37 protein-coding genes and 1 pseudogene (1 of these 38 running past the window's edge) are annotated in these 57,671 nt (G+C 60.3%); 14 read left to right on the forward strand and 24 right to left on the reverse strand.

The features are described from left to right. Window positions 1-353: 353 nt before the first annotated feature. Window positions 354-1,592 (reverse strand): acyl-CoA dehydrogenase family protein, encoded by a 1,239-nt coding sequence (locus J1N02_RS27675; protein WP_092357835.1) that lies wholly within the window; start codon window positions 1,590-1,592, stop codon window positions 354-356. 268 nt (window positions 1,593-1,860) lie between these two features. Here J1N02_RS27675 and sfnG point away from each other — a divergent pair, with 268 nt between their 5' ends. Next, window positions 1,861-2,946 carry a dimethylsulfone monooxygenase SfnG gene (gene sfnG / locus J1N02_RS27680; RefSeq protein ID WP_092357837.1) on the forward strand — a complete coding sequence of 362 codons (1,086 nt, stop codon included), beginning with the start codon at window positions 1,861-1,863 and terminating at the stop codon, window positions 2,944-2,946. Here sfnG and J1N02_RS27685 read toward each other — a convergent pair. Further along, window positions 2,942-3,391, reverse strand: a pseudogene (locus J1N02_RS27685) (GNAT family N-acetyltransferase); the annotation flags it as partial. The gene sfnG and the pseudogene J1N02_RS27685 overlap by 5 nt on opposite strands. Window positions 3,392-3,485: 94 nt before the next feature. On the opposite strand from J1N02_RS27685, the gene J1N02_RS27690 reads away from it, so the two are divergent. Continuing rightward, window positions 3,486-5,072, forward strand: a complete 1,587-nt coding sequence (locus J1N02_RS27690) for a RimK family protein (protein ID WP_098479682.1) — start codon at window positions 3,486-3,488, stop codon at window positions 5,070-5,072. Between the two features lie 32 nt (window positions 5,073-5,104). On the opposite strand, the gene map is transcribed toward J1N02_RS27690, so the two are convergent. Together map and J1N02_RS27700 are read right to left on the reverse strand one after the other, a co-directional pair. Continuing rightward, window positions 5,105-5,860 (reverse strand): type I methionyl aminopeptidase, encoded by a 756-nt coding sequence (gene map, locus J1N02_RS27695; RefSeq protein ID WP_092357841.1) that lies wholly within the window; start codon window positions 5,858-5,860, stop codon window positions 5,105-5,107. After that, entirely contained in the window at window positions 5,860-6,060 is a 201-nt protein-coding gene (locus J1N02_RS27700; RefSeq protein WP_027606410.1) for a ParD-like family protein, read from the reverse strand. The genes map and J1N02_RS27700 overlap by 1 nt, the downstream gene beginning before the upstream one ends. 248 nt (window positions 6,061-6,308) lie before the next feature. Between J1N02_RS27700 and ilvA the strand changes: the two genes are divergently transcribed. After that, window positions 6,309-7,331, forward strand: a complete 1,023-nt coding sequence (gene ilvA / locus J1N02_RS27705; protein WP_421148059.1) for a threonine ammonia-lyase, biosynthetic — start codon at window positions 6,309-6,311, stop codon at window positions 7,329-7,331. 233 nt (window positions 7,332-7,564) lie between these two features. Beyond that, window positions 7,565-7,834 (forward strand): DUF1652 domain-containing protein, encoded by a 270-nt coding sequence (locus J1N02_RS27710; protein WP_027606409.1) that lies wholly within the window; start codon window positions 7,565-7,567, stop codon window positions 7,832-7,834. 61 nt (window positions 7,835-7,895) lie between these two features. Here J1N02_RS27710 and J1N02_RS27715 read toward each other — a convergent pair whose 3' ends face one another. The 13 genes from J1N02_RS27715 to J1N02_RS27775 all read right to left on the reverse strand — a co-directional run bounded on the left by J1N02_RS27715 (window position 7,896) and on the right by J1N02_RS27775 (window position 32,865). Continuing rightward, the gene (locus J1N02_RS27715; RefSeq protein ID WP_421148060.1) at window positions 7,896-8,165 is read right to left on the reverse strand and encodes a DUF2790 domain-containing protein; all 270 of its coding nucleotides are present in this window, start codon (window positions 8,163-8,165) and stop codon (window positions 7,896-7,898) included. Window positions 8,166-8,249: 84 nt separating this feature from the next. Then, a complete protein-coding gene (locus J1N02_RS27720) occupies window positions 8,250-9,188 on the reverse strand; it encodes a carbohydrate kinase family protein (RefSeq protein WP_108574329.1) in 939 nt (312 codons plus the stop codon). A 12-nt stretch (window positions 9,189-9,200) separates the two neighbouring features. Further along, window positions 9,201-10,682, reverse strand: coding sequence for a xylulokinase (xylB, locus tag J1N02_RS27725; RefSeq protein ID WP_027606406.1), 1,482 nt, complete (start codon window positions 10,680-10,682; stop codon window positions 9,201-9,203). A gap of 78 nt (window positions 10,683-10,760) precedes the next feature. Next, window positions 10,761-12,242 carry a mannitol dehydrogenase family protein gene (locus tag J1N02_RS27730; RefSeq protein ID WP_421148061.1) on the reverse strand — a complete coding sequence of 494 codons (1,482 nt, stop codon included), beginning with the start codon at window positions 12,240-12,242 and terminating at the stop codon, window positions 10,761-10,763. Between the two features lie 18 nt (window positions 12,243-12,260). Then, a complete protein-coding gene (locus tag J1N02_RS27735) occupies window positions 12,261-13,364 on the reverse strand; it encodes an ABC transporter ATP-binding protein (RefSeq protein WP_421148062.1) in 1,104 nt (367 codons plus the stop codon). Window positions 13,365-13,387: 23 nt separating this feature from the next. Then, window positions 13,388-14,218 carry a carbohydrate ABC transporter permease gene (locus J1N02_RS27740; protein WP_027606403.1) on the reverse strand — a complete coding sequence of 277 codons (831 nt, stop codon included), beginning with the start codon at window positions 14,216-14,218 and terminating at the stop codon, window positions 13,388-13,390. 10 nt (window positions 14,219-14,228) lie between these two features. Then, window positions 14,229-15,119 carry a carbohydrate ABC transporter permease gene (locus J1N02_RS27745; RefSeq protein ID WP_051429369.1) on the reverse strand — a complete coding sequence of 297 codons (891 nt, stop codon included), beginning with the start codon at window positions 15,117-15,119 and terminating at the stop codon, window positions 14,229-14,231. A 155-nt stretch (window positions 15,120-15,274) separates the two neighbouring features. After that, window positions 15,275-16,585: an ABC transporter substrate-binding protein gene (locus tag J1N02_RS27750; RefSeq protein ID WP_368962054.1), complete on the reverse strand. Its 1,311-nt coding sequence runs from the start codon at window positions 16,583-16,585 to the stop codon at window positions 15,275-15,277. A gap of 287 nt (window positions 16,586-16,872) precedes the next feature. Continuing rightward, on the reverse strand, window positions 16,873-17,052 hold the full coding sequence (locus tag J1N02_RS27755) for a hypothetical protein (RefSeq protein ID WP_169898189.1): 180 nt from the start codon (window positions 17,050-17,052) through the stop codon (window positions 16,873-16,875). A gap of 873 nt (window positions 17,053-17,925) precedes the next feature. Beyond that, window positions 17,926-23,679, reverse strand: coding sequence for a hypothetical protein (locus J1N02_RS27760; RefSeq protein ID WP_421148063.1), 5,754 nt, complete (start codon window positions 23,677-23,679; stop codon window positions 17,926-17,928). 207 nt (window positions 23,680-23,886) lie between these two features. Further along, window positions 23,887-30,444 carry a hypothetical protein gene (locus J1N02_RS27765; RefSeq protein ID WP_421148064.1) on the reverse strand — a complete coding sequence of 2,186 codons (6,558 nt, stop codon included), beginning with the start codon at window positions 30,442-30,444 and terminating at the stop codon, window positions 23,887-23,889. 153 nt (window positions 30,445-30,597) lie between these two features. Then, on the reverse strand, window positions 30,598-31,503 hold the full coding sequence (locus tag J1N02_RS27770; RefSeq protein ID WP_027606399.1) for an AraC family transcriptional regulator: 906 nt from the start codon (window positions 31,501-31,503) through the stop codon (window positions 30,598-30,600). 72 nt (window positions 31,504-31,575) lie between these two features. Next, window positions 31,576-32,865, reverse strand: a complete 1,290-nt coding sequence (locus tag J1N02_RS27775; protein WP_146477952.1) for a glycosyltransferase — start codon at window positions 32,863-32,865, stop codon at window positions 31,576-31,578. A 159-nt stretch (window positions 32,866-33,024) separates the two neighbouring features. On the opposite strand from J1N02_RS27775, the gene tpx reads away from it, so the two are divergent. From tpx to J1N02_RS27800, 5 genes are all read left to right on the forward strand, one after another. Continuing rightward, entirely contained in the window at window positions 33,025-33,525 is a 501-nt protein-coding gene (tpx, locus tag J1N02_RS27780) for a thiol peroxidase (RefSeq protein WP_027606397.1), read from the forward strand. Between the two features lie 232 nt (window positions 33,526-33,757). Next, window positions 33,758-35,053 carry an MdtA/MuxA family multidrug efflux RND transporter periplasmic adaptor subunit gene (locus J1N02_RS27785; RefSeq protein WP_169898183.1) on the forward strand — a complete coding sequence of 432 codons (1,296 nt, stop codon included), beginning with the start codon at window positions 33,758-33,760 and terminating at the stop codon, window positions 35,051-35,053. Beyond that, window positions 35,050-38,151, forward strand: coding sequence for an MdtB/MuxB family multidrug efflux RND transporter permease subunit (locus J1N02_RS27790; RefSeq protein ID WP_421148065.1), 3,102 nt, complete (start codon window positions 35,050-35,052; stop codon window positions 38,149-38,151). Before J1N02_RS27785 ends, J1N02_RS27790 begins: the two co-directional genes overlap by 4 nt. Further along, on the forward strand, window positions 38,148-41,255 hold the full coding sequence (locus tag J1N02_RS27795) for an efflux RND transporter permease subunit (protein ID WP_108574322.1): 3,108 nt from the start codon (window positions 38,148-38,150) through the stop codon (window positions 41,253-41,255). Before J1N02_RS27790 ends, J1N02_RS27795 begins: the two co-directional genes overlap by 4 nt. After that, a complete protein-coding gene (locus J1N02_RS27800; RefSeq protein WP_421148066.1) occupies window positions 41,252-42,721 on the forward strand; it encodes an efflux transporter outer membrane subunit in 1,470 nt (489 codons plus the stop codon). Before J1N02_RS27795 ends, J1N02_RS27800 begins: the two co-directional genes overlap by 4 nt. Window positions 42,722-42,728: 7 nt before the next feature. Here J1N02_RS27800 and J1N02_RS27805 read toward each other — a convergent pair whose 3' ends face one another. Next, entirely contained in the window at window positions 42,729-43,196 is a 468-nt protein-coding gene (locus J1N02_RS27805; protein WP_414887707.1) for a hypothetical protein, read from the reverse strand. After that, window positions 43,189-44,049, reverse strand: a complete 861-nt coding sequence (locus J1N02_RS27810; RefSeq protein WP_227432282.1) for an NAD synthetase — start codon at window positions 44,047-44,049, stop codon at window positions 43,189-43,191. The genes J1N02_RS27805 and J1N02_RS27810 overlap by 8 nt, the downstream gene beginning before the upstream one ends. Before the next feature lie 315 nt (window positions 44,050-44,364). On the opposite strand from J1N02_RS27810, the gene J1N02_RS27815 reads away from it, so the two are divergent. Together J1N02_RS27815 and J1N02_RS27820 are read left to right on the forward strand one after the other, a co-directional pair. Further along, window positions 44,365-46,461 (forward strand): putative bifunctional diguanylate cyclase/phosphodiesterase, encoded by a 2,097-nt coding sequence (locus J1N02_RS27815; RefSeq protein ID WP_421148067.1) that lies wholly within the window; start codon window positions 44,365-44,367, stop codon window positions 46,459-46,461. A 54-nt stretch (window positions 46,462-46,515) separates the two neighbouring features. After that, window positions 46,516-47,262 (forward strand): SDR family oxidoreductase, encoded by a 747-nt coding sequence (locus tag J1N02_RS27820; RefSeq protein WP_027606391.1) that lies wholly within the window; start codon window positions 46,516-46,518, stop codon window positions 47,260-47,262. Between the two features lie 70 nt (window positions 47,263-47,332). On the opposite strand, the gene mapR is transcribed toward J1N02_RS27820, so the two are convergent. The 3 genes from mapR to J1N02_RS27835 form a co-directional block, all read right to left on the reverse strand. Beyond that, entirely contained in the window at window positions 47,333-48,742 is a 1,410-nt protein-coding gene (mapR, locus tag J1N02_RS27825; protein WP_027606390.1) for a GntR family transcriptional regulator MpaR, read from the reverse strand. 76 nt (window positions 48,743-48,818) lie between these two features. Then, a complete protein-coding gene (gene ccoG / locus J1N02_RS27830; RefSeq protein WP_092357859.1) occupies window positions 48,819-50,228 on the reverse strand; it encodes a cytochrome c oxidase accessory protein CcoG in 1,410 nt (469 codons plus the stop codon). 184 nt (window positions 50,229-50,412) lie between these two features. Continuing rightward, window positions 50,413-50,652 carry a DUF3203 family protein gene (locus J1N02_RS27835; RefSeq protein ID WP_027606388.1) on the reverse strand — a complete coding sequence of 80 codons (240 nt, stop codon included), beginning with the start codon at window positions 50,650-50,652 and terminating at the stop codon, window positions 50,413-50,415. Between the two features lie 118 nt (window positions 50,653-50,770). Between J1N02_RS27835 and J1N02_RS27840 the strand changes: the two genes are divergently transcribed. Continuing rightward, the gene (locus J1N02_RS27840) at window positions 50,771-51,268 is read left to right on the forward strand and encodes an MgtC/SapB family protein (protein ID WP_027606387.1); all 498 of its coding nucleotides are present in this window, start codon (window positions 50,771-50,773) and stop codon (window positions 51,266-51,268) included. Here J1N02_RS27840 and J1N02_RS27845 read toward each other — a convergent pair whose 3' ends face one another. Both J1N02_RS27845 and J1N02_RS27850 read right to left on the reverse strand, forming a co-directional pair. Beyond that, a complete protein-coding gene (locus tag J1N02_RS27845) occupies window positions 51,269-51,961 on the reverse strand; it encodes a hypothetical protein (protein WP_133822140.1) in 693 nt (230 codons plus the stop codon). A 209-nt stretch (window positions 51,962-52,170) separates the two neighbouring features. Then, window positions 52,171-52,329 (reverse strand): hypothetical protein, encoded by a 159-nt coding sequence (locus tag J1N02_RS27850; protein WP_166655319.1) that lies wholly within the window; start codon window positions 52,327-52,329, stop codon window positions 52,171-52,173. A 204-nt stretch (window positions 52,330-52,533) separates the two neighbouring features. On the opposite strand from J1N02_RS27850, the gene J1N02_RS27855 reads away from it, so the two are divergent. Together J1N02_RS27855 and treS are read left to right on the forward strand one after the other, a co-directional pair. Further along, window positions 52,534-54,522: an alpha-1,4-glucan--maltose-1-phosphate maltosyltransferase gene (locus J1N02_RS27855; protein ID WP_027606385.1), complete on the forward strand. Its 1,989-nt coding sequence runs from the start codon at window positions 52,534-52,536 to the stop codon at window positions 54,520-54,522. A gap of 96 nt (window positions 54,523-54,618) precedes the next feature. After that, on the forward strand, window positions 54,619-57,671 hold the 5' portion of the coding sequence (gene treS / locus J1N02_RS27860) for a maltose alpha-D-glucosyltransferase (protein ID WP_098479668.1). The gene runs 295 nt beyond the window's last position; 3,053 of the gene's 3,348 nt are visible here — the first part of the coding sequence; its start codon is at window positions 54,619-54,621; the stop codon falls past the right edge of the window.

Here is a 57,671-nt window from a genome sequence, read left to right on the forward strand (position 1 = left end):
GGAACAGGCCAAGGGGTTCAGCCTGTACATGCTCAAGGCGGTGATGAGTGGGCGTGGAGATGAAGTGATCGAGTTGGCGCGGACTAACTGGTTGCGCTGATCCAATACTGAGGGAGCGGGCAAGCCCTAACTCCAGTCAGTTAAACCTGTAGTGAGCGGGCTTGCCCCGCGCTGGGCTGCGCAGCAGCCCCGAAACACAGCCCCGGACCTGCCTGGCACACTGCAGCGCTCTTATTGGGGCTGCTGCGCAGCCCAACGCGGGGCAAGCCCGCTCACCACAGGTTACTGTTTGCCCGTTCTATCTCTTAACTGATCGGCATAGCCCCCTCCCACAGTTTTGACCCCGCTCAGTCTCAGGCTTTCGCCGGGCCATTGCCGATCTGCCACACAAACGGCGGCTCGGTGCCATTGATCACCCAGTCCCCCACGATCCGCGCCTTGTAGATCACCGGGTTGTGCGACGACACGGTCCGCGCATTGCGCCAATGGCGGTCGAGGGACTTGCCCTGGCGCACATCCGACGCCCCCAGTGCGTTGAACAACTCACTGGTGGCGCGCTGGATCAGCTCCGACACCACCACTTGCGCGGTGGCTGACTCGATTTCGGCCGCGACGTTGGCTTCGCGCTCGGCGACTTCATCCCCACCGAACCGCGCCAGGTACGCCCGCTGCGCCGGCACGGCGGCTTTCAGCGCGCTGGCTTCGGCGGCGTAGACCAGGGCGGCGACTTCGCCCACCACCTGCTGGATCTGGGCATCCTGGCTGACGTGCTGGGCATTGCCGTGGCTGTAGATGCGCTTGCGGCTGCGCACCTGGTGGGCCACATCGCGCAACGCGGCACGGCCGATACCGGCGAGGCTGGCCAGCAGGACAAGTTGGTAGAACGCGGTCTGGTATTTGAAGCGGGTCGCGAAGTCTATGACGTTTTCCGCCTCCACCACCGCATCGGTAAAGCGCGAGGTGCCGCTGCCGGTGGTGCGCTGGCCAAAGCCGTCCCAGTCATCGCTGTGTTCCACGCCGGGCTGGCGCGCGCGGGTGGCGGCGATCACATCGCCGCCGGTGTCGCTGCGCTGGGCGTACACGTCGATCCAGTCGGAAAAAATACTGCCGGTGCTGTAGAACTTTTCACCGTTGAGTTTCCACCGATCGCCGTCCGGGCTGACCTTGGTGACAACCTCGCCGATGGCCACGGTGCCGATTTCGGTCCAGGCGCAGCCGACGATGTCGCCGTCGACAAAGCGCTTGAACCACAGGTCGCGGCCGGCACTGGGCGGCGCATTCAGGCGGTCTTCGGCAAAGGCGAAATGCCCGCGCAGGGCCTGGGGCACATTGGAGTCGGCCTCGGCCAGTTCGATCAGCAGTTCGAACAGTTGCGGCAGCGAAGCACCGCCACCGCCATATTCCACCGGCACCCGCACCGCGCCGAAGCCGGCTTCCTTGAGCCACTGGATCGGTTCATGGGGCAGGGCGCGGGTTTGTTCGCGCTCCACCGCGCCAGCGGCGATGCGCTGGAAAATCGGACGAAAGCGCGCCGCCAGCGTGGGGTAGTCGACGCCGACAGACAACGGGTTGATAACGTGGTGTTCGGTCATGAGCAAGGCTCCGGGGCAGTGATCGGTGCCGGGAGTGATTGCACACTCCGTGCCGGGTGCCAGGCCCAATGTTTACGGGGGGATGCACGCTGTTTACTGTTGCTCCAGCAACAGCAAACCGACAAAGCGCTGCAATCCCTGACATTGGCATTCCAAGCTTCCCAGCCCCGAATTCGTGTCGCAACCCTTGTGGCGCGGGCGTTTGCCCGCGTCTGGCACGCTTGCTGCTCAACCCCTCAGTACATTCCTTAGTGCGAGGTACCGTTCGATGAGTCAGCAAGCCGTGAAATTTGCCTATTGGGTGCCCAACGTCAGCGGTGGGCTGGTGGTCAGCAAGATCGAACAACGTACCCACTGGGGCATCGACTACAACCGCAAACTGGCGCAATTGGCCGAGGAAGCCGGCTTCGAATACGGCCTGACCCAGATCCGCTTCACCGCCGGCTACGGCGCCGAGAACCAGCATGAGTCCGTGGCGTTCAGCCATGCCTTGCTGGCCGCTACCACCAGGCTCAAGGTTATCGCCGCGATCCTGCCCGGCCCATGGCAACCGGCGCTGGCGGCCAAGCAACTTGCGACCATCGACCAGCTCACCAATGGCCGCATTGCGGTGAACATCGTCAGTGGCTGGTTCAAGGGCGAGTTCCAGGCCATCGGCGAACACTGGCTGGAGCACGACGAGCGCTATCGCCGTTCCGAAGAATTCATCCGCGCCCTCAAAGGCATCTGGACCCAGGACGACTTTACCTTCAAGGGCGACTTCTACCGTTTCAACAACTACACCCTCAAGCCCAAGCCCCTGGGCCAGCCGGAAGTGTTCCAGGGCGGCAGCTCGCGGGCCGCACGAGACATGGCGGCGCGCGTGTCGGACTGGTACTTCACCAACGGCAACACCCCGGAAGGCATCAAGGCCCAGGTCGATGACATTCGCGCCAAGGCCGCTGCCAACAACCATTCGGTCAAGGTCGGCGTGAATGCGTTCATCATCGCCCGCGACACCGAGGAAGAAGCCCGCGCCGTGCTCGCAGAGATCATCGACAAGGCCGACCCGGAAGCCGTGAACGCCTTTGGCGACGCGGCCAGGCAGGCCGGCAAGGCATCACCCGAAGGCGAGGGCAACTGGGCCAAGTCGAGCTTTGAAGACCTGGTGCAGTACAACGATGGCTTCAAGACCAACCTGATCGGCACCCCGCAGCAGATTGCCGAGCGCATCGTCGCACTCAAGGCAGTGGGCGTGGACCTGGTGCTGGCGGGCTTCCTGCACTTCCAGGAAGAAGTGGAGTACTTCGGCAAACGTGTATTGCCGCTGGTGCGCGAGCTGGAAGCCAAGGCCGGGATCAAGCAGGTGGCCTGACCAGGGTTTTCTCCAGGCGCAGGGCCGGGGTGTGGTCTGCGTAGTAGTCGTTGACCTGGGCGAAACGCCGGTAGCCGTTGCGTTCATACAGCGCCAGGGCGCCGCGGTTGTCGGTGCGCACCTCCAGGCGCAGGTGGGCGCACCCGTGCGTCACCCCGCAGGCCTCGACATGGCTGAGCAACTGCTTGCCCAGCCCGAGGCCGCGTGCGTGCTCGGCAATGGCGATGGAATACAGGCGCGCGAACACGCTGCCACGACGAAACAGCACCAGCGCATAACCGAGCAACTGCCCGTCCTGTTCCGCCACCAGCAACTGGCCGTGGGCGCGGCTGATCATCCAGTGAAAACTGCGCGATGAGAGCCGGTCGGTGGTGAAACACTGGTGCTCCAATGCCACTAATGCCGGTATATCACCGGGTAATGCAATGCGAGAGAAAAGAGCCATATAACCGCCGTAAAAGTTGCGTAACGAAACGGGACTTCCCTAAAAGATCGTGCTTAATAGAAAAGGTCGAGTTCTCTAAAGCGGATCAAATATTATGTCGGCGGTACAAGGTCATTGGCGTGAAGTATCCGAGCAAATCGTCGCGGCGACAATAACATCGAAGGGCTTTTTTTCGGCGCCGCCTCGAAGTAACAGTCAAGTGGTGATCATTGTTGAGCGCAAGGAAGATTGGGCCTCCTACTTTCCCAGCGAAGACATCGTCACCGCCCAGGAGTACCTGGAACAAACCCGGCAGAACGAGTCAGGCAAGCGGGTGCAGGTGATCAACCTGTGCCGCAGCTACAAGTACCTGGGGCACGGCTACTACTGCTCGTTGCTGGCCGAAGCGCGCGGACACAAGGTGATTCCTTCGGTGCGCACCATCAGTGAGCTGACCAGGAAGTCGCTGTACGGCCTGGCGCTGGACGACTTGGATAAAACCCTTGATAAAGCCTTGAGTCATCACCTCTACAGTAATACCGAAGGGTTTACCCTGACACTTTACTTCGGCAGGACCACTATAGAGCCGTTGCAGGAATTGGCCCGCCAGTTGTTTGAAACATTCCCATGTCCGATCTTGTTAGTTGAGTTCAGAAAACATAACGGTTGGCATATCGTAGGGGTCAAGTCCGGCGTATTGCACAAGTTACGCGACGACCAGGAAGATCAATTCGCCCACGCCCTCGATAACTTCAGCCGCAGGATCTGGCGCCAGCCCCGTTCACGGCGCCTGGCCCGTTATGACCTGGCGATCCTCCATGATCCCCAGGAGCAATTGCCGCCGTCCAATGCCAAGGCTTTGGATAACTTCATCCGCGTCGGCAAGGGCCTGGGCATCGATGTGGAACTGATCGAGCGCAAGGACTACGCGCGCCTGGCCGAATACGACGCCTTGCTGATCCGCGAGACCACCAGTGTCGACAACCATACCTACCGCTTTGCCAAAAAAGCCGAAAGTGAAGGCCTGGTGGTGATGGACGACCCGGCGTCGATCCTGCGTTGTACCAACAAGGTCTACCTTACCGACCTGCTCAACAGCCATCAGTTAGGTATGCCTGCCACCGAGATTCTCTACAAGGAACGACCGCAGGACTTTGAACGGGTCGGCGAGCGCCTCGGGTTTCCGCTGGTGTTGAAGATTCCCGACGGGTGTTTCTCCCGTGGCGTGATCAAGGTCGAAAGCCAGGCAGCCTTGCTCAAGGCCACCGCCGAGTTGTTCGAGCATTCGGTGCTGCTGCTGGCCCAGGAATTCTTCTACACCGAGTATGACTGGCGCATCGGCGTACTCAACCGCAAGCCGATCTTTGCCTGCCAGTACTTCATGTCCAAGGGCCATTGGCAGATCTATAACCACAAGGCCCTCGGCCAGGCCATCAACGGCGAATGCCGCACCCTGGCCGTCCATGAAGCCCCCAGGGCGGTGGTGGAACTGGCGGTGAAGACCGCCAACCTGATCGGCGACGGCCTCTACGGTGTGGACCTCAAGCAGTCCGGCGACAAGGTGGTGGTGATCGAGGTCAACGACAACCCCAACCTGGATGCCGGCATCGAAGACGCCTACCTGCAGGACGATCTGTACAGCCTGGTGCTGGAAGAGTTCGTGCGGCGCCTGGAGTTGAAACGCCAGGGCCAGGTCTGGTGAGGTTCAAGGCGGTATCTACGGCGGTGGGTGAATCAAGGGCGGGTTTGCAAGGTCAGCACTTCAAAGCCATCCGCCGTCACCGCCACCGTATGCTCCCACTGCGCCGACAGGCTGTTGTCCTTGGTCACCACCGTCCAGCCGTCTTTCAGGCTGCGCACCTTGGCGCCGCCCTGGTTGAGCATCGGTTCGATGGTGAACACCATGCCTTCACGCAGTTCCAGCCCGGTGCCAGGGCGGCCGAAGTGCAGGACCTGCGGTTCTTCATGCATCTGCTTGCCGATGCCGTGGCCGCAGTATTCACGCACCACGCTGTAGCCATTGGCCTGTGCATGGCTCTGGATCGCATGGCCGATATCACCCAGGCGCGCGCCGGGCTTGACCTGGCGGATCCCGGCCCACATCGCCTCGAAAGTCATGTCCACCAGGCGCCGCGCCTTGGGCGCGACGGTGCCGATCATGTACATCTTGCTGGAATCGGCGATAAAGCCGCCTTTTTCCAGGGTGATGTCGATGTTGACGATGTCGCCGTCCTTGAGGATTTCCTTGGCGCTGGGCATGCCATGGCACACCACCTCGTTGATCGAGGTGTTGATGGAGAAGGGGTAGTCGTATTGCCCGAGGCTGGCGGGGCGGGCTTTCAATTCGTTGCGGATAAAGGCTTCGACGGCGCTGTCCAGTTCCAGGGTGGAACGGCCGGCGGCGACAAAACCGTCGAGCATGTCGAACACTTGGGCCAGCAGGCGTCCGGACTCGCGCATCACAGCCAGTTGGGCGGCGGTCTTGATCATCAGCTGCGCCCCCGGATCAGGTCGGGCTTGTCCAGCAACAGTTTGTTGATCAGCTCGTGGTAGGGCAGGCTGGGATTGAGTTCGGCGAGCAGGCCGACCTTGATCCAGAACTCGGCCTGGGCGTTGATGGAGCGGTCCATGGCCGCACTGGCCAGCCGGAGTTGTTCGTGCAGTTGGTCGCTGATCTTGACGATGCCCATGAGGTTCACTGTAGTGGTTGGATATACGAATCGTATATGTTTCATATGTCGTCAGTAAACATGATGTTGACTTGATCCGGATGGCCGGTTAATTTCCAGGCATGACCTATCCAGCCTTCCGCAGCCAGCCAAGCATTATTACCGCCATTCCTCATTTGGCGGGATAGCACACGGCTGCACCCCAACCCGCCTTAGAGGCGGGTTTTGTTTGTTCCGTCTCCAGGGCCTTTAAAAACCAGGAGACACCCATGAGCACGTGCCCCGCACCGCCTACCGCTGATACGGCATTGCTTGAACACTATGTGAAAAAGATCCTCGCCGCGCCGGTCTATGACCTCGCGGTGCGTACGCCCCTGCAAGCCGCGCCGGCACTCTCGGCAATGCTCGGCAACCAGGTGCTGCTCAAGCGCGAAGACCTGCAACCGACCTTTTCCTTCAAGATTCGCGGCGCCTACAACAAGCTGGTGCAGCTTACCGGCGCGCAGAAAGCGCGCGGTGTGGTGACGGCGTCGGCGGGTAACCATGCGCAAGGCGTGGCACTGGCGGCGAAGACGCTGGGGCTCCAGGCGCGGATCGTGATGCCGTGCAGCACGCCGGAATTGAAGGTGCTGGGCGTGCGCTCCCGGGGCGCCGAAGCGGTGCTGCACGGCGAGAGCTTCCCGTTTGCCCTGGCCCATGCGCTGCAACTGGCCGAGATGTCCGGCTGCACCTTCGTTTCGCCCTTCGATGACCCGGAAGTGATCGCCGGCCAGGGCACGGTGGCCATGGAAATCCTGCGCCAGCAACAAGGCCCCTTGGACGCGATCTTCGTGCCCGTGGGCGGCGGCGGCCTGATCGCCGGCATTGCGGCCTACGTCAAATACCTGCGGCCCGAAGTGCGCATCATCGGGGTCGAGCCCGAAGGCTCCAGTTGCCTGCTCGCCGCGCTGCGGGCCGGGGAACGGGTGGTGTTGCCGAGTGTCGACGGGTTCGCCGATGGCACCGCAGTCGCGCAGATCGGCGCCTATGGCTTTGAGATCTGCCGCGATTGGGTCGACGAAGTGATCACCGTCAGCAATGACGAACTGTGCAGCGCGATGAAGTTGATCTATGACGATACGCGTTCCATCACCGAACCTTCCGGTGCGCTGGCGGTGGCGGGGGTTCGCAAGTACGTGGCCAGTCGGGGGGTAAGTGGGCAGACCTTGGTCGCGGTTAATTCAGGTGCAAATATCAACTTTGATAGTTTGCGATATGTTGCTGAAAGAGTGGCGGCACAAGTTGCAGTTTAATTCGAAGCGTGGGGTTAAACGATTAATCGAAGCGGTTCGACGATGATTTAACTGATGTGATCTAAGCTATATAAATTCCTACATTGCTTATGAAGAAAAGTTACAACAAAAACGGAATTTGCCGAGTAGGCTGGTAAAGGTAAGCGTCTTCCAGGGCTGGCGAGACGTGGCAGGCACGCGCCTGCAGACTTATAACAATCGATTGGCAAGTCTCAAAAAAGGAGAGGTTGGCCATGCTTTCGGAATTAGAACTTCGCAGCATTATTGAAGGAAGTTTCCTGCCTAAACGGTGCGAATGCACCAAAGCCGAAGATGCTTCGCTGACGATCAAGGTCTATGACGACCGCGACCGTGACCGGGTGGATTTGGAGGTCAAAGGTATCAATGCTGACAAACTCGACAGCAGTCGAGCTATTTGCAACCTCATTACCGGGTTGCGTGAAGACCTCAAGCACAGCCATGCACCTGTCCAGCAGCGGGCTGGAGGGCGCGGTTACTACTGATCGTTGGTCATGAACGGTGGGCCTGGTAAATGCCAGGCCCAATGCTGTGTATGTTTGCCCATCAATTCTGGAAATCGCAGGCTTCGGACATTTTCCGGTAGCTCACGTCTTCCACTTTGCCCGCCTTGTCCAGGAACTTGATATCCGCATCAATGACTTTGCAGTCGCCGGTTGGGGTTTCGTTCATGGCCAGGACCTTGGTAATGTTCATCGGCATGCCGTAATGATAAGGCACGGGTTTGACCGCCTGGGTTTGATCGTCAGCCTGGGCCAGGCCCGATACTGCCGACAGCGCCAGGGCGCCGCCGAGCATTAAGGTGTGCAGTTTCATGGTGGTGCTCCGCAAGTGAGTGGAATTTCACTCTCGACTTGCGGGATTAACCATCGATTAATTTTGCCCTGGCTGACAAAACCTTCATCCAAGCTGCTGGCGATACGGCAAGTCCGGCCCGGTCTTGCCGCACGTCAGTGCCGCAGCGCGGATGGCGAAGCCGAGCATGGCGTCGATCTGCGCGCGGGTCAGTTGTTGCAGGCCTTGCACCGAGTCCAGCTGGTGCTCGGTCAGCCAGGCAATCAACGCAGCCTGGAAGGTATCCCCGGCACCCACGGTATCCGCCATCACCACGCGCTGTGCCGGTTGCGACCAGGTGCCATGCTGACGGCTGAACACACTGGCGCCATCGCCGCCACGGGTGAGGAACACCAGCTGGCAACGGTGTTGCAGCCAGCCCTGCAGCACGCTTTCCGGCGACTGGCCGGGGTAGAGCAGGTGCAGGTCTTCGTCGCTGACCTTGATCAGGTCGGCATGCTTGGCCAACTCGGCGACGCGGTCGCGCCACAGTTGGATATCCGGCTGCGGATTAAGGCGCACGTTGGGGTCGAGGCTGATCAGGCGCTTGCCGCTTTCGCGCTTGACCAGGTTCAGCAGGGTGTCGCCGATCGGTTGCACCACCAGGGAGAACGAGCCGACATGCAGGCCGCGCACCTCATCGCCAAGGACCGGCAAATGCGCGACTTCCAGCAGTCGGTCGGCGCAGCCTTCACCCCGGAAGTTGTACTGCGGTGAACCGTCGGCGCCCACGGCGACCATCGACAAGGTGGTCGGCGCGGCAAACTCCACCAGGAACCGCTCGCTGACGCCTTCATCCCTGAGCACCTGCAACAGCCGGCGCCCGAGGAAGTCGTTGGACAGGCCGCCGAACAACCCGGCCTCGATGCCCAGGCGGCGCAAACCCACCGCGACGTTGAACGGTGAACCACCGGCAATCGCCTTGTAAGTGACCTTGGAGGCCTGCCCACTGGCATCTTCCTCGCTGAAAAAATCAAACAGCGCTTCACCACACACCAGATACATAGTCGTTCGCTCTTAAAGGGTTGCCACGTGCTGTTGATAGCGTTCGTAAGCCAGTTGGTAGGCGCTGACATTGGCCGCCACCGGCAGGGTACGGCTGGCGGGGTCGACGCTCACGCATTTGTCGCACAGGCTGGCCAGGGACTCGCCGGACTGGCTCCACGCCGCCTGGATCGCCGCGCCCAGGGCGGCGGCTTCGCTTTGTTCGGTGCAGATCACTTCGGTGTTCATGATATCGGCGACCATCTGCCGCCACACCGGGCTTTTCGAACCCCCGCCGATCAGGCGGATGCTCTGGCTTTGCAGGCCGGTGTGACGTAGCAGGTCGAGGCCGTAGCGCAGGCCGAAGGTGGTGCCTTCGACCACCGCGCGGCACAGGTTGGCACGGGTCAGGTTGGTCATGGTCAGCCCATGCAGGCTGCCGGTGGCGTGGGGCAGGGCGGGTACGCGTTCGCCGTTGAGGAACGGCAGCATGCTGACGCCATCGGCGCCAATCGGGGCTTGCTCGACCAGTGCGTTGAAAGCGTTGAGGTCCAGCTCGAACAACTCGCGGATCACCCCGGTAGCGTTGGTCAGGTTCATGGTGCAGATCAACGGCAGCCAGCCGCCGCTGGACGAGCAGAAGGTGGCGACCGACGCCTGGGGGCTGACATTGGGCTGGTCGGCGAAGGCATACACGGTGCCGGATGAGCCCAGGCTCATGGTGATCACGCCGGGGGCGATATTGCCCGTGCCGATGGCACCCATCATGTTGTCGCCGCCGCCACTGGACACCCTGGCATTGGGGTTGATACCCAGGCGTTCGGCGATGGCCGGCAGGATCGTGCCTACGCTTTGATCGGCTTCGATCAATGTCGGCAGCGCAGCTTCAAGGCGGCCGCTGGGGTCGATGTGCTTGAGCAGCGCCATATCCCAGGTGCGGGTGCGCACGTTGAAGTAACCGGTGCCCGAGGCATCGCCATATTCCGCGACCGCGCGGCCGGTGAGCCAGTAGTTGAGGTAGTCGTGGGGCAGCAGCACATGGGCGATGCGCGCGAACACATCCGGGTGCTGCTCGCGGGTCCACAGCAGTTTCGACACGGTGTAGCCCGGCGCAATCGCCACGCCCAGGCGCTCCAGCGAGCCACTCTCGCCGCCCAGGTAGGCCAGCAGGCGCTCGTTCTCCGGCGCGGTTTCGGTGTCGCACCACAGCTTGGCCGGGCGCAGCACCTGGCCGCTGTCATCCAGCAACACCAGGCCGTGCTGCTGGCCGGATACACCGATGCCGAGGATGTCCTGGCCGTCCACGCCGGCCTGTTGCAAGGCGCGGTGGGTGGCTTCGGTAAAGGCGTCCAGCCATTCCTGGGTGTGCTGCTCGCGACGGCCATTGGCGCCGCTGATCAGGGTGTGCGCGGCGGCGCCCAGGCCCAGTACCTTGCCGCTGGACGCGTCGAGGACGATGGCCTTGGTGCCTTGGGTGCCGCAGTCGATGCCGAGGAACAGGTTTTGCTGGGTCATGAGGGTGTGCTCAGCAGTGTTATTTTTTTGGATTGGCAACCCGGTCCAGTGTGGGAGGGGGCTTGGCCCCTCCCACACTTAAATCGGTTTCTTCAGGAGGTGCTTCAGGGTAGCGGTTACGCCTTTGTCACGCAGGCTCCCATAGCACCGCTCGAACGCTGCCACAAACCCAGGCGAGTTGGGAATAGCCGTGCCAAAAATCTCTTCCACCCCCAGCAACCGCTGGCTGATCAGTGCATCGTCACTCACCAGCCCCTGGCAGAACTCGGCGCGCGGATCTGGGATCGTGTAGCTCACGCCATTCTCATCCACACCCTTCAAATACAAGGCCCACGCCGCGACCACCAGCGCCGCACGCTCGGTCTCGCGCCCATCGGCTATCAGGCGGTTGATGGTCGGCACGGTGAACTTGGGAAACTTCGACGAGCCGTCCGAACACACCCGTTCCAACTGGTCGGCAATCGCCTGGTTGGAGAAGCGGTCCACCAGGGTCTGCTTGTAGTCGGTCAGGTCGATGCCCGGTACCGGCGCCAGGTTCGGCGTGACGTCGAGGTCCATGTAGGCGCGCATGTAGGCCACGAACAGCGGGTCGTTCATGGTCTCGTGCACAAACCGATAACCCTTGAGAAACCCCAGGTAGGTCAGGGCCAGGTGGCTGCCGTTGAGCAAGCCGATCTTCATCTCTTCATAGGGCGTCACATCGTCGGTGAACTGCACGCCGACCTTTTCCCATGCCGGGCGGCCGTTGACGAATTTGTCTTCCAGCACCCACTGCACAAAGGGTTCGCAGACCACCGGCCAGGCATCGTCGATGCCGTGTTCATCGTGCAGTTGCAAGCGGTGGGCGGTGCTGGTCATCGGCGTGATGCGGTCGACCATGGCGTTCGGGAAGCTCACATGGGCCTTGATCCAGTCATGCAGCTCGGCATCGTGCAGGGCGGCGAACGCCAGCAGTGCCTTGCGCGTGACAGCGCCATTGTGGGGCAGGTTATCGCAGGACATCACGGTAAACGCCGGGATGCCGGCCGCGCGGCGCTGGGTCAATGCCGCGCAGATAAAACCGAACACGGTTTTTGGCGACGACGGATGAGCCAGGTCGTGCTGGATCTGCGGCAGGTGGGCCATGAATTCGCCGTTGCTGTCGTCGATGCAGTAGCCGCCTTCGGTGATGGTCAGCGAGACGATGCGAATGGCGGGGCTGGCCAGTTTGTCGATCAATGCCTGGGCGCCGTCTTCGGCCAGCAGCATGTCGCTGATCGCGCCGATCACACGCACTTCGGTGTCGTCGGTGTCGCCCAGTTCGTACAGGGTGAACAGGTAGTCCTGGCAGGCCAGGTCGTCGCGGGCCTTGCGGTCCTCGCTGCGCAGGCCGACGCCGCAGATGCTCCAGTCCAGGCCCTCGCCGGTGTTCATCAGTGCATCGGTGTAATAGGCCTGGTGCGCGCGGTGGAAGCCGCCGACGCCGATATGGGCGATACCTTGGGAGGTACTCGCAATGGCATAGGCCGGCAGTTTGACTTCCGGCGCCAGCTGGGTGAGGTTCTGCTTATTCAGTTTCATCGGTCAATACTCGCGAAATCAGGCGGCGGCGCGCAGTGGACGGGCCACAGCAACACCGTCGGTGTCGAACAGATGGCAGTGCGCCGGGTCCAGGTGCAGGTGCAGCGTTTCGCCATACTGGCTGGCCATGTCGCCGCGAATCCGCATGGTCAGCGGCTCGCCGTTCGAGGTGATGACGTGGCAGAAGGTGTCGCTGCCCAGGCGCTCGCCGACGTCGGCGGTGACGGTCAGGGTGGTTTGCCCAGGCGACGCGATTTCCAGGTGCTCCGGACGAATGCCCAGGGTCACCGCACTGCCCACGCTCAGGCTGGCGCCGCTCAGCGGCAGGCTGATCAGGGTGCCGGCGTCCAGCTGCACCTCACAGCCCTGGCCGTCGACGCGGGTGACCTTGCCTTTGAGGAAGCCCATTTTCGGCGTGCCGAGAAAGCCCGCCACAAACAGGTTGGCCGGCTGGTGGTACAGCTCCAGCGGCGAGCCGACCTGCTCGATACGCCCGCTGTTCAACACGACCACCTTGTCGGCCAGGGTCATGGCTTCGACCTGGTCGTGGGTCACGTAGATCATGGTCGCTTGCAGCTCTTTGTGCAGGCGCGACAGCTCCAGGCGCATCTGCACGCGCAGGGCGGCGTCGAGGTTGGACAGCGGTTCGTCGAACAGGAAAATCTTCGGGTTGCGCACGATGGCGCGGCCGATCGCCACGCGCTGGCGCTGGCCACCGGAGAGTTGCTTGGGCTTGCGTTCCAGCAGCGGGCCCAACTCGAGAATGCGTGCGGCTTCGTTGACCTTGCTCTCCACCAGCTGCTTGTCGACGCCGGCCAGGTCCAGGGCAAACGACATGTTCTTGCGCACGCTCATATGCGGGTACAGCGCGTAGGTCTGGAACACCATGGCCAGGTCGCGTTTGGCTGGGGTGACTTCGGTGATGTCGCGGCCATCCAGTTCGATGGTGCCTTCGCTCACCTCTTCGAGGCCGGCGATCAGGCGCAGCAGGGTGGATTTACCGCAGCCCGAGGGGCCGACGAAGACTACGAATTCCTTGTCGTTCACTTCCAGGTCGATGCCCTTGATGATCGAGAAACCTTCGAAGCCTTTTTGCAGATTCTTGATTTTGAGGTTGGCCATGATGGGCCCTCCGCTAGAAATTATTATTTAACTGCACCGAAGGACAAACCGCGCACCAGCTGTTTCTGGCTGATCCAGCCAAAGATCAGGATCGGCGCACAGGCCAGGGTCGAGACGGCAGACAATTTGGCCCAGAACAAGCCTTCGGGGCTGGAGTAGGAGGCGATCAGTGCGGTCAAGGGCGCGGCGTTGGACGAGGTCAGGTTCAGCGACCAGAAGGCCTCGTTCCAGCACAGGATCAGCGACAGCAACACCGTGGAGGCCAGGCCGCCCTTGGCGATCGGCAGCAGCACCCGGACCATTTCCTGCCACAGGGTGGCGCCGTCCAGGCGCGCGGCTTCGAGGATGTCCTTGGGGATGTCCTTGAAGTAGGTGTAAACCATCCAGACCACGATCGGCAGGTTGATCAGGGTGTAGATGATGATCAGCGCAATGCGCGTGTCCAGCAGGCCAAAGCTCTTGGCCAGCAGGTAGATCGGCATCAGCACGCCCACGGGCGGCAGCATCTTGGTGGAGAGCATCCACAGCAGCGTGCTCTTGGTGCGTTTGGTTTCGTAGAACGCCATGGAGTAGGCGGCCGGCACCGAAATCAGCAGGCACAGGGCGGTGGCGCTGAATGAAATCAGCACCGAGTTCCAGGCATAGCTGAAGTAGTTGCTGCGCTCGTTGATGTGCAGGTAGTTCTCCAGGGTCGGCGTGAAGATGAACTGCGGCGGCGTGGCGAACGCGTCGATTTCGGTCTTGAAGCTGGTCAGCACCATCCAGAAGATCGGGAAGAAGATCAGGATCGCGATGGCCCAGGCCAGGGTGCCGAGCAACAGGCTTTGCAGGCGGCGGGATTGTTGAAGCGTCATGGCGCGGCCCTCAAGGCTTGTCAGTCAGGTTTTTGCCGATCATCCGCACCAGGATGATCGCCGCGATATTGGCGATGACCACGGCGATCAAGCCGCCGGCCGAGGCCATGCCCACGTCGAACTGCACCAAGGCCTGGTTGTAGATCAGGTAGGCGAGGTTGGTCGAGGCGTAGCCGGGGCCACCGTTGGTGGTGGTGAAGATTTCGGCGAATACCGAGAGCAGGAAGATGGTCTCGATCATCACCACCACGGCAATCGGGCGGGCCAGGTGGGGCAGGGTCAGGTGCCAGAAAATCGCGATGGCGCCGGCACCGTCCAGGCGCGCAGCTTCCTTTTGTTCCTGGTCGAGGGACTGCATGGCGGTCATCAGCAGCAGGATGGCGAACGGCAGCCATTGCCACGACACAATGATGATGATCGACAGCAGCGGATAGTGCGCCAGCCAGTCCACCGGCTCGGCGCCGAAGAACTTCCACACGGCGGCGAGAATCCCCGACACCGGGTGGAAAATCAGGTTCTTCCAGATCAGCGCACCGACGGTGGGCATGATGAAGAACGGCGAAATCAACAACACCCGGACGATGCCACGCCCGAGGAACTCACTGGCCTCCAGCAGCGCACTGATCAACACGCCGAACACCACGCTGATCAACAGCACGCTGCCCACCAGCAACAACGTATTGGTGGCGCCGGGCAGGAAACCCGAGTCGGTGATGAAGTAGGTGAAGTTCTCCAGCCCCACGAATTGGTTCTCGCCGGGGTAGAGCAGGTTGTAGCGGATCAGTGAAAAGTACAGGGTCATGCCCAGCGGCACGATCATCCACAGCAGCAGCAGGGCGACCGAGGGCGTGACGAGGAACCAGCCGGGGTTGGCCAGGCGGTTTTTGGCGGATGTATTCATGATAATCAAGGCCAGTGCGGAGCAAGGATCGGAGTGCGGTCAGTGTGGGAGGGGGCTTGCCCCCGATGGCGGAGTGTCAGTCGATGAATCAGTTGGCTGATCCACTGCCATCGGGGGCAAGCCCCCTCCCACATTTGACGGTGGTGACGCTCAGGTTACTTGGGGTAACCGGCCCGCTTCATTTCCCGCTCGGTGGTGGTCTGCGCGGCGGTCAGTGCAGCATCGACCGTTTGCTGACCGGTCAGCGCGCCGGAGAAGAACTTGCCGACCTGGGTCCCAATCGCCTGGAACTCGGGAATGGTCACCAGCTGGATACCGATATACGGCACCGGCTTGAGGGTCGGTTTGGTCGGGTCGGCGACTTTCAGCGATTCCAGGGTCACCTTGGCGAACGGTGCAGCCTTCATGTATTCGTCGCTGTAGGTCGACTTGCGCGTACCTGGCGGCACGTTGGCAACGCCGTCGGTCTTGGCGACCAAGGCACCGTATTCCTTGGAGGTGGCCCAACTGGTGAACACCTTGGCGGCGTCCTTGGCCTTGGAGCTGGTCGGGATCGCCAGGCTCCAGGAATACAGCCACGACGTGCCCTTGTCGGTTTTTTCGTGGGGGGCAAAGGTGAAGCCCACATGGTCGGCCACTTTGCTTTGGGTCTTGTCGGTGACGAACGAGCCGGCGACGCTGGCATCGACCCAGATCGCGCACTTGCCGCTGTTGAACAGCGCCAGGTTTTCGTTGAAACCGTTGCTGGAAGCACCCGGCGGGCCGGATTTCTTCATGTTGTCGACGTAGAAGTTCAGCGCGTCCTTCCACTCGGGGCCGTTGAATTCAGGCTGCCACTTTTCATCGAACCAGCGCGCACCGTAGCCGTTGGCCAGGGTGGTGATCAGCGCCATGTTCTCGCCCCAGCCGGCTTTGCCGCGCAGGCACAGGCCGTATTGCTCTTTGCTCTTGTCGGTGAGTTTGGTCGCGAATTCGCCGATCTGGCTCCAGGTCGGATGTTCGGGCATGCTCAGCCCGGCGTCCTTGAACAGGTCGGTGCGGTAATAGGTGATCGAGCTTTCCGCATAGAACGGCAGGGCGTACAGCGAACCCTTGACGGACAAACCGTCACGCACGGAAGGGAATACATCGTCGAGGTCGTAGGACGCCGGCAGGTCCTTCATCGGCTCCAGCCAACCCTTGGCGCCCCAGAGTGCGGCTTCGTACATGCCGATGGTCAACACATCGAACTGCCCGCCCTGGGTGGCGATGTCGGTGGTCAGGCGTTGGCGCAGCACGTTTTCTTCCAGCACCACCCAGTTCAGCTTGATTTCCGGATGCTCGGCCTCGAAGGTTTTCGAGAGCTTCTGCATGCGGATCATGTCGCTGTTGTTGACGGTGGCAATGGTCAGGGTTTGCGCGCCAAGGCTGACGGCGCTGAGGGTCATACAGGTACAGGCAAGCAGAGCTTTTGCTGTGAACTTCATCGCGCACTCCATTTCCGCGCCCAGGGGCTACGGAAGGACAGTTATTGTTGTTGTGTCTTCCTACGGGGAGTCAGGAAGAGTGTGCGTTGATTACAGCCTTCAAATGGGGTTGTGACAAATCCTTGGGAGCACTTGGACTGATACTTTTTTGCACTCGGGTGAGGGCTGCTTTTTGACCCTCGCGATATTCAGGCCCAGGGAAATCTGCAGGTGCGCTGCTCAGGCAGGTGTTGAACGACGCCATGAAGTGATGGTGTTGGCACCCTTTGCATGGCGTTCATCTTTCTTCAGGGGGCCGCGTCTTTCAGCAGCTTCATCACCGGCGGCTTATCGGTATCCTTGTGGGTGGCGGGTCCCATGACTTCCACCTGATGGATTCGCAGGGCTTGGCCGTTGCTGGTTTCGAAGTCTATCCAGAACTTTCCTTCCCCATTGGTTGTGGCGTTTCTTACCCAATAAGTGCTCATTTCGGAGTGGCTCATAATGTTGGGGGAAGTATATGAGCCCCCCGCATGCGTTACCTTCAAGTAACTGCCCGTTAAGCGCACACGACAATAAATAAGCACGGTCAGCTGACTGCGAGGAGGAAGGATTTCGCTGAAAATCCTGCTTGCCTTCTGGACAAGCCAGACTGTTCTGCCACTTACATCGTCAAGAATGATATTGCCGCCGCCTGTCCATCCATGTTTCTCGCCCTCGTCAGCAAATACGACACGATGGTGGATGATGGATTTTTTTATGGGGTTGACGTGTTGTTGGGCTCATTTCTCGATCCTCGAATTAAGTGAACGCGGTCATTCAGGAATGATGTGCACGCTCATTTAAGGAGGGGGTGTCCGATGGCGATACTGTGAGAACTACCAGTTCCGACCGACGGGGTTAACGGTAAAGTGCCCCAGGCGTGCAATGCTGTTGGCGTCCGCGATTTGTTGCGCCAGGGGCAGGGCAATGATGACGGTCTTCAGATGAGATGTGACAAGTCCTTGGCTACACGTGGACTGCTGCTTTTGCACGGGTGAGGGCGTCTGTTCACGGAGGTTCGGGCAAAAGCGCTGCCTTCAGTCGCAGTCGTTTTTGCCCGGAGCCTCAGTTGCCTATCCTATAGGCGGGGCTTGGGGAGTGCGGTAAACCCATTTATCCAGGCACTATCTGTCGGAATTATAGGACCGGTTCCCATCATTATTTGCATATTGTCGAGCTCCCATGGGTTCATGACTTTTGTGAATGTCTAGGATGAAACAGGTGCAAACCTATTTCAGGCCTAGACAGGTATCGATGACTCTCTGGATTTCTTCATCAAGTGGCCTGACCGTTTCCATTGGGTCTCCATCCTGATTCGGCTATACAGTTTGTTGGGTGACGGCTTGCGTTGTGTCAAGGCTGATTGGTCGGGTCAGATCTCTAACCCGGGCAATATCAAATCTGCGCTGTGCCATTGCATTGATATCAAAGGCACCGACGTTATATTTTGGTCCCGTGAATAAGTTGCCAAAATGGTTGAGTCCTTTGCCGACTTCGCCACTGTTCAGTGTTTTTTCCAGCCCGGCTTTCATTGATGTTTCTGAATTGAATGTCGCCAACCCATAGTTGGGATCGTAATAAAACCAGTTTTTTTTGCTGGCGTCGGCGGGGTCGATCCTAACCCCCGCGAGCATGCCATGATCTTTCGTGGCGATCAGCAAGGTCTTCGAAGTCTCGGCGTTACCCAGTGTTGTGCCAATATCCTTGTAGGGCGTGAGGACGCCTGAGGTCCCGGTTTGAAAGGTGCTTTGTCTGTCTACGTTAGCTTGCAACGCTGACAACTCTGAGATGAATTTGGAACCGCCAGCGGACTTCGGGTTGGCCATGGCCATATTCACGTTATCGATCACCGTGTTTTCGGTGCCCTCCGAGAGCGCGAGCGCCATCGTATTGGACAGGGCAGCACATTCACCGTCTGAGCCTGGTTGTGTCAGGGCAAGATAAAAGGCTTGGGACATTCCACGACTGGTTCCGCCCGCACCCTCTACTTCTCGATTGAACGTCTCCATGCTGATGCGGGAATCGGCAATGATGAGTTTTTCCCGTTGCCGAACCAGGCTTCCCACTTGTTCGGCGCTTAGCTGGCTGTCTGCAATCAGTTGTTTGATTCGGTCTTTGCCCATGTCGCTGCTGTAGCCCGGTATAGTTTCCGGTTTCAAGCTGTTGTAGCCGGTTTTAAAGGCTTGCTCATCTCTTAGCTGCGAGTTCACGACGTTCATCTCGAATCTGGCGGGCATATCCGGATCGGGTTCGGCATTGGAAAAAAAGTCAAACAGGCCATTGACGTTGCGTTGGTTACTTTCGGGCACGAATCCTTTTAGCGCAGGTCCATCAGCCGCCATTGTCTTGGGGTTATAGGCATACCACTCGCCGTCCTGGAACATGGCCGTGAGCTTGACAAGTGCAGAGTTATCGCCACTTCTCACCGTGCCATCAGCCATGTCCGCAGTCGGCACAAACGCCTCTCCAGTTGGCCTTGTATATTGGCCGCCCTGCATTCTGCTCACGGAGCTGAACGCCTCCTCGGTGCCGGTGGCAGTCAGGTCTTGGAGCACAATGCTTTCTGTTTCCTCGATCCCAAACCTTTCGACGAATTTCGCCGAGGCCTTGGCCGCCGCCCAGGCCGCGCCGGATTTGGCCACATTCCAGAGTTTGCCGACGCCCTCGGTAAATACGTAGATCGCGATATCAACGCCCAGGTCTTTTACCGCGTCCGCATATTCACCGTTGTAGATGTCCACGAGGCTCGAGCCTCCCGGGAAGAAGCGCAAACCTTTTTGGAAGTAGTCACTGAGCTCCAAACCGTTTTCAACAGCGTTGTTCAGCCCACGTTGTGTAGCGAGTACAGCCGCCTTGTTCAAGTACACGCTGTCAACCAGCACCTCGGAGAGGTGCTGTATTCTCGTTCCGTCATAGCTGGAAAGGTCAGTTTTGTCGTTCTCCGCATATAAGGGTCGCCTGCCGTGTGCAAAGTGATCCGGGTCGACGAGGCTGCCTTGATCAAGGCGTGTTATGAGGACCTCGGATTTGATGTTCGGTTTTGGTTCGGCGTTGGTTTGAAACGCGGCTGTATCGACGGTTTCTTCGGTGGTTTGGCCGTAAGGTGCTCTCTGTTCGATATTGGGGACCGGCACTATTTTTCCATAGGCTGGATAGATCGCGAACGTTCTGGACTGCTCCTTATGGGTGAACTGCATCAGGATGCCACTACCGGTGCCTTTCACTTGCAGGATTGTCGCGGAGCCATTGTTGACGATGTCTCGGTCCGCCAGCGGGAGCTGGCTGAACATGTTTTTGAACAGGGAAATGGTGTGGGTCCTGCGTAGGGCGAAGTCTTTTTCAAATTCCCGATTGAATTCCTTGTTGATATCAACCAGCGTGGCGCGTGCGCGAAGGGCATCGAAGTCGGGCCCCCTCTCTGACTCCCAGCGCCAGCCTTCATTCAGGCGGCCGGATTCATAGACCTCGACAATACTTGCCCGAGTATTGGAAAACATTCCTAACGGGCCAGCCATTTCAGTGAGGTACGGACGCTTATAGGGGATATCGGCACCCCATTTTTCCCTCAGCTCTAACAGGGCCATTTCCCTTCTGCTTGGTGGGTCGAAATTACTCAAGTAGTGCCTGGCCCTGGAGATATCATCATTTTGTTTTTTGAGCTTCTCCTGGCTGCTGGCGAGCTGTTCAAGGGTGTATTCGTCCTTGTCATTTCTCACGATATGGCCATTCACGATGGCCCAATCCAACACCGGGTTCATCTGGGCGACAGAGTGCAGTTGGGATTCACGTTCGGAAATGGGGCTGATCCGATGAAGGTCCATGACTTGCCCGAAGGTCATACCCGAGGCGGCACCAGGAGCATTCAGTTCGATCCGATTGACGGCGGTCATAAAGCTGACCCATTCGGTCGAGCCCAGTGTCAAGGCCGGTGGCACATCTTTAACCAGCAGATGGGGCGCCCCCCCCGTCATCAACAGGTGCGCGGCGACGGGCGCAAGGTTTGCCGGGATCTTTCCATTTTTGGTCAAGTGGTTGTTGAACCGCTCACGAATCTTGTCCGTGCCCAATCCCCACATATCCGTATGCATCAGATCAAAGCCTGCGAGGCTATTGCGTGAGGTGTCGGCCTCGGGATCAAGCTCCAGTACCAACGCGGTCAGTAGCCACTGCTTGAGACTGGTCGAAGTGACTGCACCCTTCATCTCGGTTTGCAGATTCGTTGCCAGTTCCAGGGCGCTGTCGCTGGACAGCAGTTGGTCCAGCGCTTGGGCAGGGCTGTTGCTGAGCTTGGGCACTTGGGCATTCAGGTAGCTCAGGAGGTTGGGATGGGTGCCGATGGATTGTTTTACGAAGGTACTCACGGCCTCGCGTTGGGCCTTGTTCAGCGGGAGGGCCGTGGCCAGAAACCCCCAGTTATTACCCAGTGTCGGCGCTTGCGGCAGGGGAGTCTGCAGAGCCTGTAACAGGTTACCGATCTGTTCGGCCGATTTCGCCTCGTACCAACCCCGATCCGCGAGAAATTTCTGCACGGTTGTCACGCCTTTAGGCTGATGGGACGAATCCGGGTCGACAATGAAGCGCGTGGTGTCGTCGTTATCGATGTTGCCCTGCTTGAGCTGATTGATCAGCGCATACCGATCGTTGCTGTTACCCAATGCGGTTTTTTGCTGGTTCAGCCCATTCACTATTCGTTCCGGGTGGTCGGGTTTCCTTGGGAACTTCTTCGTGCTGCCCAGATGCGTCATGCTGCGTTCGAATGCCGGGCTGCGGGGGGCCGTATCGATGCCATAAAAACGGCCTATCCAGCCCAGCGGCACGGCGTTGCTGCCGGCTTGAGACAGCGTGATCTGCATCATAGGCGTCGTAAATACCTTGGCGGCGTGGAGTACCGGGGCCAGTACGTCGAAATGCTCGGGGTAGTTTTTCGCAAAGTCGGCGGCGCTGAAGCGCCGGTCAACGCCGTTGATTTTACCGATCAGCGCTTCGCCATCGGAGGCAAAGCGCAGAGAGGTCAAATCAACGTTGTATTTCTGCGCCCAGTCGGTAAAACCACGCGCCTTGATGGCTTTGTGCAGGTAACCGAGCCATTGGCCGAACAAGCTGTCAGTCGGGATCGGTCCGACCATCCTCGTCGAGGCTTGGGCGGGATTGTTTTTCAGCCCGCGCATTGCGCGATACGTGGCGGTGGCCAGTGCGCTCTCGGCGCTGGCCAGGGCGTCTTGCGGGGACGGTGCGCGCTCCACCGTCGCGCCGAGACCCGACTCCGCAGCGGCCGCCAGGGTTTCAAGTTCAGAGCCGGTAATGGGTGTTTTGGTAAGCTGTTGAGTGATTGCGTACTGAAGCTCACCTACAGCCGTAGACGAAGTGCTGTCCGCGCGGGGGGCAGTGAGTGCCTTGAAACCGTTGTTACGGGACATCTCGATACTTTTATCGAGAAGCGAGATCAGCTCGCGTTGCCGCCAGTCGGCTTGTTGGCCGTTTTGTTGACGCGGGATCTCTTCGTTGTAAAAGCGCAGGACATCATACAGCGATGCAGAGGGCGGAGTCGGGTATTGAACAAGACGCTCCTGTCCAGCGTCCATCTGCTGGACTGCATCTTTTATTTCTTCCCAGACGACACCCCAGCCCGAAAGATCGTTCGGCTTAAAGAGGGTGTCCTTGCCATTCACCTTGCCTGTCAGGTCACCGGTGACGGGGTGGATACGCACGCTGCGGGGCTCAACGTTGTGCTCTTGTACAAAGGTGGTAAAGGCACTGCCGGTCAGCGCACCCAGGAGGTTTTTGCGCACCTGGTTGAAGGTCGAATATTCCGGGATATTTGTGAGCACTGGCGGGAATTTGTCGCCTTCGATTCGGGCTTGAGGTACGAACCTCATCAGGGCCTGGCTGCACTGCTGCGCCAGGGTTTGATCGGCTTCCTGGACCTTTTGCTCCGCAGTCAAAGGTGTGAACTGCTCAAGTCGCAGTTTCAACTGATCCGGCGGCAAATCCATGATCCGTTGGCTGGCTTCTCGCTGTCGCTGTTTGACCGGTGCGTAAACGGCCGCGAAGTGCGGGTCGGTGTTGCTGAAGGCGCTGAAGGTGCCCTCGCGCTGCAATTGTCTGATGCTGAGCAGGATGTCGTCGGTTTGAATTCTGCCCAGTTGCGTGCCGTAAAACGAGGCTATGTTGTAAGCCGATGCGTGTTCCCTATCGTGGAAAATGACAGCGCCTTGTTTCCCCGCGAGGACTTTTCTGACTGCGCCTACCACTTTGGCCGCCGCAGCTTTCCAGTCCGCGTCCCGATGCAGGTAGAGGTTGACCGGGACGTTGTCGCGCATTTCGGTCAGTTGTCCCCTGGAGTTGATCGTCAATCCAGAAACATCGATCTTCCTGGCTTCGGCAAACGATTTGAACGGTTCCGAGTGCAGCGCATCGGCCAGTTCGGCCCAGGCTTGGCCGAAGGTTGAGTCGGCCGGGATGGTCACCTTGTCCTCGGCATCGCTGGAGTGACCTTTCTCGACGGCAAGCCGTTGGCGCATCAAGCTATTGGCCACACCTATGGCCAACTGCCGGTCACCACTGTCGACCAGGGCATTGGTGAATTGGCGCAGCGCCGCAGTGCGTGTTGGGGAGGCCGGTTCAGGTGTATGCAGATCTCGGCGTAACCGCGACGGCACAGGGCGAGTGCGGGGCGTGTCAGGTGTTGAGCCGTCAAGTATTTCCTGGATCAGTTGAGCGTAAGTTTTTTGCGAGTCGAGGGCGCTTGGCTGGTTCAGGTGTTGCTCCACCTGATTGCGCAGCGCTGTGTCCGTCAGTGGCTCATGACTGCTTTTAACCAACTGGCTGATGCGCTCGGCTACGCTGGGTTGTTCCTTTGTCACGGCGAACCTGAGCAATTGCTCGATACGTTTACCGGCCGGCGCCAGTCCATCACTCGATTGAGCGGACGCGGGGAACGTTTGAATATCCTTGAGGCGTTTATGAAAAAACTCGATGACTTTAGAGGTTACTGAGCCTATGGGGGGCGTGGGCCGATTCAGCTCGCTTGGAATCGTGGTGCTGACAGTGTGTGGCGGATTAAAGCTGATCATGGGACTGTCCTTTTACCGACGTATTTATAAGAATGGCCTCTCGACAGATACAGAGAGGTACTTCAATACGTGGCCAAGGGACTGATGGGCGTTCCTGTTCAGGGCTGTGAGAACGTTGAGTGATTGTAAGTCTTTGCCTGGATTGGTCAGCGCAGGTTTTGTTGCGTGAAACGCTGCGCTGCCAAACGCCAGGCGTACGAGGGGTCCCTATCCCTGCGCGGCCAACCCGCCGATATACCCATGAGAATAGGGGGTCTTCGGTTTTACGATAAGCTTCTCCAGCCATGTTGGGTCCAGCGGGTCAATGGATTTGCCTCCCTCCAAAATCTTCACGTTTTCGCGGCTCAAGCGCTTCATGACTTCGCTCAACTTCTGTGTGTACTGGCTGGCTGGGCAGACGATATCTGCCCATGCATCGACAATCCAGGCATCCGCCCAAGCAGGTTCCGAGAAGTCTACTGTGGCTTGGGGGAGCGTGGAGGGGCCTCCGACGAAGGTGAACGCATGTGCATCCGAAGCGTGCCATTCGTAAGCGCTGCCACCGTTTTTTTCAATGATGTCCTTGGACAGCAGGGCCATTTCTCCGCAGTTGCCGGCGCCGGCTTTCAAGATCAGGTTCGGGCGGTTCAAGGCATGTTCCGGCACGGTTCTGCGTAACCATTCATTGGTCATGTTTGCCGCCTCTGCGCGTGCCATGTCCGCTTTTGAGCGGACCATATTGCCGGGCCCCAGCCCGGTTGCCTTCATGATGCGATCCACGCTGTTTTTTGCCTGTACTGCATAGAACTCGTTTTTTTGTCCTTGTGTCCAATCGGCGAAATTGTCGGGTGGGTCGACCTTGGTAACTTGATTCGGCCGCAACGCTATATCCGGTTTGCCTATCGCCCTGGTCCGCTGCAATTGGTAGATCACTTCACGCTGTTGTTCGTGAGTAAGGCCTTTACACGACGCTTTTAATTGATCGATGTCTTCTTTCTGGAAACCGGAACGCTCCAGCTCTTTAAAGGCGGAATCCAGTTTGGGCAACGCAATGAAGTTGGCATCAAACGGCATCTCAGTGACACCTTGCCGTGTACTGAATGCGTTGCGGTAACCCTCGACCAGAGAAAAGTCGTGGGGCGTGCATTTATTGAACGTCAGTTCGCCGGTGGAGGTGTCATTCAGCTTGGTGTAGTAAAACTCTGCGGTATCAGCCTCTATCACCAGGTATTTGGTTTTACTTGCTCCCCTCTCCACAATCACGCCTCGAAGTTCACGCTTGTCATTGCAGTCATCGCTGATTTTGTTGAGCGTGACCACACGGGTTTCCTTCGCAAACGAATCACTGGCGTGTGCGCCGGAAAAACCAAAATTGGGATCGTGTTTCAGGCTGCCGCTGATCTGCGATTTGTAGACGATGGGTTTGTTCTGAGGCATCGGGACCAGTTGGGGGCCCATATCGCCATCGACCATTTTGTATCGACGGCGCTCGAAAATGACAAATTGATCACGCCTCAACAAACCTGGCGTCGAGGGGAACAGGCGCTGGTGTTCAAGGGCTTGAAGTTCCCGACGCGATGTTTCGGCAACGATCTCTATTTCCTTGGAAAAGCACGTATCACTGGCCCCGCGCCTGACCTTGCCCTGTGCAACCGGAGGGGCTGGACAGATCGCTTCAAAGCCCTCCAGGGGCTTAAAGTGATCGGCTGATTCCAGATCGCTCAGCACGCCAGGGGTGCGGGTGTCGTAACGGTAGACCTTGCCCTCATTGACCAGATCAAAGCCATGGCTGCGGGGCAGGGTATAGGCATCGGCGGCCAGTGGTTTTTCCGTGACCAGTGCTTGAGTACCGTCCGAAAAGGTCTCTTGTCTCACGACTGAAGACGTATCAGAGACGAACCCTTCCAGGGCTGGCCCGTAAGCTGTCATGGTCTTGGCGTCGTAGGCGTACCATTCGCCATCTTGCCGCACCGCGGTGAGCCTGATCTGCTGAGCGCTGCCGGATTGAATAAGTGCACCGTCGGCCCTGTCGGCCGCCGCGCCCCATTCGCCGGCTGCTTGTTCCACAAGAGGGCTGCCCTGCATACGACTGACTGAGCCGAACGACTTCACGGTGCTGACGGCCGTCACGTCTTTGACCGCCATTGAGGCGACGCCTTTTTCGGCTGCAGATTCAACGACAGTTTCTCCAAATTTGACGGCTGCACCTTCGAAAGCCTCCGCGGCGACTGACCAAACCTTTCCTAATGCACCAGGGACGACAATGCTCAGCGCATCAACTAAGAGGTCCTGGCCGGCCTCGGCATAGTTGCCTTGGTAAAGGTCTTCGACGCTGCTGACGCCAGGGACCATGCGCGCCAGGGAACTGAGCCGTTGAAGAAACGTGGGGCCTTTGGTTTCCAGGGCGTTATAACCGTGGTTGATCGCCTTGTACTCGTCTTTGCGCAGGAAGTGCGAATCGACGCAGATAGTGGCGATTTTCCCGAGTTGCTCATTAAAGAACGCGGGCGCCGCGTTTGAGCGGGTGTCGCGGAATGTGGCCCGACCGTCATTTACCAGCTCCCCATTCACCAGCGTGCTCGGTGTGATGCGGTCGACAATGACCTTGGAGGTCTTTCCGTCTCGTGGCGCCGCCGCCGAATTGAAGGCGGCGAAGTCCAATGGCAATTCATGGGGGCCTTCATCGGCGCCGTCATAAATCTTGCCGAAATTCTTGTTCGTACCGCCCAGGGGCATGGGGTTCGGCAGATTCGATATTGTTTTTACCGTGCCGGCATCGGGGAAGACGGCTACGTCAGTGATGTTGCCGTTGTGTCCGGTCGCACGAAGCAGTAGGCCGTGGCTGCCTTTTTTACCGGTTTTGGCGCTGAGGTGTTGCCACGCACTGGTGTCTGATTCCCGAACGCTGTAGTACTCAATCCTGCCGTTGGCCAGATGGTTGCGGACCTCGGCCGGGAGCCTGGACAGCAGGTCCTTGATAATCACGATCGAGTGCGCGCGACGAGGGACGAAATCGCTTTCGATCGCTGCGTCGTACTGTGTATTGACGTCGGGCAATTGGTTCGCCTGATCATGCATTGCCTGGATAGGGATACGCGCATCCCTGGCTTCCCAGGCAGGAGTGGTCGAGCCACTTGTCAAACTATCGATCAGGTTTGTTGGCTTGTAGGTATCCCCCAATTGTTCGGCTTCATAGGCTTCGACCACGCTCGCCAGGGTGCCGTACAACTGATCGCTCTCTCTCCAGAGGCTGCGTTGTTCATAGGGGATTCCCTTGCCAAATTTCTGCTCGAGGTACTCAAGTGCCAGGGCGCGTCGGGTGGGCACAGGGTTATCCTTGATATAGCGTTTGGCCTCTGCCACAGCAGTGGTTTGTTCACCCAGTGCCTTGATACACGCTTGCAGCAGCTCTGGCGTGTACTCGTCATTGGCATTCCTGCCGATAACGCCATTGATGATCCCCCAATCAATCAGAGGGTTCATTTGCGCCCTGAGCAATTGCAGCTGTTCATGGGCGGAGAGAGGCTTGACCTTGTGGTAGTCCATCACTTGCTTGAAATTCATATGCCGCGTGGCGCCGGGCGCTATTTGTTCGATCCGGTTTACAGCCGTATGAAACATCGCCCATTGGGGTGTGCCCTGAACAAGGGACGGGGGCAGATCCTTGACCAGAAACTGCGGTGCGGCGCCCGACATCAGCAAATGCGCCGCAATCATTGCCTGCGGGGTTGGCACGTTGCCGGCGCCGGGATGATCAAGGTGGAGTGCAAGGCCTTGGCGTATTTCATGCGCAGGCCTGCCCCAGTTTTGCGCCTGCATGAAGTCATAACCCGCCACATGATTGCGCTGCGTGCCGGCCGCTGGATCAAGCTCCAGTACCCACGCGGTCAGTAGCCACTGCTTGAGACTGGTCGAAGTGACTGCACCCTTCATCTCGGTTTGCAGATTCGTGGCCAGTTCCAGGGCGCTGTCGCTGGACAGCAGTTGGTCCAGCGCTTGTGCAGGGCTGCTGCTGAGCTGAAGGGGTTGGTCACTCAGGTAGCTGAAGAGGTTGGGATGGGGGACGATGGATTGTTTCACGAACCTACTCACGGCTTCGCGTTGGGCCGTGCTCAGCGGAAGGTCCGTGGCCAGAAAACCCCAGTTGTTGCCCAATGTAGGAGCTTGCGGCGTAGGTGTCTGCAGTGCCAGTAACAGGTTATCGACCTGCGCTGCCGACGTGGCTCCAAACCAGCCCTGATCCGCCAGGAATTTCTGCACGGTCGTCTCGCCTTTAGGCCGATGGGACGAATCCGGGTCGACAATGAAGCGCGTGGTGTCGTCGTTAGAGAGGTTGCCCTGCTTGAGCTGATTGATCAGTGCATACCGATCGTTGCTGTCACCCAATGCGGTTTTTTGCTGGTTCAGCCAATTCACCATTTGTTCCGGGTGGTCGGGGCTCCTTGGGAACATCTTCATACTGTCCAGCTGCGTCATGCTGGTGTCGAATGCCTGGCTGCCGGGCTGCGTAGTGATGCCATAAAAGCGGCCTACCCAGTCCAGCGGCACGGTGTTGCTGCTGGCTTGAGACAATGTGATCGGCCTTCCAGGCGTCGCAAATACCCTGGCGGCGCTGAGCACCGGCGCCAGCACGTCGAAATGCTCGGGGTGGTTTTTCGCAAAGTCGGCGACGGCAAAGCGCCGGTCAACGCCGTCGATTTTGCCGATCAGCGCCTCGCCATCGGGGTCAAAGCGCAGGGAGGTCAAATCAACCTTGTGTTTCTCGGCCCACTCGGTGAAACCACGCGCCTTGATGGCTTTGTCCAGGTAGCTGCACCATTGGCCGAGCAGGCTGTCAGCAGGGATCGGTCCGATCATCCTCGTCGAGGCTTGGGCGGGATTGTTTTTCAGCCCGTGCATTGCGCGATACGTGGCGGTGGCCAGTGCGCTTTCGGCGCTGGCCAGGGCGTCTTGCGGGGAGGGTGCGCTCTCCACCGTCGCGCTGAGCCCCGACTCCACAGCGGCCGCCAGGGTTTCAAGTTCAGAGCCGGTAGTGGGCGTGTCGGCAAGCTGTTGGGTGATGGCGTATTGGCGCTCACGTACAGCCGTATACCAGGTGCTGTCCGCGTGGGGGGCTGTGAATGCCTTGAAACCGTTGTTACCGGTCATCTCGATACTTCGGTCGAGAAGCGAGACCAGGGCGGGTAGGCCGTTTTGTTGACGAGGTATCTCTTCCTTGTAAAACCACATGACCTCATACAGTGATGCGGAGGGTGGGGAGGGGTATCGAACGGGGCGTTCCGCTCCAGCCGCCATCTGCCGGATTGCATCGGCTATTTCTGCCCAGACGCCACCCCAGCCCGAAAGATCGTTCGGCTTAAAGAGGGTGTCCTTGCCATTCACCTTGCCTGTCAGCTCACCGGTGACGGGGTGGATACGAACGCTGCGGGCCTCAACGTTGTTTTCTTGGGCAAAGGTGGTAAAGGCACTGCCGGTCAACGCATCCAGGAGGTTTTTGCGCACCTGGTTGAACGTCGAATACTTCGGAACCTCTTTGAGCACCGGTGGGAAATCGTCGCCTTCGATTCGCAATTGAGGTGTGAGTTTCAGCATGGCCTGGCTGCACTGTTGTGCCAGAGCTCGATCGGCTTCCTGGACCTTTTGCTCCACGCTTGAGGGTTTGAACTGCTCGAGGCGCAGTTTCAATTGATCCGGCGGCAAATCCATGATCCGTTGGCCGGCTTCTCGCTGTCGCTGTTTGACCGGCGCGTAAACCGTGGCGTAGTTCGGATCGGTAGTGTTGAACGCGTGGAAGTTGCCCTCGCTCAGCAGTTGTCCGATGGCAAGCAAGGTGTGGTCGCTTTCGATTTGGCCCAGTTGCAAGCCGTAGAAAGCGGCGACGTTGAAGGCCGACGCTTGATTGCGCCCATGGAAATCAACGGCCAGCGAGGTGTCCCCGGCGATCCTTTTGACTGCGGCCAATACCGCCCCTGACGCGGCTGCCCAGCGGGCGTCGTTACCCAGGGAGAAGTCGGCAGGCGGCTCCTTGCCTGTTTCGATCAGGCGGCCTTCGGGAGTCATGGTCAGTTGGGAGAGATCGAGCTTCCTGGCCTCGGCAAACGATTTGAACGGTTCCGAGTGCAGCGCGTCAGCCAGTTCCGTCCAGGCGTGGCCGAAGGTGGAGTCGGCCGGGATGGTCACCTTGTCCTCGGCATCGCCGGAGTGACCTTTCTCGACGGCAAGCCGTTGGCGCATCAAGCTATTGGCGACGCCTATGGCCAATTGTCGGTCACCGTTTTCAACCAAGGCTTCGGCGAACTGGCGAACGGGTGCAATGCGTGGGGCGGAGGTTGATGAAATATCACGGCGCTTTCGGCTCAGGCGCGGCGGGGCAGGGTAAGTGTTTGGTGCACTGGGCGAGGCGCCATCCAGTATTTCCTGAATAAGCTGGGCATAGGTTTTTTGCGGATTGATTGCGCTGGACTGGTTGAGTCGCTGTCCCACCTCGTTGTGCAGCGCTACATCCGTCAGCGGTTCACGTGTGTTCTTGATCAACTGGCTGATTTGTTCGTCCAGGCTGGACTGTTCTTTGGTGACCGCAAACCTGAGCAACTGCTCGATGCGCGTGCGGTCTGGCAACGGTATATCACTCGCTTGGGCGCTCGCCCGCATGGGTTGAGCGCCGTTCAAGCGTTTAAGAAACAGCTCGATGACTTGGGGTGTCACTGACCCGGCAGGTTTTGTGGGCAGATTCAGTTCCTTTGGAATGAAGAAACCTGGCGTGTGCGACGGCCGAACATTGATCATGGAACTACCCTATGCCTGCGTAGATTGAGTTCCCCTCTTGCTGGTTAAACGAGAGAGGCACTTCGCTAAGTGGCCTGGGGCTTGTTCCACGTTCCTGTTTGGGGTGGGAATTGCCGACACGCTTTGTAAGTACCTGTTTAGTTAGGTGCTGGGTCAGGCCAGGTTTTGTTCCGTCAGACGCTGAACTGCCAAACGGCGGTAGTGAGAGGGGGTCATGCCCTTGAGCTGCTGAAAGCGCCGGTTGAAGTTGGAAATGTTGTTGAAACCCGACTCGAAACACACATCCGTCACGGCCTTGTCGCCATCGGCCAGCAGCTCGCAGGACTTGCTGATGCGCAGCCGATTTACAAACTCGATAAACGTGCGCCCGGTCGCCTGCTTGAACACCCGGGAAAAGTACGTCGGCTTCATCCCCAGGTGCTCCGCCACTTCCTCCAGGGGCAACTCGCGCGCGTAGTGGGCGAAAATGTAGTCCACCGCGCGGTTGGTGCGGTCGATACTGTGTTCATCCGCCAGTTGCGGCGTGGTCACGCCGGACAGCAACTGGTAGTCCTCACAGCTGCTCAACACTTCCAGCAGGATAAAGAAGTGCCCCAGGCGCGCCATGCCCCGGGCATCTTCGATACGCTGCATCAGGGTCATGGCCTGGGCGATGGTTTTCTTGCAGCGAAACTCGATGCCGGACTGCGCGCGCTCCAGCATGGGTGTCAAGGTCTTGAGCTCGGCGAAAATATGGCTGCCCTGCTCGAACAGCTCATCGGTGAAGTTCACCAGCATGTCGCGCTTGGGCACCACTTCGTCTTCCTCCACCTGGCTGATCCAGTTGTGGGGCAGGTTGGGCCCTGTGAGGAACAGGCTTTCCGGATAGAAGTTGCCGATATAGTCGCCGATAAACACCTTGCCGGAACTGGCGACGATCAGGTGCAGTTCGTATTCCTTGTGGAAATGCCAGCGCACCAGCGGGCAGGGGAAACCATGCTGGCGATAGATGATGGACAGGCCGTTGTGATCGTCCATCAGCTCGTAGGAAGGGTCAGTGATACGCGTTGCTCGGGTCATGCTGCCGTCGCTTTATTGTGGTTGCTGCTGGGGATAATGCCCCCTCGCGCACGACCTCGCCAGCGCCGCGGTTCACAGGCTACGGTTTTTCGCCTCGATCCACTGGGACATGTACTGCGTACTTTTATGGGCATGGTGGCGCAGCATGCTGCCGGTGAAGTTGCTGCGGCGATGGGCGGCGAGGTGGCTGCGGCAGTGTTGCAGGCACTCCACCAGTGCAGGCCCGTGGACAGTGCGGTCATAACGGCCGGCAATCAGTTGGCGCCCATCCTGCTGGGCCTGGGTCCAGCGTTCGCGATCCTGATAAAGCGCCACGGCCGCCGCCGCCAGGGCTTCGGCGCATTGCTCGATGGCGCCGGGCCATGGCCGCTCGTCGCCCATGGCCTCGGCGCCGATGGGGGTGGTGATATTGGGGGTGCCGCAGAGCATCGCATCGGCCAGCTTGCCCTTGATACCCGCGCCAAAGCGCAGGGGCGCCAGGCAGATGCGCGCGGCGCTCATCACTTGCAGGGCATCTTCGGCCCAGTTCATCACATGAAAGCCCTGCGCCGGGTTGTGCAGGGCGGTGGCCTTGGGCGGGGTGTAGGCGCCGTAGATATGCAGCTGGGCACCGGGCAATTGCTGGCGAATCAATGGCCAGACGCTGTTCTTCATCCACAGTACGGCGTCCCAGTTCGGCGCATGGCGGAAGTTACCGATGCTGAGGAAGTGTGCACGCTCTTCGAACGGTACGAAGGCCTCGGTTGGCGGCGTCATCATCAGCGGGCACCAGTGGAGCAGGGCGGCGGGCAGCTTGAACTGTTCGGTGAGCAGGCGGATTTCCACGTCGGAGATCATCAGGCTGATGTCGCAGCGGTAAATCGCGGCGATTTCGCGCTTGGCCAGGTCGGTGTCGGCCATCAGTTGGAACGCCTCCTCCAGGGCCGGGGCGAACAGCGCGCTGAAGTCGTCGCTGCCCGGGTGGGCCTTGAGGTGCGCCTTGAGGCGCTGCTGACGGGCGTCGCGCAGGCTTTGCAGGTCGGAGGTCTCCAGCACGCGCAGGGCGTCGGGGCAACACTTCTCCACGCGCCAGCCAAACTGTTCTTCCATCATGAAACGGTCGAACAGCACGATGTCCGGGGCCAGTTCGCGGATAAAATCGTCGAAACTGCTGTTATTGAGCTCAATCGCGCATTCGGCGATGCCCAGCGCCAGCAGGTCGGCCTTGTGCTCGCCCAGTGCTGCCGGGCTGCTGAAGGTAATATCCCAACCTTGCGTAAGAAAAGTTTCGAGGATCTGCATCATATGCCCGCCCGCGGCCGAGGAACGGGGCTCCGGCCAGACATAACCAATGACCAGGACTTTGGTGGCGGGCTGATTCATTAACAACGGTTTCCTTGGAGGGCAGGCGCAAAGCGCGCAATTAAACCACAACCGCGTGGCATGACAATTTGTGTCTGGCGGTAGGTAGCCACGGTACTTTGTGGTTAACTTCCGCCTCTCGAATTCGTTTAACCAAAACCCAGCATAAGGATTCTGTTCATGGCTCAAGTCACTCTTCGCGGTAACCCTGTCCAGGTTGAAGGCGAATTGCCGAAAGTCGGCTCTGAAGCAGCAGACTTCACCCTGACCGCCGGCGATCTGTCGGATGCAACCCTGGCTACCTTTGCCGGCAAGCGCAAAGTGCTGAATATCTTCCCAAGCGTCGACACCCCGACCTGCGCCACGTCGGTACGCAAGTTCAACGCCCAGGCCAACGAACTGAACAACGCCGTCGTACTGTGTATCTCCACCGACCTGCCATTCGCCCAGGCGCGTTTCTGCGGCGCCGAAGGCCTGGAAAACGTGAAGAACCTGTCGGACTTCCGTGACCCTGGTTTTGCCGTCGATTACGGCGTAGCGATTGCCGATGGCCCGCTCAAAGGCCTGACCGCCCGTGCGGTCGTGGTGCTGGACGAAAACAACACCGTGCTGCACAGCGAACTGGTTTCGGAAATCGGCCAGGAGCCGAACTACGAAGCGGCCCTGGCTGTTTTGAAGTAACTGTTTCGGCGCGTTACTGTCGTTTTGCAGTAACACCCGTAAGACATGATTGCGGCCTGGCCTAGTCCAGGCCGTTTTCATTTGTGGCTCAGACGTTTAGCGAAATAGCCCGCAGACTAAGCCGCAGAAGTTAAAAGTTGTAAGCCCAAGGTAAATAGCCGGTAAAGGCGCTTTTCTTAACGCGCTCCAGTGCTTATCTTTCAGCCTCCCGAAGAAGAAGCTCTCGCGCCCAATGGTTGATCACTCCATGCAATCCTCCCCCCGCAACTCCCGCCGCTGGCTGTTCGGCCTGCTCGTGCTGCTGGTTATCGCCGGCCTGTGCTGGAAATTCTGGCCAGGCGGCGCCCACAAAGACGCACCGGCCGGGCATACCGGTAAAACCGGCATGGCGCGCCCGGGGTTCGGCGGGTCCACCGGCCCGGTGCCGGTGCGTGTAGCGCCGGCGGTGCTGGGGGAGTTCCCGGTGTACTACAAGGCCTTGGGCACGGTCACCGCGCTCAATACCATCAATGTGCGCAGCCGGGTGGGTGGCGAGCTGGTCAAGATCGCCTTTGAAGAAGGGCAGATGGTCAAGGCCGGCGACCTGCTGGCCGAGATCGACCCGCGCAGCTACCAGAATGCCTTGCTCCAGGCCCAGGGCACGCTGATGCAGAACCAGGCCCAGTTGAAAAACGCCCAGGTCGACGTGCAGCGTTATCGCGACCTGTACGCCCAGGACAGTATCGCCAAGCAGACCCTGGACACCGCCGAAGCGCTGGTCCTGCAATACCAGGGCACGGTCAAGACCAACCAGGGCGCGGTGGACGACGCCAAGCTCAACCTCGAGTTCACCAAGATCCGCGCGCCTATCAGTGGTCGCGTCGGCTTGCGCCAGGTCGATGTGGGCAACCTGGTGGCGGCCAACGACACCACCTTCCTTGCGGTGATCACCCAGACCCAACCGATCAGCGTGGCCTTCACCCTGCCGGAAAACACCCTGGAAACCGTGCTCGCCCGTTATCACGCCGGCAACAAGCTGCCCGTGGAAGCCTGGGACCGTGGCGACGTCAAGCGCCAGGCCACTGGTGTGCTGCAAAGCCTGGACAACCAGATCGACGTCACCACCGGCACCCTGAAATTCAAGGCGCGTTTCGATAACAAGGACCAGGCGCTGTTCCCCAACCAGTTCGTCAACGTGCATTTGCTCGCCGATACCTTGCACAACGTGGTGCTGGCGCCGTCCGCCGCGATTCAGTTCGGCAACACCGGTACCTTTGTCTACAAGCTCGATGGCGACAAGAAGGTCAAGGTCCAGCCGCTGGTGGTGGGTGACACCGATGGCGACAACACTGTGATCAAGGAAGGCCTGGTCGCCGGCGACCGTGTGGTGCTGGAAGGCACCGACCGCCTCAAGGACGGCAGCGAGATCGAAGTGGTCAACGACAGCAGCGAAGTGCCGACGACGCCCACCGAACACCTGCAAGGCAAGCCGGCGGCTAAAGGGGAGACCGGCACCACCGCCGGCAAGGCGCAAAAGGTCGGTTCATGAACCTGTCGCGGCTGTTTATCCTTCGCCCGGTCGCCACCACGCTGAGCATGCTGGCGATTGTTTTGGCCGGCATTATTTCCTACCGCTTGTTGCCGGTCTCGGCGCTGCCCCAGGTGGATTACCCGACCATCCGGGTGATGACCCTGTACCCCGGTGCCAGCCCCGATGTGATGACCAGCGCGGTCACCGCGCCCCTTGAGCGCCAGTTCGGGCAGATGCCCGGCCTGACCCAGATGGCGTCCACCAGTTCCGGCGGCGCCTCGGTGCTGACCCTGCGTTTCAACCTCGACATCAATATGGATGTCGCCGAGCAACAGGTGCAGGCCGCGATCAACGCCGCCACCAACCTGCTGCCCAAGGATTTGCCGGCGCCGCCGGTGTACAACAAGGTCAACCCCGCGGATACCCCGGTGCTGACCCTGGCCATCACCTCCAAGACCATGCTGCTGCCCAAGCTCAATGACCTGGTCGACACACGCATGGCGCAGAAAATCGCCCAGATCAGCGGCGTCGGCATGGTCAGCATCGCCGGTGGCCAGCGCCAGGCCGTGCGCATCAAGGTCAACCCCGAAGCCCTGGCGGCCAACGGCTTGAACCTCTCCGATGTGCGCACCCTGATCGCCGCGTCCAACGTCAACCAGCCCAAGGGTAACTTCGACGGCCCCACGCGGGTGTCGATGCTCGATGCCAACGACCAGTTGGTGTCGCCCCAGCAATACGCCGAGCTGATCCTGGCCTACAACAATGGCGCGCCTTTGCGCCTCAAGGATGTGGCGCAGATCGTCGACGGAGCCGAAAACGAACGCCTTGCCGCCTGGGCCAATGAAAACCAGGCCGTACTCCTCAATATCCAGCGCCAGCCGGGCGCCAACGTGATCGAGGTGGTCGACCGCATCAAGGCGCTGCTGCCGAGCATCACCGACAACCTGCCGGCCGGCCTCGACGTGACGGTGCTGACCGATCGCACCCAGACCATCCGCGCCTCGGTCACCGATGTGCAGCACGAATTGCTGATCGCCATCGCCCTGGTGGTGATGGTGACGTTCCTGTTCCTGCGGCGGGTCAGCGCCACGATCATTCCGTCGATTGCCGTGCCGCTGTCGCTGGTGGGCACCTTCGGGGTGATGTACCTGGCCGGGTTCTCCATCAATAACCTGACGCTGATGGCCCTGACCATTGCCACCGGTTTCGTGGTGGACGATGCCATCGTGATGCTGGAGAACATTTCCCGCTATATCGAGGAAGGCGAGACGCCGCTGGCTGCTGCGCTCAAGGGCGCCAGGCAAATCGGCTTCACCCTGATTTCCCTGACCCTGTCACTGATCGCCGTATTGATCCCGCTGCTGTTCATGGCTGACGTGGTGGGACGACTGTTCCGCGAATTCGCCATCACCCTGGCGGTGGCGATCCTGATTTCCCTGGTGGTGTCCCTGACGCTCACGCCGATGATGTGCGCGCGTTTGCTCAAGCGCGAACCCAAGGAAGAAGAACAGAGCCGTTTCTACAAGGCCAGCGGCGCCTGGATCGACTGGCTGATCGAAGCCTACGGGCGCAAGTTGCAATGGGTGCTCAGGCACCAGCCGCTGACCCTGCTGGTGGCCATCGCGACCCTGGGCCTGACCGTGGTGCTGTACCTGGTTGTGCCCAAGGGCTTTTTCCCGGTACAGGACACCGGGGTGATCCAGGGTATTTCCGAAGCGCCGCAGTCGATTTCCTTTGCTGCCATGAGCCAGCGCCAGCAGGAGCTGGCGCAGATCATCCTCACCGACCCGGCGGTGGAAAGCCTGTCGTCCTATATCGGCGTGGATGGCGATAACGCCACCCTCAACAGCGGCCGCTTGCTGATCAACCTCAAGCCCCACGGCCGGCGCGACTTGAGCGCGGCCCAGGTGATCACGCGCCTGCAACCGCAGATCGACAAGCTGGTGGGTATCCGCCTGTTCATGCAGCCGGTGCAGGACCTGACCATCGAAGACCGTGTCAGCCGCACCCAGTACCAGTTCAGCATGTCCTCGCCGGACGCCGACCTGCTGGCCCTGTGGAGCGGCAAGCTTGTGCACGCATTGAGCCAGATGCCGGAACTCACCGACGTCGCCAGCGACCTGCAGGACAAGGGCCTGCAGGTGTACCTGGTGATCGACCGCGATGCGGCCTCGCGCCTGGGCGTCAGTGTGTCGACCATCACCGATGCCCTGTATGACGCGTTCGGCCAGCGGCAGATTTCCACCATCTACACCCAGGCCAGCCAGTACCGCGTGGTCTTGCAGGCCCAGTCGGGGGAAACCCTGGGCCCGGCGGCGCTGAACCAGATCCATGTGAAGACCACCGACGGCGGCCAGGTGCGCCTGTCCAGCCTGGCCCATGTGGAACAGCGCCAGGCGCAGTTGGCGATTGCGCACATCGGCCAGTTCCCGGCGGTAATGATGTCGTTCAACCTGGCCCCCGGCGTTGCCCTGGGCAAAGGCGTGGAGCTGATCAACCAGGCGCAGAAGGACATCGGCATGCCGGTGGGCGTGCAGACCCAGTTCCAGGGCGCGGCCCAGGCGTTCGAAGCGTCACTGTCGAGCACCTTGCTGCTGATCCTGGCGGCGGTGGTCACCATGTACATCGTGCTGGGTGTGCTCTACGAGAGCTATATCCACCCGATCACCATTCTCTCGACCTTGCCCTCGGCCGCGGTGGGGGCCTTGCTGGCCTTGCTGCTCAGTGGCAACGACCTGGGCATGATCGCGATCATCGGCATCATCCTGCTGATCGGTATCGTCAAGAAGAACGCGATCATGATGATCGACTTCGCCCTCGACGCCGAACGCAACCAGGGCCTGGACCCGCAGACCGCGATCTACCAGGCGGCGCTGCTGCGCTTCCGGCCGATCCTGATGACTACCCTGGCCGCCCTGTTCGGTGCAGTGCCGTTGATGCTCGCCACCGGCTCCGGTGCCGAACTGCGCCAGCCCCTGGGCCTGGTGATGGTCGGCGGCCTGCTGGTGAGCCAGGTGTTGACGCTGTTCACCACGCCGGTGATCTACCTGTATTTCGATCGCCTCGGCCGCCGCTGGCGCAAAGAGCCGCAAAGCCTGGAGCCGGTTGAGTCATGAACCTGTCCGGACCTTTCATTCGCCGGCCGGTAGCGACCCTGCTGCTGAGCCTGGCGATCATGTTGCTGGGCGGGGTCAGCTTCAACCTGCTGCCGGTGTCGCCGCTGCCACAGATCGATTTCCCGGTGATCGTGGTCTCGGCCAGCCTGCCCGGCGCCAGCCCCGAGGTGATGGCCTCCACGGTGGCCACGCCGCTGGAGCGTTCCTTCGGCGCGATTGCCGGCATCACCACCATGAGCAGCTCGTCGAGCCAGGGCTCCACCCGGGTGATCCTGGCGTTCGACTCCGACCGTGATATCAACGGTGCCGCGCGGGAAGTGCAGGCGGCGATCAACGCCTCGCGCAACCTGCTGCCCAGCGGCATGCGCAGCATGCCCACCTACAAGAAGATCAACCCGTCCCAGGCACCGATCATGGTGCTGTCGCTGACCTCGGACGTGTTGCAGAAGGGCCAGTTGTACGACCTGGCCTCGACCATCCTCTCCCAAAGCCTGTCCCAGGTGCCGGGCGTGGGCGAGGTGCAGATCGGCGGCAGCTCCCTGCCGGCGGTGCGCATCGAGCTGGAGCCCAAGGCCCTCGACCAGTACGGCGTGGCCCTGGACGACGTGCGCAACACCATCGCCAATGCCAACCAGCGTCGGCCCAAGGGCTCCCTGGAAGACAGTGAGCGCAACTGGCAGATCCAGGCCAACGACCAGCTGGAAAAGGCCAAGGACTACGAGCCGCTGCTGATTCGCTACCAGGACGGCGCCGCCCTGCGCCTCAAGGATGTGGCGAAGATCAGCGACGGCGTGGAAGACCGCTACAACAGTGGCTTCTTCAACAATGATTCGGCGGTGCTGCTGGTGATCAACCGCCAGTCCGGCGCCAACATCATCGAGACCGTCAGGCAGATCAAGGCGCAACTGCCGGCGTTGCAGGCGGTGCTGCCGTCCAGCGTCAAGCTCAGCCTGGCCATGGACCGCTCGCCGGTGATCACCGCCACCTTGCATGAAGCCGAGATGACTCTGCTGATTGCCGTGGGGCTGGTGATCCTGGTGGTGTACCTGTTCCTCGGCAACTTCCGTGCCTCGCTGATTCCAACCCTGGCGGTGCCGGTGTCGCTGGTGGGCACGTTCGCGATCATGTACCTGTACGGGTTCTCACTGAACAACTTCTCGCTGATGGCGCTGATCCTGGCCACCGGCCTGGTGGTGGACGATGCCATCGTGGTGCTGGAGAACATTTCCCGGCATATCGACGCGGGCGTGCCGCCGATGAAGGCCGCTTACCTGGGCGCCGAGGAAGTCGGTTTTACCTTGCTGTCGATGAACGTATCGCTGGTGGCGGTGTTCCTCTCGATCCTGTTCATGGGAGGGATCGTCACCAACCTGTTCCGCGAGTTTTCCATCACCTTGTCGGCGGCGATCATCGTGTCGCTGATCGTGTCGCTGACGTTGACGCCGATGCTCTGCGCCCGTTGGCTCAAGCCCCACGTGAAAGGGCAGATGACCGGCCTGCAGCGTTGGAGCCAGAAGATCAACGACCGCATGGTGGCCGGCTACGCCACCAGCCTGGACTGGGTGCTGCGCCATCGCCGCCTGACCTTGCTCAGCCTGCTGCTGACCATCGGCGTGAACGTGGCGCTGTACGTGGTGGTCCCGAAGACCTTTATGCCGCAACAGGACACCGGCCAATTGATCGGCTTTGTGCGCGGGGACGACGGCCTGTCGTTCAGCGTCATGCAACCGAAGATGGAAATCTTCCGCAAGGCGGTGCTCAACGACCCGGCGGTGCTCAGCGTGGCCGGCTTTATCGGCGGCAACAACGGTACCAACAACGCGGTGATGCTGGTCCGCCTCAAGCCCATCAGCGAACGCAAGGTGTCCGCCCAGGCGGTGATCGAGCGCCTGCGCAAGGATGTGCCGCTGGTGCCGGGCGGGCGCCTGTTCCTGATGGCCGACCAGGACCTGCAATTCGGCGGCAGCCGTGACCAGACCAGCGCGCAGTATTCCTACATCCTGCAAAGCGGCGACCTGGCCGCGCTGCGCCTGTGGTACCCGAAAGTGGTCGCGGCGCTGCGTGAGCTGCCGGAGCTGACCGCCATCGACGCCCGCGAAGGCCGGGGCGCGGCCCAGGTCACGCTGATTGTCGACCGTGACCAGGCCAAGCGCCTGGGCATCGACATGGACATGGTCACCGCGGTGCTCAACAACGCCTACAGCCAGCGGCAGATTTCCACCATCTACGACAGCCTCAACCAGTACCAGGTGGTGATGGAGGTCAACCCCAAATATGCCCAGGACCCGATCACCCTCAACCAGATGCAGGTGATCACCTCCAGCGGCGCGCGGGTGCCGTTGTCGACCATTGCCCATTACGAGAACAGCCTGGCGGACGACCGCGTCAGCCACGAAGGCCAGTTCGCCTCGGAAAACATCGCCTTCGACATGGCCCCCGGGGTCACGGTGGAGCAGGGCACGGCGGCCATCGAGCGGGCGATTGCCAAGGTCGGCCTGCCGGAAGATGTGATCGCCAAGATGGCCGGCACCGCCGATGCCTTTGCGGCCACGCAGAAGGGCCAGCCGTTCATGATCCTCGGCGCGCTGGTGGCGGTGTACCTGGTGCTCGGCATTCTGTATGAGAGCTACATTCATCCGCTGACGATCCTCTCGACCCTGCCGTCGGCCGGCGTCGGCGCGATGCTTGCCATCTACCTGACGGGAGGGGAGTTCAGCCTGATTTCCCTGCTCGGCCTGTTCCTGTTGATCGGGGTGGTGAAGAAGAACGCGATCCTGATGATCGACCTGGCGTTGCAGCTGGAACGCAACGATGGCCTGGGCCCGCTGGAATCGATTCGCAGCGCCTGCCTGTTGCGTCTGCGGCCGATCCTGATGACCACCCTGGCGGCCATCCTCGGCGCCTTGCCGTTGCTGCTGGGCACCGGCGATGGCGCGGAAATGCGCCATCCCCTGGGCCTGACCATCATCGGCGGCCTGATTTTCAGCCAGGTCCTGACCCTCTACACCACCCCGGTGGTTTACCTCTATCTCGACCGCGCGCGCCACCGCTTCAACGCCTGGCGCGGTGTGCGTACCGATGCTGCCCTGGACACTGCGCTATGACCGATTCAACCTTCGCCAAATTGGCCATGACCCGGGGTTCCCGTGTTGCGAGCCTGGTGCTTTGCGGCGCACTGCTCAGCGCTTGCGCCGTCGGCCCCGATTACCATCGCCCGGAAGTCACTGAACCCGCGCAGTTCAAGGAGGCCCAGGGCTGGCGCCAGGCCGCGCCGAGTGATTCCCTGGCCCGTGGCGCCTGGTGGGAGCTGTACGGCGATCGCCAACTCAACGACCTGGTGCTGCGCCTGAATAATTCCAACCAGACCGTGGCCCAGGCCGAAGCGCGTTTTCGCCAGGCCCAGGCCCTGGTGCGCAGCTCACGCGGGGCGTTTTACCCCAGCGTCGACCTGAGCGCCGGTAAAACCCGCGCCAGCCAGGGCACCGGCAGCAGCAGCGCCAGCCTCAGCAGTTCCAGCAGCGGGATCCGTGACACCCTCAACGCGCAGCTCGGCGTGAGCTGGGAAGCCGATATCTGGGGCAAATTGCGCCGTGGCCTGGAGGCCAACGAGGCCAGCGCCGAAGCCAGCTCGGCAGACTTGGCCGCGATGCGCCTGAGCCAACAATCGGAACTGGTGCAAAGCTACCTGCAACTGCGGGTCATGGACGAGCAGACCCGCCTGCTGCAAGCCACGCTGGACACCTACCAGCGCTCCCTGCAAATGACCGAAAACCAGTACCGCGCCGGTGTCTCCGGCAAGGACGCGGTGGCCCAGGCGCAAACCCAGCTCAAGACCACCCAGGCCAGCCTGATCGACCTGATCTGGCAGCGCGCCCAGCTGGAAAACGCCATCGCCGTGTTGATCGGCGAGGCACCGGTCAACTTCAGCCTGGCGGTGAGCAAGGACATCCCGGCCCTGCCGCAGATTCCGGTCAGCCTGCCGTCGCAATTGCTTGAACGGCGCCCGGACATCGCCTCGGCCGAACGCTCGGTGATCGCCGCCAACGCCAATATCGGCGTAGCCAAGGCCGCCTATTACCCGGACCTGACGCTGAGCCTGGCCGGCGGCTATTCCAGCAGCACCTATGCCGACTGGATCAGCCTGCCGAACCGCTTCTGGTCGGTCGGGCCGAAACTGGCCATGACCCTGTTCGACGGCGGCCAGCGCTCGGCGGAAGTCGACCGCACCGTGGCGTCCTACGACGAAACCGTGGCCAAGTACCGCCAGACCGTGCTCGACGGCTTCCGTGAAGTGGAAAACTACATGGTCCAGCTCAAGGTGCTGGAAGACGAGGCGGTGGTCAGCAACGAAGCCCTCGAGGCCGCCCGAGAATCGCTGCGCTTGACCCAGAACCAGTACAAGGCCGGGCTGATTGCCTATCTGGATGTGGTGACTGTCCAGGCCACGGCGCTGAGCAACGAGCGCACCGTGTTGACCCTGTTGCAGACCCGCCTGGTGGCCAGCGTGCAATTGATCGCCGCGCTGGGCGGTGGCTGGGATGGGCAGACGCCGATTGCCGAGAAGGATTGATTACGCGTCAAGTGGGGGTCTTGACCTGGCTGAGGGCCCTGAGCTTGCGCCGACGCTTGACCCGCAACATGCCGGTGTAGCGGCGGTGGTTTTTTGAGTTGAGGACCAGGACATAGATCAAGGCCGAGATGAGCGTGGATAGGTTGAGCAGCGTAGGTGGGTGACTGGCGAGATAACCGGTCGCCAATAGAATATTCACGATTGCCACGAGCATGAGTACTCGGGCCGCATAACGAAACCCTTGGCATAGCATTATTTGCCCAGTGTTAAAAACTAGGCAAAGCGTCATGCCGGTCGCAAAAGCATATTCATTGGGCAAGTGATGGCTTTCTGCGTAGTACGCCAGGCTAAGTGACATGTTGGCGGCGATATTGTTGAGACTAAGCAATAGAGCACCGCCGAACGACGGCAAGAATCGATAGGCGTAACGGCGCCATATCCGGTACTCGCGCAGAGGGTCGGTGTCATCAGTCATGGCTGTCGAACTCCTCATACAGGGCAATAATCATGTGGCTGATATTCCCTGACAGCGCGCTGCCAGTAACCGATAGGGTCGCTCCGATTTGATCTTTGATTTGAGTGAGGATGTCCTGGCGTAATTGTGGATTGCTATACCGTTTGGGTAACTCCCCGGCCAGTTGTTTCAGCCGGACGATTTCGAATGGGTGGCGGGGATTTTTAAGCCGCAGGATTTCGTCCGTTAACGCTGCCCGTTCCTGACGGCTCATGGCCCGCAGGATGTCCGTCATGTGGCGCCCCGTCGAACGCCGTATGGCCAACACTGATTTGACCGCTGCGAAGCTGCTGGAGCCTGCTCCCACAAGTGAGATGCCGTCTAAGGCAAGCGTCGTTGCCTGATACCACCTTAACGTGTCGTAGTGATCATTTTGGGCGGGATTGATTAACTCGTTTCGGGTCCTCCATAAACTGTTCAAACACTGTGCCCCACTGACCGCTGTCCCGACAAAAGCGATGTAGGTCAATACTAGGCTCGCACCTAGGGTAAATGGCGCTGCCGCAATACCCGTTTTCGCCACGATGTAGCTAATCACAGCTCCGCCGCAGGAAATCGCCATCCCCGATGCCTCCTTCCATAGCTGTGATTCACGCGGGGAACTTGCCGCCAGTTCTGCATATTCGTCGGCAGTCTTAATAGGCCCGGCCGCCTCGCGCAAAATCACCCGTTTGGGCTTGATACTGCACAGCGGCACAAACTCGCGTAACACTGTTACCTGATAGTCGCTGCCGATATGCACCACTCCAGCACCAACGATGCCGGGGTCGGCGTCGATGGTTCGATAGAGTTCGGGCAGGTCCAACAGACTCATGAGTCGTTGACGGGTGGTGGAGTGTGCATCCGGCACACCGCTACGCAGGAAATCGCTTGGCATCCTTTCACCGGTGAGTCGATAGAGGTGAAAGAGCCTGGGGAATAGTTCCCGGTTTTTATGTCAGGCCGTTCGCTATGTTTTGTAGGATCATGCCTGCCAGTTATCTGATGCTTTTGAGTCGGTGAATTGACGTCAAATTGCCACTAATGGCCCTCTGATAATTAATCAACTGTCCAAGAATTATTCTCGCTACAATCGCCCGCTTTGCCACTTGGCACGGGCGTTTCGGGTCCGTTGCCCACGAGAAGTCCCATGCTTATCGGTAGCTATTCCCCTTCGCTGGTCGCGATCTCGCTGTTTGTCGCGATCCTCGCTTCCTACACCGCCCTGGACCTTACCGGCCGCATCGCGACCGCCAAGGGGCGCGCTGTGTATTTATGGATAGCCGGCGGGGCCATGGCGATGGGGGTAGGCGTCTGGTCCATGCACTTTATCGGCATGCTGGCGCTGCGCCTGCCGTTTGCCTTGGGCTTTGATATCGGTATCACCGCGCTGTCGTTGTTGATCGCGGTATTGTCCTGCGGCTTTGCATTATGGCTGGTCAGCCAAGCGCGTTTGCCTGCCTGGCAACTGGCGTTTGGCGCGCTGGTCATGGGCAGCGGTATTGCCACCATGCACTACACCGGCATGGCCGCGATGCGCATGACGCCGGGCATCGACTATGACCCCACGCTATTTGGCCTATCGTTGCTGATCGCGGTGGTGGCGTCCGGCGCCGCGCTGTTGATTGCGTTCAACCTGCGCCGCAACACGCCTTACGTACGCCTGGCCCGTGGTGGTGCGGCGGTGGTGATGGGCTTTGCAATCGTCGGCATGCATTACACCGGCATGGCGGCCGCACGCTTTGCCGATGAAAGCTACTGCGCCGCCGTGCTGGACGGTTTGAGTGGCAAGGGCCTGGATAACCTGGTGTTGGTGACGACCCTGGCGGTACTGTCCATCGCGTTGCTGACGTCGTTGCTCGACGCGCGCCTGGAAGCCCGCACTGCGGTGCTCGCCGACTCACTGACCCAAGCCAACCAGGAACTGACCCACCTGGCCCTGCACGATATGCTCACCGGCCTGCCCAATCGCACCTTGCTGGCCGATCGTATTCAACAGGCCATCGAGGCGGTAAAGGAGCAGGGCGGTTGCTTTGCCCTGATGTTCATCGACCTGGATGGCTTCAAGCCGGTCAACGATGCTTTTGGCCATCACATGGGCGACCAGTTGTTGCGCGAAGTCGGCCTGCGCCTGCGTGAAGACCTGCGCAGTCACGACACCCTGGCGCGCATCGGCGGCGATGAGTTTGTATTGCTGGTGCAGTTGACCCAGCCCGACGATGCCCTCGGCCTTGCCGAACGCCAGGTGGTGCTGATCAACCGCGCGTTCCAGGTGGCCGAGCATGAGCTGAAGATTTCCGCCAGCGTCGGCATCGCCATGTTCCCGGGCAATGGCAACACCCCCCAGGAACTGCTGATGAACGCCGACGCCGCCATGTACCATGCCAAGGGCATGGGCAAGAACGGCTACAGCTTCTTTGATGTGTCGATGAACACCAATGCGCGCAAGCAATTGCAGCTGCTGCAAGACCTGCGCAATGCCCTTGAGCACGAGCAGTTCCGGCTGTATTACCAGCCCAAGTTTGATGCGATCAGTGGGATCCCGGTGGGCGCCGAAGCGCTGGTGCGCTGGGAGCATCCGCAACAAGGCTTGTTGTTGCCGGCGACCTTTATCGAACTGGCGGAAAAAACCGGCCTGATCATCCCCATCGGCGAATGGGTGCTCAATGAAGCCTGTCGCCAAATGAGCCTGTGGTACGCCCAGGGTTATGAGCACTGGCGCATTGCGGTGAACTTGTCGGCGTTGCAGTTTTGCCACGCCGGGCTGGTCAACAGCGTGGCCGGCGCCCTGGCGCGGCACCGGTTGCCGGCCAACAGCCTGACCCTGGAAATCACCGAAACCACCGCGATGAGCGATGCCGATGCGAGCATGACGGTGTTGCAGCAGCTGTCGGACATGGGCGTGGACCTGTCCATCGACGATTTCGGCACGGGCTACTCCAGCCTGATGTATCTCAAGCGCCTGCCGGCCAACGAGTTGAAGATCGACCGTGGTTTTGTGCGTGACCTGGAGCATGACAGCGACGACGCCGCCATCGTGTCTGCCATTGTTGCCTTGGGCCAGGCGCTGGGGCTGCGAATCGTCGCTGAAGGTGTGGAAACCGATGTGCAGCAGAGTTTTCTCACACGGTTGGGGTGTAACTCCCTGCAAGGCTACCTGCTCGGCCACCCGTTGCCGGCGGACGGTTTCATGGACCATATCCAGCGCGGTGAAGACGCAGCGGCGCCTGACAAAAGCCGTGCGTGACGGTTAGTATCGGATCCAACCCTAAACACCAGGTTGGATCAGGAGACCGCACGCATGGACAAAGTCCTCATCATCACCGGGGGAAGCCGTGGTATCGGCGCCGAGACGGCATTGCTGGCTGCCCGCGAGGGCTATCGCCTCTGCATCAACTATCACTCCGATGAAAAAGCCGCCCACAGCGTGCTCGAGCAGGTTCGCGGCCTCGGTGCCCAGGCGATTGCGGTGCGCGCGGATGTCAGTATCGAAGATGAAGTGATTGCGCTGTTTCATCGTGTGGACGCCGAACTGGGCCGGGTCACCGCGTTGGTGAACAATGCCGGCACCGTGGGCCACAAGTCGCGGGTGGATGAGATGTCCGAGTTCCGCATCCTGAACATTCTCAAGACCAATGTGCTCGGCCCGATCCTGTGCGCCAAACACGCGGTGCTGCGGATGTCGCCCAAGCATGGCGGGCAGGGCGGCAGTATCGTCAATGTGTCGTCGGTGGCCGCACGCCTGGGTTCGCCGGGTGAATACGTCGACTACGCCGCATCCAAGGGCGCACTCGACACCTTCACCCTGGGCCTGTCCAAAGAAGTGGCGGGCGAGGGCATCCGCGTCAATGCGGTGCGCCCCGGCTACATCTTCACCGACTTCCATGCCCTGAGCGGCGACCCGGACCGGGTCAGCAAGCTCGAATCCGGTATTCCCATGGCCCGTGGCGGGCGGCCGGATGAAGTGGCGGAAGCGATTATCTGGCTGCTGTCGGACAAGGCTTCGTATGCCACGGGGACTTTTCTGGATTTGGGTGGCGGTCGCTAGTGATGCAGTGCCTGCACCGGCGCCATCGGGGGCTTGCCCCCGATGGCGTCAGAAAGCGCAACGCCATCACTCAAAACGACCGCACAATCCGCCCCAACGTCTCCATCGCCTTCTCCGAGGCCTCGGTCCACGGGCTGCCGTAGTTCAGGCGAATACAGTTGCGAAAGCGCTGGGTCGCCGAAAAGATCGGCCCCGGCGCAATGCTGATGCCTTGCGCCAGGGCCATCTGGAACAACTTCAACGAATCGGTCTGCTCCGGCAATTCCAACCACAGGAAATACCCGCCGGCCGGCTGGCTCACCCGTGTCTGCGCCGGGAAGTAGCGGGCGATCGCCGCCAGCATGGCGCTTTGCTGTTCTTCCAGGGCATAACGCAGTTTGCGTAAATGCCGGTCATAGCCGCCGTGTTGCAGGTAGTCGGCAATCGCCGCTTGCGCCGGCATCGAGGGGCACAGTGAGGTCATCAGCTTCAAGCGCTCGACCTTCTGGGCGTAGCGCCCGGCCGCCACCCAGCCGACGCGATAGCCCGGCGCCAGGCTCTTGGCGAAGGAGCCGCAGTGCATCACCAGGCCTTCGGTGTCGAAGGCCTTGGCCGGCTTGGGTGCCTGCTGCCCGTAGTACAACTCGGCGTACACGTCGTCCTCGATCAACGGCACCTGATGGCTGCGCAATAACTCGACCAGCGCCTGCTTCTTTGCTTCCGGCAATGTCGCGCCCATGGGGTTCTGGAAGCTGGTCATGGTCCAGCAGGCCTTGATCGGGTAGCGCTCCAGGGTTTGCGCCAGGGCACCCAGGTCGATGCCGTCGCGCGGGTGCACGGGGATTTCCACCGCCTTGAGCTTCAGGCGTTCCAGCACTTGCAGGCAGGCGTAGAACGCCGGGGCCTCGATCGCCACCAGGTCGCCCGGTTCGGTGACCGCCTGCAGGCACAGGTTCAACGCTTCCAGGGCGCCGTTGGTGATCAGCAGCTCCTCCATGGGCAGCATCAGGCCGCCGACCATATAGCGCAGGGCAATCTGCCGACGCAGTTGCGGGTTGCCCGGCGACATGTCGGTGACCACCAGGCGCGGGTCCATCTCGCGGCTGGCGCTGGCCAGGGAGCGGGCCAGGCGCGGCAGCGGGAACAGCATGGGGCTGGGGAAGGCCGAGCCGAAGGGCACGGTGTTGGGGTCTTTGATCGAATCGAGTACCGAGAACACCAGTTCGCTGACATCGACTTCGGTGGACTCATGCACCTGCTCGCTCACCACCGGTTCGGAGAACGGGCTGGGTGCATGGGTGTTGACGAAATAGCCGGAGCGCGGCCGTGCCCGGATCAGCCCGCGACGCTCCAACAGGTAGTAGGCCTGGAACACCGTGGACGGGCTGACGCCATAGGTCTGGCTGGCATAGCGCACCGACGGCACACGCTGGCCGGGGCCGAGCACGCCGGAGCGGATCAGTTCTGCGATGTCGTCGGCGAATTTTTCGTAGCGTTTCATGTTGGCCTTAAACAAATAGGTAATATGAGTGCAGCCCCTCTCACATTTGATCTGCATCATTTTCGACAGCGAGGTCTCAGCGGTTCAGTGGTGCCACAAAGCGACTGTCGGCGGCGCTGTAGATCCACGGCTCGTCCACATCCGAAACCTTGAAGCGCACTGTCTGCGAGCTGCTCGCCGGCTTGTCGGCCAGCAACGCCACCGACACCGGCACATCGACGATTTCCCCCGGTGCCAGGCTGATCTCGGTCTTGCCTTGCAGTTGGAAACCCTGCGCATCCAGCAGCTCCACCCGATATTCCTGGCGCTGCTGTGTCTTGTTGATGACCTTGAGGCTGTAGATGTTTTCGATCTGGCCCTGGGCGTTCTCGCGGAACATGCCACGGTCCTTGGTCACGTCCAGCGATACCATCGGCCGCTCCAGCAGTGCCACCACCAACGCCGCAATCATCACCAGCAGCACCGCACTGTAGCCGATCAGGCGCGGCCTGAGCAGGTGGGTCTTGCCGCCTTGCAGTTGATGCTCGGAGGTGTAGCTCACCAAGCCCCGCGCATAGCCCATCTTGTCCATGATCGAATCGCAGGCGTCGATGCACGCCGCACAGCCGATGCATTCCATTTGCAGGCCGTCGCGGATGTCGATGCCGGTGGGGCAGACCTGCACGCACAGCTGGCAGTCAATACAGTCGCCCAGGCCGACAGCGGCCGGCGTGACCTCGCGTTTACGCGGGCCGCGATGCTCGCCACGGGCGCTATCGTAGGAAATGGTCAGGGTGTCTTTATCGAACATCACGCTCTGGAACCGCGCATACGGACACATGTGCATGCACACCGCTTCACGCAGCCAGCCGGCGTTGATGTAGGTGGCGGCGGTAAAAAACAGCACCCAGAACAGACTCACGCCGCCCATTTGCCAGGTCAGCAGTTCGGCGGCCAGGGGGCGGATCGGCGTGAAGTAGCCGACAAAGGTCAGCCCGGTGAGCACGCTGATGCCCAGCCACAACGTGTGTTTGGCCGAGCGTCGCGCGAGTTTGTTCAGGCTCCAGGGCGCCGCTTGCAGCTTGATACGCTGGTTGCGCTCGCCCTCGGTGACCTTTTCGCACCACATGAACAGCCAGGTAAACGAGCTTTGCGGACAGGTGTAGCCACACCACACGCGGCCGGCGAACACCGTAATCGCAAACAGGCCGAAGGCACAGATGATCAGCAACGCCGATAACAGGATGAAATCCTGGGGCCAGAAGGTGGCGCCGAAAATATGGAATTTGCTTTCGGCCAAGTCCCACAGCACGGCTTGCCGCCCACCCCAGTTCAGCCACACCGTGCCGAAAAACGCCAGGAACAGAAAGCCCGCGCCAACCACGCGCAAGGTGCGGAACAGGCCGGTGAAACTGCGGGTATGGATCAGGTTATCGCTGGATTTGGCCTTCACCTTCTTTGGGTGCATCGGCTCAAAGGTTTCCACGGTTGGGATTCGTTCGCTCATGGTCGTTCGCTCATCAGCCTCCATCAGGCCGATGAACTATGCGCGCCGGTCTGTTTGCGTAACAGACTCAGGTATGGCGATAAAAAGCGGATCAGATGGGCTCTGGCCAGGGGCCTGCGTCAATGTGCTGCACCCCATGGCGCGTGAGGTGCAGGCAAATCTGACGCGTGCTGATACAGATCAATTAAATCAGCGAACCAGGTTCTTCAGCCTTTACATGTTGGCGCCCATCATGGGCACCTGCCACCGTCAGGGCGTCGGCCTCGGCCTCGGTGATATAGATCCGCTCGGCCGCCAGTTCCACGTACGACATGGATTTGTCGGTGTCGGTAACGATATGGACGCGGGTCGCCGGCACGCTCTGTTCCTGGCCATTGTCATCGAGCATGAAGTAGCACAGTTGGTTTTCGATACGCAGGGGCATGCCGGTCTCCTTTTTCATGGGGTATGAAGGTTAGGGGGCAGCAAGGTGTGTGGGTTCAAGGCAACTGACTGGCGGTCGCCGCTGTCCATCCTTTATCCATAAATAAAGGACAGCATCCATGGACGCCTGGTGGCACGAAGTGTGGCAAACCCTGCAGGCCGAATTCGCCGACCTTGGCGACGCGAAACAGCTCACTCAAATCACTGTTCGCCTGCTGATCGCAGCGCTGTTGGGCGGCATCCTCGGGTTTGAGCGCGAGCACAAGGGCAAGGCTGCCGGTGTGCGCACCCATATGCTGGTGGCAATGGGCGCCGCATTGTTTGTGCTGGTACCGCAGATGTCTGGCAATCAGGCGGATGCCATGAGTCGTGTGGTCCAGGGGGTGATCGCGGGGATTGGTTTCCTCGGCGCAGGGACGATCCTCAAGGGCAAGGAAGACGAAGAGGGCCAGCACGTCAAAGGCCTGACCACCGCTGCCGGGTTATGGATGACCGCCGCCATTGGGGTGGCGGCGGGAATGGGCCGCGAGTCGACGGCGGTGTTGAGTACGCTGTTGGCATTGGCGGTGTTCAGCGTGATGCCCAGGATTGTCAAATCATTGGAAAAGGAGCCCTGATTAAAAGGAAATCTTCGCTACTTGAGTGGACGAATTACCCGCGTTGGGATTGGCGGTGTCAGGTCCCCGGGAGGCGTGACCAATGCCTGAGGGCGAACGTAGGGCGTCGAGGTTATTCTTCGTCAACAAGCCGCCGAGATCAGAGAAGGACTTGGCTGTTGAGTCAATGTTGGAAAACTTTTGCTGGAGGTTGTCCAGGGCGATGTCGTTTGCGAGGAGGGTGTTCAGCACACCATCGCTTCCATCGGCGTCAATTAATCTTGTCAAATTATTCAGGGCCTGCAGTTCCAATAGATTTATCTGGTGCTTTGTTACCGCGTTCTTGGCCGAGCTCAGGCTTGGGGCAAGTTGGTCTTTTCCGAGTTTATGCCCGATGGTTTCAAGGACTTGTGCGTTAGCTTGAGCGTTAGCGCCCTGCAACATTGAGCGGAGATTGGCTGGGCTCAATGTCGAACGGGTCAGATCAATAATTTCACGGGATTCCTTAGAGTGGGGGTTGCGCATGATCCGATTGAGGTTGGTGGGGGTCAGTAAGGCGTTAACGTCGTTCAGGCTGCTGTGCGCCTGTGTTGCGTCCAGTGAGGGTGCCAGGGGGGTGGATGCACTTGCCGGGTAAGACGACGCTTGTGGGGCGCGGTCTGGTTGAGGAAGTTGAGAAAGAGGCGAAGTGTGCTGGGGGGAGATGATTGACATAAGTATCCTCGCGATCAGATGAATTGTCGTAACGCTACGTCCCTGGATATCGGACGAAGCGTTTACGCGAGGTGAGTATAAAAACCAATGGAGTAACGTTCTTTCAGCCGTAGTTTCCAGATTGTGCAGGAAGCTTCTGTTTTGTTTGTGGTCCGCTCGCGGGGGGACAGCTTTTTTTGTCGAGCGAACCTCAAGCCTCATCGAGTCTTTCAGACAATTACCGGTGGCATGGTCGTCGGCGGTTCTTCCACGGGGGGCGGTTCATTTTCCGGCGGTTCCTTCTCGGGAATGGGTTGCGGTTCTGTAGGCGGCAGGGTCGGGTTGTCGATATTCGGGTCCGGGGTTTCAGCCGGGATCGGGATATTCATCGGTGTGGCCTCCTTTGTGCTTTGCTCTAGCGGTGGACATCCACCGGGGCCAATTGATTCCCCGCCCAATGGCGGAACATCCAGCTGAACTTTTAACCTTGGCCCAGGCTCGGACCTATAGCGGCCCTGCTCAGGGAGAGCGCTGCCGTATCGGAATTCGGATCAAGCAAAGAGCGTCCACAGGGCGTAAGGGGAAGATGCTCGATGACTGCTGAAACACTGGCTCCAGAAGACTCCATATTGCCGCTGTCCCAGGCGCTGTTGCTGCCCAGGATCGCGATTGAAAGCACTTCACCCGTGATCGACGGCGGCGAATTTGCCGTGAAGGCCGTGGTGGGCCAGCGGGTCAACGTCACCAGCAAGGTATTCGCCGATGGCCACGACAAGCTGGCCGTATTGATCCGTTGGCGCCCGCTGCATGACGAAAGCTGGCACAGCGTGGTCATGAACGACGTGGGCAACAATGGCTGGGAAGGGGCGTTTACCGTCACCGTCCAGGGCCCTCACGAATACTGCATCGAGGCCTGGATCGATACCTTTGCCAGCTTCTGCTATGAACTGCGCAAAAAACATGAAGCCGGCGTGCCGGTCAGCCTGGAGTTGCAGGAAGGCCGCAGCCTGGTGCTGCAGGCCGCGGAGCGCAGCGACAACGAACTACGCGACCGCCTGATGCTGTTGCACCACGAACTCTCCGGTTTGCTGGAAACCGAGCAGGTCGCGCTGTTTTTGCACGAAGACAGTGCACACCTGATGACCCAGGCCGACCACCGCGCCTACTTGAGCATCAGCACCGTCTACCCGATTGATGTGGAGCGCGAGGCGGCGCAGTTCGCCAGTTGGTACGAGCTGTTTCCCCGTTCGATCACCGACGATCCGGCCCGCCACGGTACCTTCAACGACGTGCACTCGCGCTTGTCGATGATCCATGACATGGGGTTCGACGTGCTGTACTTCCCGCCGATCCACCCGATCGGGCGCAGCCACCGCAAAGGCAAGAACAATTCCCTGACCGCAGGCCCCGACGATCCGGGCAGCCCCTATGCCATCGGCAGCGAGGAGGGCGGCCACGAGGCCATCCACCCGCAGTTGGGCAGCCGTGATGACTTCCGGCGCCTGGTCAAGGCCGCCGCCGAGCATGGCCTGGAGATCGCCCTGGATTTCGCCATCCAGTGCTCCCAGGACCACCCGTGGCTCAAAGAGCACCCGGGCTGGTTCAACTGGCGCCCGGACGGCACGATCAAATATGCCGAGAACCCGCCGAAGAAGTACCAGGACATCGTCAACGTCGACTTCTATGCCGCGGATGCGATCCCGGGCCTGTGGACCGAGCTGCGTGACATCGTGGTGGGCTGGGTGGAAGAGGGCGTGAAGACCTTTCGCGTCGACAATCCCCACACCAAGCCGCTGCCCTTTTGGCAGTGGCTGATCGCCGATGTACGGGCAAAGTATCCCGAGGTGATCTTCCTCGCCGAAGCCTTCACCACCCCGGCGATGATGGCGCGTCTGGGCAAGGTCGGTTACTCCCAGAGCTATACCTACTTCACTTGGCGCAATACCAAGGCCGAACTGGCCGAATACCTGGCGCAATTGAACGAGTCGCCGTGGCGCGAATGCTACCGGCCGAACTTCTTCGTCAACACGCCGGATATCAACCCAGGCTTCCTGCATGAATCCGGGCGCCCAGGTTTCTTGATCCGCGCCGCGCTGGCCACCATGGGGTCGGGCCTGTGGGGCATGTATTCGGGGTTTGAGCTGTGTGAAGCGGCTCCGGTGCCGGGCAAAGAGGAATACCTGGACTCGGAGAAATACGAGATTCGTCCTCGGGACTTCACCGCACCCGGCAATATCATCGCCGAGATCGCCCAGCTCAACCGCATCCGCCGCCAAAACCCGGCCTTGCAGACCCACCTGGGGCTGAAGCTCTACAACGCCTGGAACGACAATATCCTGTACTTCGGCAAGCGCAGCGAGGATGGCAGCAACTTCATTCTCGTAGCGGTCAACCTCGATCCGTTCAATGCCCAGGAGGCCCACTTCGAGTTGCCGTTGTGGGAATTGGGCCTGCCGGACGATGCGCACACCCAGGGTGAAGACCTGATGAACGGCCATCGCTGGACCTGGTATGGCAAGACCCAGTGGACGCGGCTGGAGCCGCAGATGCCGTTCGGGATCTGGCGCATCAGCACCTCTTGAGCCTGGTGAGGAGCAACATGTGGGAGGGGGGCAAGCCCCCTACCACATTGACCAGGTTCAGTCTGCACGATTTTTCGAGTATTTCAGGAGTTTCCAATGGCGAAGAAACCCAAGGCTGCCACCTTCATCAAAGACCCGCTCTGGTACAAGGACGCGGTGATCTACCAGGTTCACGTCAAATCCTATTTCGACTCCAACAACGACGGCATCGGTGACTTTCCCGGCCTGATCGCCAAGCTCGACTACATCGCCGACCTGGGTGTCAACACCATCTGGCTGCTGCCGTTCTACCCCTCGCCACGCCGCGATGACGGCTATGACATTGCCGAATACCGGGGCGTGCACAGCGACTACGGAACCATGGCCGATGCCCGGCGCTTTATCGCCGAAGCCCACAAGCGCGGGTTGCGGGTCATCACTGAGCTGGTGATCAACCACACCTCCGATCAGCACCCGTGGTTCCAGAGGGCACGCAAGGCCAAGCCGGGCTCGGCGGCGCGGGACTTCTACGTGTGGTCCGATGACGATCAGAAATACGACGGCACCCGCATCATTTTCCTCGACACCGAAAAGTCCAACTGGACCTGGGACCCGGTCGCCGGCCAGTACTTCTGGCACCGCTTCTATTCCCACCAGCCGGACCTCAATTTCGACAACCCGCAGGTGATGAAAGCCGTGCTGTCGGTGATGCGCTACTGGCTGGACATGGGCATCGACGGCCTGCGCCTGGACGCCATCCCCTACCTGATCGAGCGCGATGGCACCAACAACGAAAACCTGCCGGAAACCCACGACGTCCTCAAGCAGATCCGCGCCGAGATCGACGCCCATTACCCCGACCGCATGCTGCTCGCCGAGGCCAACCAGTGGCCGGAAGACACGCAGCTGTATTTCGGCGACCGCAAGGGCGATGACGGCGATGAATGCCACATGGCGTTCCACTTCCCGCTGATGCCGCGCATGTACATGGCGCTGGCCCAGGAGGATCGCTTCCCGATCACCGATATCCTGCGCCAGACCCCGGAGATCCCCGCCAATTGCCAATGGGCGATCTTCCTGCGCAACCACGATGAGCTGACCCTGGAAATGGTCACCGATAAAGAGCGCGACTACCTGTGGAACTACTACGCCGCTGACCGTCGCGCACGCATCAACCTGGGCATTCGCCGGCGCCTCGCGCCCTTGATGGAGCGTGATCGCCGCCGTGTGGAGTTGCTCAACAGCCTGCTGCTGTCGATGCCTGGCACGCCGACCCTGTATTACGGCGACGAAATCGGCATGGGCGACAATATCTATCTCGGCGACCGTGATGGCGTGCGCACGCCGATGCAATGGTCCATTGACCGCAACGGCGGTTTCTCCCGCGCCGACCCGGCCAGCCTGGTGCTGCCACCGATCATGGATCCGCAATACGGCTACCTGTCGGTCAACGTCGAAACCCAGGCCCAGGACCCGCACTCACTGTTGAACTGGACCCGCCGCATGCTGGCGGTGCGCAAGCAGTCCAAGGCGTTTGGGCGCGGCAGCCTGAAAATGCTCTCCCCAAGCAATCGCCGCATCCTGGCGTATACCCGCGAATTCACCGGCGAAGACGGGCGCAACGAAATCATCCTGTGTGTGGCCAACGTCTCGCGCAGCGCCCAGGCGGCTGAGCTGGACCTGTCGGCCTTTGCCGGCATGGTTCCGGTGGAGATGCTCGGCGGCAATGCGTTCCCGCCCATCGGCCAACTGAATTTCCTGCTGACCCTGGCGCCGTATGGCTTCTATTGGTTCGTGCTGGCGGCGGAAAACCAGATGCCCAGCTGGCACGTGGAGCCGGCGCAAAGCATGCCGGACTTCACCACCCTGGTGCTGAAAAAACGCATGGAAGAGCTGCTCGACGAACCGTGCCGCACCACCCTCGAACAGACCTCGCTGCCCGCCTGGCTGCCCAAGCGCCGTTGGTTTGCCGGCAAGGACACCGCCATCGACAGCGTGCGCATCGCCTACGGTGTGCGCTTTGGCGACCCGCAGCACCCGGTCTTGCTCAGCGAGCTGGAAGTGACCGCCGGTGGCCAGGTCAGCCGTTATCAGCTGCCGTTCGGTTTTCTTGGCGAAGATCAGTTCACCAGCGCCTTGCCGCAACAGTTGGCCCTGGCCCGCGTACGGCGGGTGCGTCAGGTGGGCCTGGTGACGGACGCCTTCAGCCTGGAGCACTTTATTCGCGCGGTGATCCAAGGCCTGCAGGCCGGTACCGTGTTAAACGGCAGCGACGGCGACCTGCGTTTTGAAGCCACGCCACACTTGGACACGCTGCAACTGACGGACGAGTCGCCGGTGCGTTACTTGTCTGCCGAGCAGTCCAACAGCTCGGTGGTGGTGGGCGAGAGCCTGGTGCTCAAGCTGATCCGCAAAGTCAGCGCCGGGGTGCACCCCGAGCTGGAAATGAGCGCCTACCTGACGCAGGCGGGTTATCCGAATATCTCGCCGCTGATGGGCTCGGTGATTCGCCATGATGGCGCCGGCCAGGACAACCTGCTGATGATCGCCCAGGGCTACTTGAGCAACCAGGGTGACGCATGGAGCTGGACCCAGAACAACCTGGAACGTGCCATTCGCGATGAACTGGCCGAGGCCATCTCCGAACAGGAACAGCATTACAACGCACTGGGCGAGCTGGCGGACTTCGCCGGGCTGCTCGGCCAGCGCCTGGGTGAAATGCACGGGGTGCTGGGGGCCAAAACGACCAATAAGGACTTCAAGCCCGAACCGACCAGCGCCAAGGATACCCAAGCCTGGGCCAAGGACGTTGGTGCGCAGATCGACCGTGCATTGCAATTGCTCAAGCTGCATCAAAGCCAATTGAACCCTGCCGATCAGGCGCTGGTCAGTGAATTGCTGGCGCAGAAAAAAGCCATCGGCGCGCATGTCCAGGCGCTGGCGAAAGCCACCTTAGGCGGGCTGCGCATTCGCGTCCACGGTGACTTGCACCTGGGCCAGGTGCTGGTGGTGAAGGGCGATGCCTACCTGATCGACTTTGAAGGCGAACCGGCGCGGCCGCTGCATGAACGGCGCGGCAAGCACAGCCCGTATAAAGATGTGAGCGGCGTGTTGCGCTCCTTTGACTACGCGGCGGCCATGGCCTTGAACGTACAAGGGGTGGATCACTC

It is taken from the genome of Pseudomonas sp. NFX5, from assembly GCF_049132125.1.
GTDB classification, from domain to species: Bacteria; Pseudomonadota; Gammaproteobacteria; order Pseudomonadales; family Pseudomonadaceae; genus Aquipseudomonas; species Aquipseudomonas marginalis.

What these genes read in the sequence shown, in the direction of transcription:
- J1N02_RS27675 (WP_092357835.1), bottom strand. Translation starts at nt 1,592, where the DNA reads ATGACCGAACACCACGTTATCAACCCGTTGTCTGTCGGCGTCGACTAC.
- sfnG (WP_092357837.1), top strand. Translation starts at nt 1,861, where the DNA reads ATGAGTCAGCAAGCCGTGAAATTTGCCTATTGGGTGCCCAACGTCAGC.
- J1N02_RS27690 (WP_098479682.1), top strand. Translation starts at nt 3,486, where the DNA reads ATGTCGGCGGTACAAGGTCATTGGCGTGAAGTATCCGAGCAAATCGTC.
- map (WP_092357841.1), bottom strand. Translation starts at nt 5,860, where the DNA reads ATGATCAAGACCGCCGCCCAACTGGCTGTGATGCGCGAGTCCGGACGC.
- J1N02_RS27700 (WP_027606410.1), bottom strand. Translation starts at nt 6,060, where the DNA reads ATGGGCATCGTCAAGATCAGCGACCAACTGCACGAACAACTCCGGCTG.
- ilvA (WP_421148059.1), top strand. Translation starts at nt 6,309, where the DNA reads ATGAGCACGTGCCCCGCACCGCCTACCGCTGATACGGCATTGCTTGAA.
- J1N02_RS27710 (WP_027606409.1), top strand. Translation starts at nt 7,565, where the DNA reads ATGCTTTCGGAATTAGAACTTCGCAGCATTATTGAAGGAAGTTTCCTG.
- J1N02_RS27715 (WP_421148060.1), bottom strand. Translation starts at nt 8,165, where the DNA reads ATGAAACTGCACACCTTAATGCTCGGCGGCGCCCTGGCGCTGTCGGCA.
- J1N02_RS27720 (WP_108574329.1), bottom strand. Translation starts at nt 9,188, where the DNA reads ATGTATCTGGTGTGTGGTGAAGCGCTGTTTGATTTTTTCAGCGAGGAA.
- xylB (WP_027606406.1), bottom strand. Translation starts at nt 10,682, where the DNA reads ATGACCCAGCAAAACCTGTTCCTCGGCATCGACTGCGGCACCCAAGGC.
- J1N02_RS27730 (WP_421148061.1), bottom strand. Translation starts at nt 12,242, where the DNA reads ATGAAACTGAATAAGCAGAACCTCACCCAGCTGGCGCCGGAAGTCAAA.
- J1N02_RS27735 (WP_421148062.1), bottom strand. Translation starts at nt 13,364, where the DNA reads ATGGCCAACCTCAAAATCAAGAATCTGCAAAAAGGCTTCGAAGGTTTC.
- J1N02_RS27740 (WP_027606403.1), bottom strand. Translation starts at nt 14,218, where the DNA reads ATGACGCTTCAACAATCCCGCCGCCTGCAAAGCCTGTTGCTCGGCACC.
- J1N02_RS27745 (WP_051429369.1), bottom strand. Translation starts at nt 15,119, where the DNA reads ATGAATACATCCGCCAAAAACCGCCTGGCCAACCCCGGCTGGTTCCTC.
- J1N02_RS27750 (WP_368962054.1), bottom strand. Translation starts at nt 16,585, where the DNA reads ATGAAGTTCACAGCAAAAGCTCTGCTTGCCTGTACCTGTATGACCCTC.
- J1N02_RS27755 (WP_169898189.1), bottom strand. Translation starts at nt 17,052, where the DNA reads ATGAGCACTTATTGGGTAAGAAACGCCACAACCAATGGGGAAGGAAAG.
- J1N02_RS27760 (WP_421148063.1), bottom strand. Translation starts at nt 23,679, where the DNA reads ATGATCAGCTTTAATCCGCCACACACTGTCAGCACCACGATTCCAAGC.
- J1N02_RS27765 (WP_421148064.1), bottom strand. Translation starts at nt 30,444, where the DNA reads ATGATCAATGTTCGGCCGTCGCACACGCCAGGTTTCTTCATTCCAAAG.
- J1N02_RS27770 (WP_027606399.1), bottom strand. Translation starts at nt 31,503, where the DNA reads ATGACCCGAGCAACGCGTATCACTGACCCTTCCTACGAGCTGATGGAC.
- J1N02_RS27775 (WP_146477952.1), bottom strand. Translation starts at nt 32,865, where the DNA reads ATGAATCAGCCCGCCACCAAAGTCCTGGTCATTGGTTATGTCTGGCCG.
- tpx (WP_027606397.1), top strand. Translation starts at nt 33,025, where the DNA reads ATGGCTCAAGTCACTCTTCGCGGTAACCCTGTCCAGGTTGAAGGCGAA.
- J1N02_RS27785 (WP_169898183.1), top strand. Translation starts at nt 33,758, where the DNA reads ATGGTTGATCACTCCATGCAATCCTCCCCCCGCAACTCCCGCCGCTGG.
- J1N02_RS27790 (WP_421148065.1), top strand. Translation starts at nt 35,050, where the DNA reads ATGAACCTGTCGCGGCTGTTTATCCTTCGCCCGGTCGCCACCACGCTG.
- J1N02_RS27795 (WP_108574322.1), top strand. Translation starts at nt 38,148, where the DNA reads ATGAACCTGTCCGGACCTTTCATTCGCCGGCCGGTAGCGACCCTGCTG.
- J1N02_RS27800 (WP_421148066.1), top strand. Translation starts at nt 41,252, where the DNA reads ATGACCGATTCAACCTTCGCCAAATTGGCCATGACCCGGGGTTCCCGT.
- J1N02_RS27805 (WP_414887707.1), bottom strand. Translation starts at nt 43,196, where the DNA reads ATGACTGATGACACCGACCCTCTGCGCGAGTACCGGATATGGCGCCGT.
- J1N02_RS27810 (WP_227432282.1), bottom strand. Translation starts at nt 44,049, where the DNA reads ATGAGTCTGTTGGACCTGCCCGAACTCTATCGAACCATCGACGCCGAC.
- J1N02_RS27815 (WP_421148067.1), top strand. Translation starts at nt 44,365, where the DNA reads ATGCTTATCGGTAGCTATTCCCCTTCGCTGGTCGCGATCTCGCTGTTT.
- J1N02_RS27820 (WP_027606391.1), top strand. Translation starts at nt 46,516, where the DNA reads ATGGACAAAGTCCTCATCATCACCGGGGGAAGCCGTGGTATCGGCGCC.
- mapR (WP_027606390.1), bottom strand. Translation starts at nt 48,742, where the DNA reads ATGAAACGCTACGAAAAATTCGCCGACGACATCGCAGAACTGATCCGC.
- ccoG (WP_092357859.1), bottom strand. Translation starts at nt 50,228, where the DNA reads ATGAGCGAACGAATCCCAACCGTGGAAACCTTTGAGCCGATGCACCCA.
- J1N02_RS27835 (WP_027606388.1), bottom strand. Translation starts at nt 50,652, where the DNA reads ATGCCCCTGCGTATCGAAAACCAACTGTGCTACTTCATGCTCGATGAC.
- J1N02_RS27840 (WP_027606387.1), top strand. Translation starts at nt 50,771, where the DNA reads ATGGACGCCTGGTGGCACGAAGTGTGGCAAACCCTGCAGGCCGAATTC.
- J1N02_RS27845 (WP_133822140.1), bottom strand. Translation starts at nt 51,961, where the DNA reads ATGTCAATCATCTCCCCCCAGCACACTTCGCCTCTTTCTCAACTTCCT.
- J1N02_RS27850 (WP_166655319.1), bottom strand. Translation starts at nt 52,329, where the DNA reads ATGAATATCCCGATCCCGGCTGAAACCCCGGACCCGAATATCGACAAC.
- J1N02_RS27855 (WP_027606385.1), top strand. Translation starts at nt 52,534, where the DNA reads ATGACTGCTGAAACACTGGCTCCAGAAGACTCCATATTGCCGCTGTCC.